The sequence below is a fragment of the Fortiea sp. LEGE XX443 genome (assembly GCF_015206815.1).
In the GTDB taxonomy this organism is placed as follows: Bacteria; Cyanobacteriota; Cyanobacteriia; order Cyanobacteriales; family Nostocaceae; genus Nostoc_B.
On record NZ_JADEXZ010000013.1, the window covers coordinates 1 to 57671 of the forward strand.

48 protein-coding genes, 1 tRNA gene, 2 pseudogenes and 1 CRISPR repeat array are annotated in these 57671 nt (G+C 41.0%); of the genes and pseudogenes, 33 read left to right on the plus strand and 18 right to left on the minus strand.

Going from position 1 to position 57671, the window contains the following annotated elements; translation table 11 throughout:
* Window positions 1-156 precede the first annotated feature (156 nt).
* A complete protein-coding gene (locus IQ259_RS07515) occupies window positions 157-924 on the plus strand; it encodes a TVP38/TMEM64 family protein (protein WP_193883210.1) in 768 nt (255 codons plus the stop codon).
* Window positions 925-1048: 124 nt separating this feature from the next.
* On the opposite strand, the gene IQ259_RS07520 is transcribed toward IQ259_RS07515, so the two are convergent.
* The gene (locus tag IQ259_RS07520; protein ID WP_193883212.1) at window positions 1049-1195 is read right to left on the minus strand and encodes a porin; all 147 of its coding nucleotides are present in this window, start codon (window positions 1193-1195) and stop codon (window positions 1049-1051) included.
* Between the two features lie 301 nt (window positions 1196-1496).
* Between IQ259_RS07520 and IQ259_RS07525 the strand changes: the two genes are divergently transcribed.
* Window positions 1497-3047 carry a mercuric reductase gene (locus IQ259_RS07525; RefSeq protein WP_193883213.1) on the plus strand — a complete coding sequence of 517 codons (1551 nt, stop codon included), beginning with the start codon at window positions 1497-1499 and terminating at the stop codon, window positions 3045-3047.
* A 172-nt stretch (window positions 3048-3219) separates the two neighbouring features.
* Here the strand turns inward: IQ259_RS07525 and IQ259_RS07530 are convergent, their stop codons facing one another.
* Both IQ259_RS07530 and IQ259_RS07535 read right to left on the minus strand, forming a co-directional pair.
* Window positions 3220-3642, minus strand: coding sequence for a hypothetical protein (locus IQ259_RS07530; RefSeq protein WP_193883215.1), 423 nt, complete (start codon window positions 3640-3642; stop codon window positions 3220-3222).
* Between the two features lie 118 nt (window positions 3643-3760).
* Window positions 3761-5398, minus strand: coding sequence for a CTP synthase (locus tag IQ259_RS07535; RefSeq protein ID WP_193883217.1), 1638 nt, complete (start codon window positions 5396-5398; stop codon window positions 3761-3763).
* A gap of 157 nt (window positions 5399-5555) precedes the next feature.
* Between IQ259_RS07535 and IQ259_RS07540 the strand changes: the two genes are divergently transcribed.
* The 3 genes from IQ259_RS07540 (at window position 5556) to IQ259_RS07550 (ending at window position 10936) form a co-directional block, all read left to right on the plus strand.
* Window positions 5556-7385, plus strand: coding sequence for an N-acetylmuramoyl-L-alanine amidase (locus IQ259_RS07540; RefSeq protein WP_193883219.1), 1830 nt, complete (start codon window positions 5556-5558; stop codon window positions 7383-7385).
* Between the two features lie 301 nt (window positions 7386-7686).
* Window positions 7687-8778: a HEAT repeat domain-containing protein gene (locus tag IQ259_RS07545; protein WP_193883221.1), complete on the plus strand. Its 1092-nt coding sequence runs from the start codon at window positions 7687-7689 to the stop codon at window positions 8776-8778.
* The gene (locus tag IQ259_RS07550) at window positions 8768-10936 is read left to right on the plus strand and encodes a pentapeptide repeat-containing protein (protein ID WP_193883223.1); all 2169 of its coding nucleotides are present in this window, start codon (window positions 8768-8770) and stop codon (window positions 10934-10936) included. The genes IQ259_RS07545 and IQ259_RS07550 overlap by 11 nt, the downstream gene beginning before the upstream one ends.
* Window positions 10937-10981: 45 nt before the next feature.
* On the opposite strand, the gene IQ259_RS07555 is transcribed toward IQ259_RS07550, so the two are convergent.
* Window positions 10982-13324, minus strand: coding sequence for a serine/threonine-protein kinase (locus IQ259_RS07555; RefSeq protein ID WP_193883225.1), 2343 nt, complete (start codon window positions 13322-13324; stop codon window positions 10982-10984).
* A 139-nt stretch (window positions 13325-13463) separates the two neighbouring features.
* Between IQ259_RS07555 and IQ259_RS27520 the strand changes: the two genes are divergently transcribed.
* The 4 genes from IQ259_RS27520 to dapF all read left to right on the plus strand — a co-directional run bounded on the left by IQ259_RS27520 (window position 13464) and on the right by dapF (window position 17476).
* Window positions 13464-13598, plus strand: a complete 135-nt coding sequence (locus IQ259_RS27520; RefSeq protein WP_255525252.1) for a hypothetical protein — start codon at window positions 13464-13466, stop codon at window positions 13596-13598.
* 647 nt (window positions 13599-14245) lie between these two features.
* Window positions 14246-14776: an NYN domain-containing protein gene (locus IQ259_RS07560; protein WP_015114631.1), complete on the plus strand. Its 531-nt coding sequence runs from the start codon at window positions 14246-14248 to the stop codon at window positions 14774-14776.
* 88 nt (window positions 14777-14864) lie between these two features.
* Window positions 14865-16457 (plus strand): 2-isopropylmalate synthase, encoded by a 1593-nt coding sequence (locus IQ259_RS07565; RefSeq protein ID WP_193883227.1) that lies wholly within the window; start codon window positions 14865-14867, stop codon window positions 16455-16457.
* A gap of 176 nt (window positions 16458-16633) precedes the next feature.
* Entirely contained in the window at window positions 16634-17476 is an 843-nt protein-coding gene (dapF, locus tag IQ259_RS07570) for a diaminopimelate epimerase (protein ID WP_193883229.1), read from the plus strand.
* A gap of 34 nt (window positions 17477-17510) precedes the next feature.
* Here the strand turns inward: dapF and IQ259_RS07575 are convergent, their stop codons facing one another.
* A complete protein-coding gene (locus IQ259_RS07575; protein WP_193883231.1) occupies window positions 17511-17948 on the minus strand; it encodes a GNAT family N-acetyltransferase in 438 nt (145 codons plus the stop codon).
* A gap of 126 nt (window positions 17949-18074) precedes the next feature.
* On the opposite strand from IQ259_RS07575, the gene IQ259_RS07580 reads away from it, so the two are divergent.
* The gene (locus tag IQ259_RS07580; RefSeq protein WP_193883232.1) at window positions 18075-19517 is read left to right on the plus strand and encodes an ATP-dependent DNA helicase RecQ; all 1443 of its coding nucleotides are present in this window, start codon (window positions 18075-18077) and stop codon (window positions 19515-19517) included.
* A 418-nt stretch (window positions 19518-19935) separates the two neighbouring features.
* On the opposite strand, the gene pheS is transcribed toward IQ259_RS07580, so the two are convergent.
* Window positions 19936-20928, minus strand: coding sequence for a phenylalanine--tRNA ligase subunit alpha (gene pheS, locus IQ259_RS07585; RefSeq protein WP_193883234.1), 993 nt, complete (start codon window positions 20926-20928; stop codon window positions 19936-19938).
* A gap of 199 nt (window positions 20929-21127) precedes the next feature.
* Between pheS and surE the strand changes: the two genes are divergently transcribed.
* From surE to IQ259_RS07605, 4 genes are all read left to right on the plus strand, one after another.
* Window positions 21128-21925: a 5'/3'-nucleotidase SurE gene (surE, locus tag IQ259_RS07590; protein WP_193883236.1), complete on the plus strand. Its 798-nt coding sequence runs from the start codon at window positions 21128-21130 to the stop codon at window positions 21923-21925.
* Between the two features lie 352 nt (window positions 21926-22277).
* Window positions 22278-23174, plus strand: coding sequence for an MBL fold metallo-hydrolase (locus tag IQ259_RS07595; RefSeq protein ID WP_193883238.1), 897 nt, complete (start codon window positions 22278-22280; stop codon window positions 23172-23174).
* 226 nt (window positions 23175-23400) lie between these two features.
* Entirely contained in the window at window positions 23401-24507 is a 1107-nt protein-coding gene (locus IQ259_RS07600) for a bifunctional riboflavin kinase/FAD synthetase (RefSeq protein ID WP_193883240.1), read from the plus strand.
* 108 nt (window positions 24508-24615) lie between these two features.
* Window positions 24616-25524, plus strand: a complete 909-nt coding sequence (locus tag IQ259_RS07605) for a MoxR family ATPase (protein WP_193883242.1) — start codon at window positions 24616-24618, stop codon at window positions 25522-25524.
* 302 nt (window positions 25525-25826) lie between these two features.
* On the opposite strand, the gene IQ259_RS07610 is transcribed toward IQ259_RS07605, so the two are convergent.
* Entirely contained in the window at window positions 25827-26831 is a 1005-nt protein-coding gene (locus IQ259_RS07610; RefSeq protein WP_193883244.1) for a saccharopine dehydrogenase-like oxidoreductase, read from the minus strand.
* Window positions 26832-27213: 382 nt separating this feature from the next.
* On the opposite strand from IQ259_RS07610, the gene IQ259_RS07615 reads away from it, so the two are divergent.
* The 4 genes and pseudogenes from IQ259_RS07615 to IQ259_RS07630 all read left to right on the plus strand — a co-directional run bounded on the left by IQ259_RS07615 (window position 27214) and on the right by IQ259_RS07630 (window position 29000).
* Window positions 27214-27468, plus strand: coding sequence for a hypothetical protein (locus IQ259_RS07615; protein ID WP_193883246.1), 255 nt, complete (start codon window positions 27214-27216; stop codon window positions 27466-27468).
* Between the two features lie 2 nt (window positions 27469-27470).
* Window positions 27471-27848: a type II toxin-antitoxin system VapC family toxin gene (locus IQ259_RS07620; protein WP_193883248.1), complete on the plus strand. Its 378-nt coding sequence runs from the start codon at window positions 27471-27473 to the stop codon at window positions 27846-27848.
* A gap of 196 nt (window positions 27849-28044) precedes the next feature.
* Window positions 28045-28236, plus strand: a pseudogene (locus IQ259_RS07625) (Uma2 family endonuclease); the annotation flags it as partial.
* 23 nt (window positions 28237-28259) lie between these two features.
* Window positions 28260-29000, plus strand: a complete 741-nt coding sequence (locus tag IQ259_RS07630; RefSeq protein ID WP_193883250.1) for a trans-aconitate 2-methyltransferase — start codon at window positions 28260-28262, stop codon at window positions 28998-29000.
* Window positions 29001-29051: 51 nt separating this feature from the next.
* Here IQ259_RS07630 and IQ259_RS07635 read toward each other — a convergent pair whose 3' ends face one another.
* Window positions 29052-29696 carry a glutathione S-transferase family protein gene (locus tag IQ259_RS07635; protein ID WP_193883252.1) on the minus strand — a complete coding sequence of 215 codons (645 nt, stop codon included), beginning with the start codon at window positions 29694-29696 and terminating at the stop codon, window positions 29052-29054.
* 4 nt (window positions 29697-29700) lie between these two features.
* On the minus strand, window positions 29701-29997 hold the full coding sequence (locus IQ259_RS07640; protein WP_228014425.1) for a hypothetical protein: 297 nt from the start codon (window positions 29995-29997) through the stop codon (window positions 29701-29703).
* Window positions 29998-30174: 177 nt separating this feature from the next.
* Between IQ259_RS07640 and IQ259_RS07645 the strand changes: the two genes are divergently transcribed.
* Genes IQ259_RS07645 through IQ259_RS07655 form a run of 3 tightly spaced genes read left to right on the plus strand, consistent with a single transcriptional unit; the run spans window position 30175 to window position 32021 of the window.
* Window positions 30175-31068: a LysR family transcriptional regulator gene (locus IQ259_RS07645; protein ID WP_193883253.1), complete on the plus strand. Its 894-nt coding sequence runs from the start codon at window positions 30175-30177 to the stop codon at window positions 31066-31068.
* Window positions 31069-31126: 58 nt separating this feature from the next.
* Entirely contained in the window at window positions 31127-31567 is a 441-nt protein-coding gene (locus tag IQ259_RS07650; RefSeq protein ID WP_193883256.1) for a GNAT family N-acetyltransferase, read from the plus strand.
* Window positions 31557-32021, plus strand: coding sequence for a cupin domain-containing protein (locus IQ259_RS07655; RefSeq protein WP_193883258.1), 465 nt, complete (start codon window positions 31557-31559; stop codon window positions 32019-32021). The genes IQ259_RS07650 and IQ259_RS07655 overlap by 11 nt, the downstream gene beginning before the upstream one ends.
* A 24-nt stretch (window positions 32022-32045) precedes the next feature.
* Here IQ259_RS07655 and IQ259_RS07660 read toward each other — a convergent pair whose 3' ends face one another.
* The 4 genes from IQ259_RS07660 to IQ259_RS07675 all read right to left on the minus strand — a co-directional run bounded on the left by IQ259_RS07660 (window position 32046) and on the right by IQ259_RS07675 (window position 36374).
* A complete protein-coding gene (locus IQ259_RS07660) occupies window positions 32046-34088 on the minus strand; it encodes a serine/threonine-protein kinase (protein ID WP_193883259.1) in 2043 nt (680 codons plus the stop codon).
* Window positions 34089-34405: 317 nt separating this feature from the next.
* The gene (locus tag IQ259_RS07665) at window positions 34406-35170 is read right to left on the minus strand and encodes a hypothetical protein (protein WP_193883261.1); all 765 of its coding nucleotides are present in this window, start codon (window positions 35168-35170) and stop codon (window positions 34406-34408) included.
* A gap of 168 nt (window positions 35171-35338) precedes the next feature.
* Window positions 35339-35743 carry a biopolymer transporter ExbD gene (locus IQ259_RS07670; protein WP_193883263.1) on the minus strand — a complete coding sequence of 135 codons (405 nt, stop codon included), beginning with the start codon at window positions 35741-35743 and terminating at the stop codon, window positions 35339-35341.
* Entirely contained in the window at window positions 35727-36374 is a 648-nt protein-coding gene (locus IQ259_RS07675; RefSeq protein ID WP_193883265.1) for a MotA/TolQ/ExbB proton channel family protein, read from the minus strand. Before IQ259_RS07675 ends, IQ259_RS07670 begins: the two co-directional genes overlap by 17 nt.
* 490 nt (window positions 36375-36864) lie before the next feature.
* Here IQ259_RS07675 and IQ259_RS07680 point away from each other — a divergent pair, with 490 nt between their 5' ends.
* The 4 genes and pseudogenes from IQ259_RS07680 to IQ259_RS07695 all read left to right on the plus strand — a co-directional run.
* Window positions 36865-37425: a pyridoxamine 5'-phosphate oxidase family protein gene (locus IQ259_RS07680; protein ID WP_193883267.1), complete on the plus strand. Its 561-nt coding sequence runs from the start codon at window positions 36865-36867 to the stop codon at window positions 37423-37425.
* A gap of 202 nt (window positions 37426-37627) precedes the next feature.
* Window positions 37628-38905, plus strand: a complete 1278-nt coding sequence (locus IQ259_RS07685) for a serine hydrolase (RefSeq protein ID WP_193883268.1) — start codon at window positions 37628-37630, stop codon at window positions 38903-38905.
* Between the two features lie 121 nt (window positions 38906-39026).
* On the plus strand, window positions 39027-39533 hold the full coding sequence (locus tag IQ259_RS07690) for a GNAT family N-acetyltransferase (protein ID WP_193883270.1): 507 nt from the start codon (window positions 39027-39029) through the stop codon (window positions 39531-39533).
* A 100-nt stretch (window positions 39534-39633) separates the two neighbouring features.
* Window positions 39634-40226 (plus strand): annotated as a pseudogene (locus tag IQ259_RS07695) (IS701 family transposase); the annotation flags it as partial.
* A 47-nt stretch (window positions 40227-40273) separates the two neighbouring features.
* Here IQ259_RS07695 and IQ259_RS07700 read toward each other — a convergent pair.
* Window positions 40274-40507, minus strand: a complete 234-nt coding sequence (locus tag IQ259_RS07700; RefSeq protein ID WP_193883272.1) for a hypothetical protein — start codon at window positions 40505-40507, stop codon at window positions 40274-40276.
* Window positions 40508-41006: 499 nt separating this feature from the next.
* Here IQ259_RS07700 and ppsA point away from each other — a divergent pair, with 499 nt between their 5' ends.
* Window positions 41007-43523 (plus strand): phosphoenolpyruvate synthase, encoded by a 2517-nt coding sequence (gene ppsA, locus IQ259_RS07705; RefSeq protein ID WP_193883274.1) that lies wholly within the window; start codon window positions 41007-41009, stop codon window positions 43521-43523.
* Between the two features lie 111 nt (window positions 43524-43634).
* On the opposite strand, the gene IQ259_RS07710 is transcribed toward ppsA, so the two are convergent.
* On the minus strand, window positions 43635-44099 hold the full coding sequence (locus IQ259_RS07710; protein WP_193883276.1) for a type II toxin-antitoxin system VapC family toxin: 465 nt from the start codon (window positions 44097-44099) through the stop codon (window positions 43635-43637).
* Window positions 44100-44363: a hypothetical protein gene (locus IQ259_RS07715; RefSeq protein ID WP_193883278.1), complete on the minus strand. Its 264-nt coding sequence runs from the start codon at window positions 44361-44363 to the stop codon at window positions 44100-44102.
* 231 nt (window positions 44364-44594) lie between these two features.
* Between IQ259_RS07715 and IQ259_RS07720 the strand changes: the two genes are divergently transcribed.
* Entirely contained in the window at window positions 44595-47366 is a 2772-nt protein-coding gene (locus IQ259_RS07720) for a pitrilysin family protein (RefSeq protein ID WP_193883280.1), read from the plus strand.
* Window positions 47367-47436: 70 nt separating this feature from the next.
* On the opposite strand, the gene IQ259_RS07725 is transcribed toward IQ259_RS07720, so the two are convergent.
* Window positions 47437-48111 carry a class I SAM-dependent methyltransferase gene (locus IQ259_RS07725; RefSeq protein ID WP_193883282.1) on the minus strand — a complete coding sequence of 225 codons (675 nt, stop codon included), beginning with the start codon at window positions 48109-48111 and terminating at the stop codon, window positions 47437-47439.
* Window positions 48112-48173: 62 nt separating this feature from the next.
* On the opposite strand from IQ259_RS07725, the gene IQ259_RS07730 reads away from it, so the two are divergent.
* From IQ259_RS07730 to IQ259_RS07750, 5 genes are all read left to right on the plus strand, one after another.
* On the plus strand, window positions 48174-48581 hold the full coding sequence (locus IQ259_RS07730; protein ID WP_193883284.1) for a hypothetical protein: 408 nt from the start codon (window positions 48174-48176) through the stop codon (window positions 48579-48581).
* A 298-nt stretch (window positions 48582-48879) separates the two neighbouring features.
* A CRISPR array of direct repeats spans window positions 48880-49200; the repeat unit is 36 nt; unit sequence TTGAAATTTCACTTAATCCCTATTAGGGATTGAAAC.
* 130 nt (window positions 49201-49330) lie between these two features.
* A complete protein-coding gene (locus tag IQ259_RS07735) occupies window positions 49331-50590 on the plus strand; it encodes a glycoside hydrolase family 10 protein (RefSeq protein ID WP_193883286.1) in 1260 nt (419 codons plus the stop codon).
* 75 nt (window positions 50591-50665) lie between these two features.
* On the plus strand, window positions 50666-51235 hold the full coding sequence (locus tag IQ259_RS07740; RefSeq protein WP_193883288.1) for a hypothetical protein: 570 nt from the start codon (window positions 50666-50668) through the stop codon (window positions 51233-51235).
* Window positions 51236-51612: 377 nt separating this feature from the next.
* Window positions 51613-53871 (plus strand): GAF domain-containing protein, encoded by a 2259-nt coding sequence (locus IQ259_RS07745; protein ID WP_193883297.1) that lies wholly within the window; start codon window positions 51613-51615, stop codon window positions 53869-53871.
* Window positions 53872-53936: 65 nt separating this feature from the next.
* A tRNA-Lys gene (locus tag IQ259_RS07750) sits at window positions 53937-54008 on the plus strand.
* 142 nt (window positions 54009-54150) lie between these two features.
* Here the strand turns inward: IQ259_RS07750 and IQ259_RS07755 are convergent.
* Window positions 54151-54396: a hypothetical protein gene (locus tag IQ259_RS07755; RefSeq protein WP_193883299.1), complete on the minus strand. Its 246-nt coding sequence runs from the start codon at window positions 54394-54396 to the stop codon at window positions 54151-54153.
* A gap of 941 nt (window positions 54397-55337) precedes the next feature.
* Between IQ259_RS07755 and ftsH2 the strand changes: the two genes are divergently transcribed.
* Entirely contained in the window at window positions 55338-57224 is a 1887-nt protein-coding gene (ftsH2, locus tag IQ259_RS07760) for an ATP-dependent zinc metalloprotease FtsH2 (RefSeq protein ID WP_193883301.1), read from the plus strand.
* Window positions 57225-57671 lie beyond the last annotated feature (447 nt).

The following is a 57671-nucleotide window of genomic DNA, read 5'->3' on the forward strand; positions in this document are numbered from 1 at the left end:
TTGGGCGCGGGTCAGATTGCTAGGGTATGCTTTACTCATGTTGCTCTCTCAGTGCTGTCTATTATCTATTCACAGCATATACTGAGAGAGTTTTTTTACCACCTCTTAGACTTTTAAAACAGCCTCTAACTTTTGCCTTGAGTGATTAACAAGAATATGAACAATAAATTGTTAGTAAATCCTCTAAAATTTCTACAATTAAGAAAAGCTTATTTGTTGCCGAATTTAGTTATCGCAACTTTAGCGATCGCAATTTTTTTTCACTCAGAATCTGCCTTAGCACAAACAGCATCACAAACCAACTCCTTCAATCCCCAAGCGATATTACGTGATGCTTTGCAATGGATTGATAGCCTGGGAACAGTGGGAGCAATAGCCTTTATTGGACTTTATATTATTGCCACCGTTGCTTTTTTACCTGGTTCAATTCTCACCTTAGGTGCAGGTGTTGTCTTTGGTGTGGTTTGGGGTTCTTTGTATGTGTTTGTTGGTGCAACTATGGGCGCGACATCTGCATTTTTGGTGGGACGTTATTTAGCCAGGGGTTGGGTTGCACGTAAAATTGCAGATAATCAAAATTTTGCGGCTATTGACCGAGCCGTTGGTCGAGAAGGATTAAAAATTGTTTTATTAACTAGACTTTCTCCAATATTTCCTTTCAATTTATTAAACTACGCCTTTGGTGTGACAGGAGTATCTTTAAAAGATTACTTTATTGGTTCTGTAGGCATGATTCCTGGCACAATTATGTATGTTTATATTGGTTCTTTGGCTGGGAATTTGGCACTGATTGGTACAGAAGGTCAACCTAGTAACCCCACCGTGCAATGGGCAATTCGCATAATTGGTTTTATTGCGACAGTTGCAGTTACAATTTATGTCACCCGCATTGCCCGAAAAGCTTTAGATGAAGAGGTGCTATAGCTAGAAAATTATTAGATGTCCGATGATTGTGACCACTTAAAAATAATGGCACTAACTCAAATTTGAGTTAGTGCCATCCCCTTGCTCAAAATCTGCTAGAAAATTTACATACACCAAAAACAAACTATTGGTCGCAATCTATCTCCAAACAGTCAGGAGTCGGAGTAGTACAAGGAGTTGCAGCCCAAACGGCTAAACCAGTAACTGCGGTAATAGCAAGTGCAGCAACTGCTGCTAGAGAGAACCTTTTAATTTGATTAGTTTTTGTCATGATTTTGACCTGTAATTCAATAAATTTCAAAGTTTCTGTGCGAAACTTACAACAATATAAATTCTCCACTTAACTAGAGAGTCAAGAGCAAAAAATGACAATTTATAAAAATTTTGTTGCGTTGTACTGGTGTCGGTCAGAGAAAACTTTCATTGCTCAAACTTTTAGATAGTATGTGCTTTCACCGTATTGTCAATTTAAGTAACTATTTCAAAAAGTGCATTCTTGAGAAATTGGCGCAAAGCTGTATTTTGTCCTCCGCGACAGTCACACTTCATGTTTCACAGGAGAGATACCACCAATGTTTAATTCAGAATTAGAGAGAGTCATCGTTCGCCCAGTAGATGAGTACAACCAAAAATTAGTGTCTCATGTACATCCGCCAAATTGGGTAAATCCACAACCTGCTGATTATTATGACTTGGTAGTTATTGGTGCTGGAACGGCGGGATTAGTGGTAGCGGCTGGTGCAGCAGGTTTAGATTTAGGTTTGAAAGTTGCATTAATCGAAAAGCATCTTATGGGTGGAGATTGCTTGAATGTTGGTTGTGTCCCTTCTAAGTGTATGATTCGGTCTTCACGGGTAATTGGCGAAATTTGGAACGCCAAAAATTTAGGGATTAATATCCCTAAGCAGCAAGTTGAAGTTGATTTTCCCGCAGTCATGGCGCGGATGCGGCGGGTGAGGGCTGGTATTAGCCATCATGATTCGGCTGAACGTTTTAAAAATATTGGTGTTGATGTTTTTTTAGGTAGTGGTAGATTTGCCAGTAGCAACACTGTGGAAGTTGACGGGAAGACCCTGCGGTTCAAAAAAGCGGTAATCGCTACAGGTGCGAGGGCTGTGCGTCCGTCCATTCCCGGTATTGAAAAAGTTGGTTATTTGACCAACGAAACAGTTTTTTCCCTGATTCAGCGCCCGGATAAGTTAGCTGTGATTGGTGGAGGGCCAATTGGTTGTGAATTGGCGCAAACTTTTCACCGTTTAGGTTGTGAAGTAACGCTGTTTCATCGCGGTTCTCACCTGTTAAATAAAGAAGATGCTGATGCGGCGGAAATTGTGCAGAATGTCTTCATTCAAGAAGGCATTCGCGTGGTACTAAATTGCCAGTTAGAAGAAGTGGTTTCCGTTACCGAAGGGAAGCGACTTTACTTTTCATCTAACGGTAATAGAGATTCTGTGACGGTGGATGAAATTTTAGCAGGTGCGGGACGTGCGCCAAATGTGGAAGGCTTGAATTTAGAAGGTGTAGGCGTAGAGTACGATACGCATCAGGGTGTGAAGGTAAATGATTATCTCCAGACAACGAATCCTAAGATTTATGCGGCTGGTGATATCTGCATGAACTGGAAATTTACTCATGCGGCTGACGCGGCCGCGCGGATTGTCATTAAGAATACGCTGTTTTCGCCCTTTGGGTTAGGGCGTTCTCAACTTAGTAATTTAGTCATGCCTTGGGTGACATACACAGACCCAGAAATTGCCCATGTGGGAATGTACGAACATGAAGCGCGGAAAAAAGGTATTGAGATAACGACAATTACAATTCCTTTTAGTAGTGTAGACCGAGCGATCGCCGATGGTGAAGAAGATGGATTTCTCAAAATCCTCCACAAAAAAGGCTCTGACGAAATTATCGGTGCTACCATCGTTGCTGCTCATGCAGGTGAAATGATTTCGGAAATCTCCACCGCAATTGTTAATAAAATAGGTTTGAGTAAATTAAGCAGTGTCATTCATCCCTATCCCACCCAAGCGGAAGCCATAAAAAAAGCCGCAGATGCCTACCGTCGCACTCTCTTGACTGCCAACACCAAACGAATTCTGGGATTTTTGACCAAGCTTTCATGAAAACCCTAGTACAAAATGGCGTAAATAAACAGACCATTTAAAAGCCCTAAAGAGCTTGTTTCATAATACTTTTGATTTTTGATTTTTGACTTCCGCATAGCGGTGTAAGCCTACCAAATGCGCGTAAAAAAATACAACGTTTTTGGAAACGCTTTGGAGAATTAATTGTTGTTTAGGACAAAGAATATCCCGTTGTATTTTTCACAAATTGCAAGACTTTTTGATAAGAATCCGGGTTACTTAAGGGATTTATAATAATTGGGATAGTACCATCCGGCAACCAAAAACTTATCCTTCCATTGGATTCTTGGCAAAAAGAACTGATGCAGTTGAGGTTAACTATATATTCATTTTTGTCATCGATAATTTTTACCCAATGGATATTTTCTACTTCTACATCAGTGACTTTTTCGAGATATTTTATAACTTTGTGATAGTCTTCTAAGTTACTTTGGGGATTAATTACAATTGGAATGGCACTATCGGGCAACCAGAAAGTTACTCTACCGTTTTTTTCGTAGCAAAAAGCATTAACACGGTCAAAATTAATCACATATTCTTTCCTCTCGTAAAAGATTCTCATCCAGTACGGCACAACATCTCCTTAAGTCCTATATGAAAAAATGATGCTAACCCTGTATAACAAAATCTGTCAGCCCTAAGTCAATGTTGGTGTAGGTGAGTTCAAAGCTCAAAAATTGACTTTGAATTCGTTAAGATACTTCTACAGGCGTTTGTAGACTAGAATTATGATAGTTAAGAGCGATCGCAGCCTGCATAAATCCTTTAAATAAAGGATGGGGATTGCTAGGGCGCGATTGAAACTCTGGGTGAAATTGGCAAGCGATAAAGAAAGGATGATTGGGAAGTTCCACAATTTCCACTAAACGGCCATCGGGGGAAGTACCACTTATAACATAGCCAGATTCTAACAACAGCTGACTATAAGTATTGTTGAACTCGTATCTATGTCGATGCCGTTCCTCTACTACTTGCTTTTGATAAAGTTGGGCAGCTAAAGTATTAGGACGAATATGACAAGGATATACACCAAGGCGCATTGTCCCGCCTAAATCGACCACATCCTGCTGTTCTGGCAACAGGTTAATGACTGGATTGGTAGTATTGGGGTCAAATTCAGCACTATTAGCATCTGCAAACCCGCCGATGTTTCTTGCCCATTCAATGACAGCGCATTGCATTCCCAAGCATAAACCCAAAAAGGGTATATGGCGATCGCGGGCATATTGGATGGCAGCAATTTTACCATCTACCCCACGGGTACCAAAGCCACCTGGTACAAGCACACCGTCCACACCTTCAAGATAATTTTCGGCTGGTTCAGTTTCTAAGACTTCTGAGTTTATCCATCGCAAGCGTAAATCAGCGTGGGTGGCAATTGCTCCATGACGCAATGCTTCCACTACAGATAAATAAGCATCACTTAACCGCACATATTTACCAACAATGGCAATTTCCAGAGTGTGTTTAGGACTGTAAAGCCTTTCTACCATCGTCTGCCACTTTGTCAAATCAGGTTGACGTGGTTCCATATGCAGCAACGCTAGTGCTTGTTCTGCCAGACCTTCTCGTTCTAAAATTAGTGGTACTTCATAGATACTCAGAGCATCTTGGGAAGTAATTACACATTTTTCCGGTACATCACAAAACTCAGACAATTTCTGTTTTAATCCTGTGGGTATCGAGCGATCGCTCCGACAAACTAAAATATCTGGTTGAATACCAATTGATCTCAGTTCCTTCACAGAATGCTGCGTCGGCTTAGTTTTCATCTCCCCAGCTGAGGCAATGTAAGGCAACAAGGTAACGTGCATATACAAAACATTTTGCCGTCCCACTTGCTTACGTAACTGGCGAATGGCTTCCATAAACGGCAGTGATTCAATATCTCCCACCGTACCACCAATTTCCGTAATTAATACATCAGGATTAGTCTCTTTAGTAACCAACAAAATCCGATCTTTGATTTCGTTGGTAATATGGGGAATTACCTGTACTGTGCCGCCATTGTAGTCACCGCGCCGTTCTCTATTAATCACCGCTTGATAAATTGAGCCTGTAGTCACACTGTTAAGGCGTGACATCAAGGTATCAGTAAAGCGTTCGTAATGTCCCAAATCTAAATCTGTCTCAGCACCATCTTCGGTAACAAAAACTTCCCCGTGCTGAAAAGGGCTCATCGTACCAGGATCGACATTAATATAGGGGTCTAGTTTTAAAATCGACACCGAATAATCCCGTGATTTGAGTAAACGGCCTAGACTTGCTGCTACAATTCCCTTGCCAATACTGGAAACTACACCTCCAGTTACGAAAATAAACTTAGTCATAATAAACTTGAATTTCTCGCGCCTTCTCAAAATACATCGTCTGAACTGTGAAGTATGAAGTATGAAGTTTAATTTTTCAGCCTTGATACTTTATCTTTCATCTTTATCTTGGTAATTGTGCCACAGTCACTGTGGTGAAATCTCTTGTGATTTTGTCGTGAAAAAAATTTTAGGATTAGTCTTACTCAGCTTAATTGCCACCTCCTCTGTAGCATTGGCAAATTCGTCTCTTATTGTTGTTTTTCCTCAACCCAACTACCAAACCAGTGCAGAAAAAATCTTTTTTATTGGTACAGCACCACCAGACGGAGAGGTTCTGATCAATGGTAAGTCAATTAACCGCAGTCAGTCTGGTCATTTTTCGCCAAGTTTCCCTTTGCAGTTGGGAGAGAATATTTTTACTGTACGTCACAAAAATCAAACGATTCAGATTAAAGTGACACGGCTTTCGACTCAGCCTGTCTTACCAAAGGGGTTAGCCTTTGCTCAAGGTTCTCTCACTCCAACAGTAGATATTGCCAGACTCCGAGGGGAACTAATTTGTTTTAGTGCAATTGCACCCCTTAATGCTAACGTCTCCGTAAACCTTGCTCATCAAACTGTTGCCCTAGTACCTCAACCCCAACAGGTACAACTACCGAGTAATTTGGCCGCTCTCACGGGGCAGAACCAACCTACTCCCCAGTCTATTGCTAGGAAGTATGCGGGTTGCACTACGTTTCAACAACCTGATACTAATGTCTTAAGCCTAATTTACGGCAACAACATCATTTCTGGTGCTGTTGTCCCAGATGCTAATCAAGAGATAGATTTAGGTCAACCACAGTTTAAACTGACGCTGAATGGTAAGACAATCACTCAACCGGGGACTGGCAAAATTGTCATCCTCTCCCCCGCACAGTTACCTGTTGCTGAAGTGACGGTAGATGCAGGTGTAGCCCGCACTGGCCCTAGTACTGATTATTCTCGACTGACTCCTCTACCTAAAGGAACACAAGCCGCAGTTACAGGTAGAGAAGGTGAATGGTTACGCTTGGATTATGGTGCTTGGATTAATAGTAAGGAGACTCGTCTATTACCGGGTGCTGTTCCGCCACGCTCAATTATTCGTAGTGTCGGATATCGCAGGCTTCCTGGTGTAACAGAGATGGTTTTTCCCCTACAGTTTCCTGTACCAGCAAATGTAGAACAGGGAGACAAAACCTTCACCCTGACACTTTACAATACTACTGCTCAAACAGATATTATTCGCTTGGATGATGACCCTGTAATTTCTCGCCTAGATTGGCAACAAGTGGCTCCAGGACAGGTAGAATACACCTTTAACCTCAAAAAAGCGCAACAGTGGGGGTATCAGCTGAGATACGAAGGTACAACCCTGGTTTTAGCTTTGCGTCATCCGCCTGCCATTAAAAATCGGAGACAACAACCTTTATCTGGTATCAAAATTGTACTTGATCCTGGGCATGGTGGTAAAGAATCTGGTGCGACTGGCCCAACGGGATATCTCGAAAAAGATGTCAATTTAACGGTATCAAAGCTACTGAGAGAGAATCTGGAGCAGCTTGGGGCAACAGTCGTTATGACAAGAGACTCTGACAAAGATGTTTCTTTACCAGAGCGTCAAGCAATTATCAGTCAAGAAAAACCGGCGATCGCACTTTCCATTCATTACAACTCTTTGCCTGATAATGGTGATGCGGAAAATACTAAGGGTGTGGGGATGTTTTGGTATCATCCCCAAGCTCATAACCTAGCGGTATTCATGCACAACTATCTCGTGAAAAAACTCAATCGACCTTCTTACGGTGTGTTTTGGAATAACCTCGCACTGACACGTCCAGCCGCTGCACCATCAGTGTTGTTAGAGTTGGGTTTTATGAGTAATCCTGATGAATTTGAATGGGTGACAAATCCCCAAGAACAGAAAAAACTAGCAAAAGCTTTAGCTAAAGGACTTGTAGAGTGGTTTCAAAATCCCTCTTAAAATGATTGATACCGAGTTCTAGTCACGAATAGGGTGTGGGGTTGTCGTGTTTGCTGTTAACAATTAACAAAACTCATAGATGATTGTGTAATTTAAAGGCGTAATAGCTTAAGACTTGTTTGTATAACTAAGTGTACGTATTTTTCTGAAAGTAAGATGAAAATGCGATGGGCTATGCCCTACCGTAAGCGATCGCATGGCATTTTACCTCAGAATTATTGTTTACCTGGGGTTGATCATGCGTAAAAATACTAGTAAATCTCCGGCCGCTATCTTGACGACTCTAGCTTTCATGGGGGTTATGATCATACCTATCGTTAGTGATGTCAAGGCGATCTCGCAAACTTCATCAACTCAGCATTGCTGCACTGAGCTAGAAATTCAAAAGCATATCCAGCAACTAAACAAAGGTGAACTTGCTGATTTTAATGCCCTGGTAGCCTGTAAGTCTAAAGCCGTTCCATCTCTTATCAAAAGTTTAAATACCTTAGATGAAAACCTCCGCATCACTATGATTGCTGCACTGGGTGAAATTGGTGCAGAATCATCACCAGCAGTACCTTTGTTGAATAATTTATTAAATAACAAAAGCAAAGATGTACGGGTAGTCGCTGCCAATGCTCTGAAAAAAATTGGTAAAGATCCTGTTCCCGCTTTAATTAGCGCTTTAGGAAATACATCTCCTACTATACGCGAAAAAGCTGCTGATGCTTTAGGAAAACTTGGTATAGAAGCAAACGAAGCTGTTCCGGCTCTGATTAATGCACTCCAAGATTCAGATAGTAGTGTTCGCGCTCTTGCTGCTGATGCACTGGGAGAAATTGGAACACAAGCAAAAGATGTTGTTCCGGCTTTGACTAATGCACTGAAAGACCCAAATAATAATGTGCGCGTTTATGCGGCTTATGCTCTAGGAGAATTTGGTATGGAAGCAGAAGCAAAAGAGGCTGTTCCGGTGCTGACTAACGCACTCCAAGATCCAAATCGTGATTTTGTCGCTCATGTAGCTTATGCGTTGAGCAAAATTGAAGATCATGTTCCCGCTTTAATTGTGGCTCTACAAAATCCTGACCCTCAAGTACGCGCTCAAGCGGCTGATACTTTAGGGAAGCTTGGCCGTTATGTAGAAGATGCGTATCCGAATCTGTTTGAAGATGTTTATCTGGCTCTGAATAACGCACGTAAAGATCCAGATAGTTATGTTCGCGATCGCGCAGCTTATGCGATTATCAGCCTTGAGGAGAGAGAAGCCACAAGTGTATTCTTAGTAAAAGAAGCAACATCTACTCATGTCAGCAACAACCCACCGATTATGTGTAAAATCCCAATAATCAGGTCTGTACTGAGATGGAAATGCCCCTCAGTAGTACGGTTGAATAGTAATGGCAAATGAATTTACCAATGCTAATTTAAGGGGTAAAGACTTCCGGGGAAAAAACCTCACGGGAGTCGATTTCAGTCATGCTAATATCCGTGGCGCAAATTTTAGTAATGCTATTCTCGTTTGTGCAAATTTTACCTGTACCAAGGCAGGGTTGCCAATTTTTCAAGGGATTGCTTATGTTATTTTATCATTAATTGTGTCGTTATTTGCCGGATTAATTGCCGCTTATGGTGGTGCAATCATCGGGGATTTGTTAAGTGGCAATGCTAACATATCCCCTGCTTTTGGAATAATATCAATATTTACTTTAGCGATTTTTTTAATTATTATTCTCTGGCAAGGTTTAGGTTTACTACTAGCAACATTAGCGGAAGTAGTAGCTGCTTGCTCAATCATTTTATTAGCATTGTTACCCGAAAATGAGATAGGAAATGCTTCGGCAGTTGGAGCAATATTAGCGATACTGGCTTTAGCTGGCTCAATAGCTGGTGTTGTAAATATGGCTTTAGCTGTAGCCGTAGCCAGAGTTATGGCGTTGCCGGGAATTGTAAATTTAACCGGAGTAATTGCTGTATTGGGTGGTGTTCTGGGTGCATTATTGGGAGTGCGATCGCAAGTTACAGCATACCTGATGGCTGGGTTAGTTGGTTTAGTGGCGATCGCCATTGGTATTTATGTAGGTTGGCAAGCTATAACCGGAAATCAGAAATACTTGCTCATTCGCTCCTTAGCCGTTAGTATTGTTTCCCAAGGTGGAACTAGCTTTCGTGGTGCAAATTTAACGGATGCTAACTTTACCCAAGCTAACCTCAAAAGTGTAGATTTCCGCCAAGCTACCCTCACCCACACCTGCTGGTTGCAAACAAAAAATCTAGCTCAAGCGCGTTTAGAAGGTACATATTTAGAAAATCCTAAATTACGGCAGTTAGTTGTTACCAAAGAAGGGAGAGAAAAAAATTTTGATCGCTTAAATCTCAGAGAACTAAATCTGGAAAATGCTAACTTACAAGATGCTAGTTTTATTGGTACAGATTTAAGCGAAGCCAATTTACAAAATGCTAATTTAGCAGGTGCAAAACTTTGTCAAGCACAGCTATATCAAACTATTCTTAATCAAGCTTGTTTAACAGGAGCTTATATTCAAAATTGGGGAATTTCGACTGACACAAAATTTGAGCAGATCAAGTGTGATTATATATATATGCAGCTACCAACCAAGGATGATCCTGATCCTTGCCGTAAACCTGATAATCGTCGAGAAATTTTTCAGCCAGGAGACTTTGCGGAATTTATTGCCCCAATTATCAAAACACTCAACCTCTACCAAACACAAAATATTGATCCGCGTCAAGTAGCTAATAAATTCAAAACTCTAGACTTATTTCACTATGAAGGTATTGATCCCACTGCTGCGGCGATCGCTGTTACACAACTAGCAGAAAATCACCCAGAAGCCGGATTAGAAATTGTTGCCCTGGAAGGCAGAGGAAAAGACAAGATTCGCCTGCAAGCCATAGTAGCTAATGATGCGAACCGATCAGAACTTTATCAAGAGTATTTTAAAAAATATACCGAAATTCAATCTTTACCTTATAGTGATTTACAAGCCTTACTTTTAGGCATTAAGGAAAAAGAAGACCGTATCCAAAGTTTAGAAAAACTGTTAGAGAATGCTATTCATCAGCCGAAGTTTTATGTAGAAACATATCAAAATCAAGGAGAATTTTTTATGTCACAAAATAAAGGAAATGTCAATATCAGTGGCGCTCAAGGAAACATCAGTGGTATAGCTGCCGTAGGCGAAAATTCCTCAATGACAGGTGTTGCTATCGGTGCAATTAGTGGTAATGTAACAAATACTATTAATCAGTTACCTCCATCTCCCGAACCAGAAAAACCCGGAATTAAGGAACTGCTGACTGAACTACAAGCTGCTATTGAAGCTGATAAAAACCTAGGCGATGAAGACAAAGCAGAGGCTTTAGAACAGATTCAAGCGATCGCAGAAGCAGGCCAAAAGCCAGAAGATGGAACGATGCAGAAAATAGCAAAAACCGCTCTGAAATTTTTGAAAGGCACAATTGCTGACTTGCCTACAACAGAGAAGTTAGTTGAAACCTGCGGCAAACTGTTACCTTTGATTACTAAATTCTTTGGTTTGCCATAATTATGCTCAATATGATTTTTTCACCAATCATTCATGATTATGTGGTTATAAAGTCTCTGACGAATCTTCTGTCCAAGGTGTAGTAGTTAAGTCTGAATCATCAAAAGAGAATGTATTTATTGACGAATTATTCTGCTGCCAGGTGTTAGTATCTTGAAAATCTGTCAACTCATCAAGCACTGCTAACACCTCTGATGCTGACTGATATCGCTGTTTAAAATCATCCAATACCATCTTACAAAGTATCTCAGCTAAGGCATCACTCACGAGTGCTTTATCTCTCCATTGCCACTCTCCGTCTTCATTTCTATCTATTTCATGGGGGGGAATCCCAGTTAAAGCTCGAATCCCAATTATACCGATCGCATAGATGTCACTACTGTATTGGGGACGGCCAAAACATTGTTCGCTTGGTGCATATCCCTTAGTACCAATCCCAATTGTAAAGGGAGTTTGCTCTGAATTCTCCATCTGAGGCGTAGAGACTTCTTTCACTGCGCCAAAGTCAATCAATACAAGCTGATGATCTGCATGTCTTCGGATAATATTGCTGGGTTTAATATCTCGGTGAATCACACCGTTTTCATGCACAAATACTAAGATTTGTAATAATTCCCGAATAATTGTAATGACTGAGGTTTCTGCTAAACCTTGACCTGAGGGAAGTTCTTTAATTAAGGAGTGACCAACTATATATTCTTGTACTAAATAAAACTCATTTTCTTGTTCAAAATAAGCCAGCAGTTGCGGTATTTGGGGGTGATTTCCCAATCTTTCTAAGGTTTCCGCCTCTGAGTTAAATAAGCGTCTGGCAAGTTCTAACCCCTTAGATTGGGTGTTTGCTGGTTTGAGTTGCTTGACAACGCAGCGTGGATAACCAGGACGGTGAGTATCTTCAGCAATGTAAGTTTCGCTGAATCCGCCGGAGCCGAGAACTTTGACAATTTTGTAGCGTCCGGCGAGTGTTTTACCTGATACGGCTAAATCTCGCTGTTTGAGTAAGTCTTGCAGATCATTTTGTTGGCTAATAATTTCTTGAACGACAGGAGATGTTTTATATTTCTGAAAAATATTGACTAATTGGCGGGTTCTCATCTTTTCCCTGGCTACATCAGTTCCCAGATAAGACAGTCCGTTAAAAGCGATCGCTATTATTGGTATAGCAGTGGGAAAAATTAACTGACCATATATAAAGCACACATAGCTAATTCCTCCCCAAACACTAGCTAAGGCGAGACTTAGCAAAAATTTCTTGAGACTATTCTTAGTTATATTGACAATGCAGACGGTACCGCCAACTAAAACCAGCACAAACAAACTTTGCAAAGCGGGACTAGAAATTGCCTGAGCGATCGCTTTATTCTGCATTAAAGTGGCGATCGCATTTGCATGAATCTCCACACCAGACATGCGTTCAGCCATCTTATCAACAGCTACTGGATGATAATCATTGTTTAATGTGTCTGTTGAGCCGATGATCACGATTTTGTCTTGAAAAACTCTGCCTTGCTGCAAATAGTTATTCCAGTTTTGTGCATCGAGGACGTACCACAGAGGAATTGGCTCAAATGTCCCCGCTGGCCCCCAAAAATAAATGCGATCGCCTTTTGGTTGGGGATATTTGACTTGCGCTGCTCCTAAAACTGCTTCATCAAAGGAGAGTACTTTCTCTGTCAGGACATCATTCATCGCTAACAGTTTGGGAAATTCACTAGCTAGTTTGTGAATTTTGCCATCTGCTTCTATAGGGAAATTCACTGAACCCAGAGAAACTGAGCCAATGTGAAAGATATCTTGAGGTAGAGTCAGTTGTGTAAATGTGCCTTGGTGGCTCTCAAAATTCTCGTAGAGTGCGGCTAAGGTAACTTTACTGCCATATTTTTTTAAGACGGCTTGGAGTTGGCGATCGTCGGCATTACCGTAACTGCTAGGCCTGTCAAAAACTACATCTACTGCAACAGAACGCGCTCCCGCTTTGATTAGCTTTTTGATGATCTGTGCGTATGCAGTACGTTTAAACGGAAAAGATTTCAGTGGTTCTAGGTAGGCATACTGTTGTGGGTCTAATTTATAGTACTGTTCGGGAAGTGAGATTGACTGGTCGTCGATAGCCAAAATAACGATATCTGCTGGTGGTACTATTGCTCCCCGCAGTTGAAAAAACCCAGAAAGTGTCTGACTCTCCATCAAATTAACCCAGCCAAAACCAGAAGCACTCAGCAATGCGGCGCTAATTGCAGAAGCCGCAGCAAGAATTTGACTGAAGCGAGCCACTAGCTGAGATTGTTGTGCTGCTGCTGTCAGAGTTACTTTTGTGGGTTTGCCTGACGCTATATTGGCAGTAGAAACATGTTTTTTGGTTAAGGTAGATGTAGGTTCTTCTGCCATATCGTGTTAATAATTGGTTTACGTACAACTTTGATTTATTATTCACTCCCCTTTTTAGTAGAAACACGCCCAAACAAGAGTTAAATGAGAATCTTATACATTCGTAATCTATCTTATATTCTTCTACACAGTTTGTTTAGTGAACCTGAACTTAGCAGGATATCGGCCCAGCTACAGTCAAGCTTACGCACAACTTGACCTCTTAGAAGTGATTGTGCGATCGGCTAGAGCCGAAAATTTTCCGATTCTGCATTGGATTGTAGCGGAATTCTAATATTTCTACACAAAATGTGAGCCTCCTAAAAATATTATCCAGGAAGCTTCCTTTCTCTTGTGTCAAGGTCACATTTGCCAAAAGTCGATCATTTTGTTAACAGTAAAATCTATAAGTGGATTAATATCCTTGAAATCTCTCCTTTACTTCCAAGCTTCCTCTATTGCCTTAACAGATAACTTTCCTTAACTCAACTGTATTGATAAGCTAATCGTCATTTAAATTGCACTATTTTCATGGTAAATCAAAGCTGCAAACCCTCTCCCTTGCTCCCTGCTCCCTGCCTCCCTGCGGACTCAATGTGCGAATTAAATGCTTAACAGCTTATATGGCCATCAGCCAATATCCTCCTTTCAGACCTATGCCTTACCTCTTTAGGAGTAAAATTGACATTTATATAACTAAGAATGCTGTTACTCAGTCAACTTTATTGGTAAATTTTGATCGTAGGACGTATTTATATAGTGTTAGAGGTAACACCCAACAGCTTGGGTTGATGTTTGCGCCGAATTTATGCTTTGAAAGAGGTAAGATAAAGGCTATACATGAGGAACTAATTCAGAGATATTAGCAAATTTATGATTTAAGAGTTGCTATAATCTATTGTTCAATCTAAATTCATTTCTATATATTAGGTGTAAATTTTTATGGGTTCTCCGATGAATCGTCTGTCTATTTTTGTAGACGGAAATAATATGTTCTATGCTCAACAGAAAAATGGCTGGTTTTTTGACCCACGGCGAGTATTAGAATATTTCAAACATGAGCAATCAGAAACAACTTTAATTAATGCCTTCTGGTACACTGGCTTAAAAGACCCACAAGATCAAAGAGGTTTCCGAGATGCTCTCATCAGTCTAGGATATACAGTCCGAACGAAAATTCTCAAAGAATATTATGATGATACCTCCGGTCGTTATTCACAAAAAGCTAATTTAGATATAGAAATTGTAGTTGATATGTTTAATACTGTAGACCAGTACGACCGGGTGGTTTTATTTAGTGGTGATGGGGATTTTGAAAGAGCTATTGAACTATTACGATCTAAAAATACACATATTACAGTAGTGTCTACAGAAGGAATGATAGCCAGAGAGTTGCGTAATGCTACGGACAGATATATAGATTTAAATGATATTAGAGATCAAATAGAAAAAGTAGATGGACAAGTGCCTTAGTAATAATTATTTACAAAAATGAGAGTACAAGAACTAAGGTTACAAATATTTAAAACAAAAAACTAAACCTAAAAAACGAGCCAAAAAGATGAATAAACCAGAGCGAATTATCATTTTTGATACTACACTCCGAGATGGCGAACAGTGTCCAGGAGCAACACTGAACATAGATGAAAAGCTGGCGATCGCCAAGCAACTAGCCCGCTTAGGTGTAGATATAATAGAAGCTGGTTTTGCCTTTGCGAGTCCTGGAGATTTTGAAGCAGTGAGCAAAATTGCTCAAACTGTCGGAACAGAAGATGGCCCGGTAATTTGTAGTTTAGCCAGAGCTAGACACGATGATATTAAAGCAGCAGCAGCAGCAATTAAAGGCGCGGCTCGTGGTAGGATTCACACATTTATTGCAACTTCTGATATTCACCTGCAATACAAACTGAAGAAAACCAAATCAGAAATATTAGCGATCGCTGAAGAAATGGTTGCTTATGCTAAAAGTTTTACTGATGATGTCGAATTTTCTCCCGAAGATGCGGGACGTTCTGATCCAGAATTTTTGTATCAAGTATTAGAACGGGCGATCGCCGCCGGAGCGACCACAGTTAATATTCCTGATACAGTAGGTTATACAACTCCTAGCGAATTTGGCGCATTAATAAAGGGCATTAAAGAAAATGTCCCCAACATTGATCAAGCCATTATCTCCGTTCACGGCCATAATGATTTAGGTTTGGCAGTAGCTAACTTCTTAGAAGCAGTCAAAAATGGCGCACGGCAATTAGAATGCACCATCAATGGTATAGGTGAACGCGCCGGAAATGCCGCCTTAGAAGAGTTAGTCATGGCGTTACACGTCCGCCGACAATATTTCAATCCCTTCTTAGGAAGAGCCGTAGAATCGGAAGAACCATTAACAAATATTGACACTCGGCAAATTTATAAAACCTCCCGGCAAGTTTCTAGTTTGACAGGGATGCTCGTGCAACCGAATAAAGCAATTGTCGGCGCAAATGCCTTTGCCCATGAATCTGGCATTCACCAAGATGGAGTATTAAAAAATAAACTCACCTACGAAATTATGGATGCCCAATTGATTGGTTTAACAGACAATCAAATAGTTTTGGGCAAACATTCTGGGCGAAATGCTTTTCGTACTCGCTTAAAAGAATTGAGCTTTGAACTATCAGAAACTGAACTCAACAAAGCATTCGTGAGATTTAAAGAAGTCGCCGACAAAAAGAAAGAAATTTCCGATTGGGATTTGGAAGCAATTGTTAACGATGAAATCCAACAAGCGCCCGATTTATTCCGTGTAGAGTTAGTGCAAGTTTCCTGCGGTAGCAACGCCTGTCCCACCGCTACCGTCACCCTCCGCACCCCAAACGGCGAAGAATTAACCGATGCAGCAATCGGTACTGGGCCGGTAGATGCAGTTTACAAAGCAATAAACCGTGTAGTGAACGTACCTAACCAACTAATTGAATTCTCTGTGCAGTCAGTAACCGGCGGAATTGATGCCATTGGTGAAGTAACCATTCGCCTACGCCATGAATCGAGAGTATTTTCCGGTCATGCAGCAAACACAGATATCATAGTTGCATCAGCACAAGCGTATGTGAATGCGTTAAACCGTCTTTACGCATCCTTGCAAACCAAAGAAAAGCAAGAAGAAGTCACTGCGTAAAATCTGAATTAGACAACACGTGTAGGGTGTTAGCGAGCAAAACTGCTACACCCTTATCCCTGTTGTTAAATAAATCTACCTTGTCGACAGAATTACAAACAAGGCAGAATTTTCTTGAACATCAAACCTTTGTGCAGTCGTTAACCCAAGCAATGCAATTAAATGGATAACTGTAAATGAAGTTCTACAAATATCATGCGCTGGGCAATGACTATCTAGTAATTAATCCCCAAGATTTATCATTTCCTCTAACACCTGAACACATCAAAATAATTTGTCATCGGAATTTTGGCATTGGTTCTGATGGTATTTTATTAGGGCCGTTAGCATCAGAAAAAGCCCAGGTTGCTTTACGCATCTTCAATCCAGACGCAAGTGAAGCAGAAAAAAGCGGTAATGGACTGCGGATTTTTTCTCGCTACCTTTGGGATATTGGTCTTGTGAGTGATCAGCCATTCACCATAGAAACATTAGGCGGAATAGTGCAATCGGTTATTCAAGATACAGGCAAAACAGTTCAAGTGGCAATGGGACAAGTTAGCTTTTGGAGTAATGATATTCCAGTAGTTGGCGATCGCCGAGAAGTTATCCAAGAACAAATCAATCTTGGCGATGCAACTTTTACATTCTGTGCAGTCACAATTGGTAATCCTCACTGTGTTATACCTTTAACAGAAATCACTCCGGCGATCGCCAAAAAGTATGGTGCAATATTAGAAACTCATCCCTTCTTTCCCAATCGCACTAATGTTCAATTTATGAAAGTTATCAATAGAAACACAATCAAAATTGAAATCTGGGAAAGAGGTGCAGGCTACACTTTAGCTTCAGGTAGTAGTAGCAGTGCGGCTGCGGCTGTTGCACATAAACTTGGCTTGTGTGATGCGATGATTACCGTACAAATGCCTGGAGGAGAAATTTTTATCCAAATCAACGAAGATTTTCGTATCTCCATGACAGGATCTGTTACAAAAGTTGCTCAAGGAGAGTTGTCCACAGAATTATTTGAGCAGATATAATTTCTAGTAAGCTTCTGCATTATTTTGATGCTTTTTAAACCTCGTATACATGAGGATTTAACCGGATCATAATTCTTTCTGGAACTGCTAAATTTTCAAAACCATATTTTCGATAAAGTCCATGAGCGCCTTTTGTTCCTAACAACCATCTTTGCACCTCTTGAAGTTCTGGATATTCCAAAATATACTGCACAAACCACTTTCCTAAACCTTGCCCTCGATAAAGTTCTAAAATAAACACATCTTTCAACAAAGCAGAAGTCGCGTAATCAGTGATTACCCTAGCAAACCCAACTTGTTGAGAATCTTCATAAAGTCCGAAGCATAGCGAATTTTGAACCGATTTTTCTACAATTGCCAATGGAATATTTGCTGCCCAATAAGATGTGTCAAGAAAATTATGAATCATTTTAATATCTAACTTAGATTTATCTGTGCTGATATAAAACTTGTGTTTTAGTTCTTGATTCATAGAAATACCCTAATCTTTGTAAACCTGATGAAATTACTGAACCTTACTATTGATTACAGAGGCTATATTCAGAATAACCTCATGTTCAATGTGGAAAAGCCAGGGCGCATCTACTATTCCTAAATTATGAATCAACCCGTAACAACATCTTGGCAGGATGTTCGTAAAGCCTTCCAAAAAATTTGGGGTTACGAAGATTTTCGCTCACCACAGGGAGAAATTATAGGCAGTTTATTAGGGCAGAAAGATGCTTTAATCATCATGCCCACCGGTGGAGGTAAATCGATTTGTTTTCAACTTCCAGCACTGCTGCAAACAGGATTAACATTAGTAATTTCCCCCTTGGTAGCGTTGATGGAAAATCAAGTAGAAGAACTACGCCAACGCCATCTCAGCGCAGCACTTTTGCATAGTGAATTGCCTTCATCTCAACGCCGCACTACACTGCAAGCATTAGAAAGACAACAACTGCGATTACTTTACTTATCACCAGAAACTTTGTTAAGTCCGCCAGTTTGGGAAAGATTGTGTCAGCCACAATTGCAAATCAACGCCTTAATTTTGGATGAAGCTCATTGTCTTGTGCAATGGGGAGAAACATTTCGCCCAGCATACCGCAGATTAGGTGCTGTGCGGACTGCATTACTAAAATCAAAACCACCAGGAACAAAAATTAGTATTGCGGCTTTTACTGCTACCGCAGACCCCTTAGCCCAAAATATTATTCAAACAGTTTTACAATTACAGAAACCTGAAATTTTTCGTTTAAACCCTTATCGTGCTAATCTGCATCTCAGCGTCCGCATAGCTTGGACACCACGAAGTAGGAAACAACAAATACTTAAGTTTATTAAAGATAGACCACAACAAGCTGGCTTAATTTATGTCCGCACCCGCCGAGATAGCGAAGATTTAGTCGCATGGTTAGCTCAGATAGGTTACGCCACAGCGAGTTATCATGCTGGATTAGGTGGAACAGAACGTCGTGCAGTCGAAGCAGGCTGGTTGAGTGGTGAAGTACCATTTGTGGTTTGCACTTGTGCATTTGGAATGGGGATTAACAAACCAGATTGTCGCTGGGTCATCCATTTTCACGCACCACATTTATTATCTGAATATGTGCAAGAAATTGGCCGGGCTGGACGAGATGGTAAACCAGCCGAGGCGCTGACATTAATAAGTGAACCTACAGGGTGGTTAGATTCTGGAGATAAGCAAAGACAGCAGTTTTTTGCTGATAAAATGCGATCGCAACTCCAAACAGCACAACAATTAGTCAAAAAACTGCCAAAACAAGGCGAAGTCAACGCAGTAACACGACAATTTCCCGATGCAGCCATAGCACTCGCCCTACTCCACAGCAGCGGACAGCTAAACTGGCTCGATCCTTTTCATTACTCTATTAATTCAAAAGTGCAAAAACAGCCACCAACACAACTACAAGCTACCAAACAAATACAACAATATTTAACAACTAAACAGTGCCGATGGCAGTTTTTATTAAATGCCTTTGGTTTCACTCAAGAAGCTGCTAACTGGCGTTGTGGACATTGCGATAATTGCCGTTGATAAAACCTCAGCGCACCGTTGCGCTAACCTCTGAGTACCTTTTTGGTATTCTGCTTGTGCTTGAGTTATGTTCACAGCAATGGCAGAACGCCGACGTTCTGCCAGCCGATGACGGATCAGATCAATTTAGTATTTCCTATCCCTGTTCTGTCACTCTCCGAAAACATTTGCTATTGCTGAATTCTAGAGCTTTTGCATAGCAAGCGATTGGCTTCGCCAGTGCCGTAGGCAATCGCACGATTATTTTCTAATCACAAATACAAGACCCATTTTTTTCTAATAGGATAGCTTGTATTGATTGCCTCATAAGACTTCTAGCAATTGCCCTCCCGGAAAGTGACAAAAGCGGGATAGTTATTCGATGCTGTCTAAAACTTGATTTAATTTAGAAGCTTTGGTCATTATTTTTGCTGCCTTTCTAAAACTGCCGTAAAAACCGCAAATCGCTGGCGTACAGACGACGGATATCATCGATTTGGTGTAACACCATTGCAAAGCGTTCTACGCCAAAACCAGCAGCAAATCCAGTGTAAACCTCTGGGTCATAACCTACAGATTTGAGGACATTTGGATCGACCATCCCGCAGCCCATGACTTCCAGCCAGCGCCCGTTCCACTGCAAATCCACTTCTGCGGAGGGTTCAGTAAAAGGGAAGTAACTAGCGCGGAAACGGATGGGCAAGTCGCCAAACATAGCTTGCAAAAACATCTTAATTGTGCCTTTGAGGTCTGTAAAAGTCAGTCCCTCATCAATGGCTAAAAGTTCTATTTGATGGAAAACTGCTGAGTGTGTCGCGTCTACATTATCACGCCGATAAACTCGCCCTGGAGCCACAACCCTAATTGGTGGTTCCTCTTTTTCCATGTAACGGATTTGGACTGAGGAAGTGTGAGTCCGCAGGAGATTACCGTCTGGTAGGTAAAACGTATCCTGCATATCACGGGCTGGGTGATCAGGTGGGGTATTGAGAGCTTCAAAATTATAATAATCGGTTTCCATTTCTGGCCCTTGAGCTACGGTGTAGCCCATACCGACAAAAATATCTAATGCCTTGTCAAAAATATTATTGAGGGGATGGATGCGACCTTGAGGGCGGAAAATTCCTGGCATTGTGACATCCAAAGTTTCGGTTTCTAGCTGCGCTTGAATTTGTGCGGATTCCAAAGCAGCCCGTTGCTTGTCAAGACTAGTTTGCAGGGACTCTTTAACTGTATTGGCGATCGCTCCAATCTTAGGACGTTCCTCTGCACTCATCTGCCCCATACTGCGTAATAACGCCCCCAGTTGCCCCTTTTTACCCAGATAACTCACTCTGAGTTCCTCTAGTTTTTCTAGGGTATCAGCAGCAGCGATCGCATTTTCTCCTTCCTGCTGTAATGCTAAAAGTTGAGTCTCTAAATTGCTAGTCATTAGTTATATAGTCAATGGTCAATGATCAATAGTTAATAGTAATAAGCCTTAACAAAGGACAAATAACTCTATTTCTTTTTACCAGTTTATAAGCGATCGCCGATGAAAGTATGTTTTTTCTTTTGTAGTTGTGATGTCAAACATTGACAATTATCCTTTAACTGTTGACCATAGACTCTTGACCATTGACTATTGACCCATGCGATTACTCATTAGCAATGATGACGGTGTGTTTGCCTTGGGTATCCGTACCCTAGCCAATTGCTTGGCAGAAGCCGGCCATGATGTAACTGTAGTTTGTCCAGATCGAGAGCGATCGGCAACAGGACATGGACTCACCTTGCACCAGCCAATTCGCGCCGAAATTATCGAATCAATTTTTCATCCTACTATCAAAGCTTGGGCTTGTGATGGTACTCCTTCCGATTGCGTGAAACTGGCACTGTGGGCTTTATTAGAGTCGCCTCCAGACTTGGTGCTTTCTGGCATTAACCAAGGTGCTAATTTAGGAACCGAAATTCTCTATTCTGGAACTGTTTCGGCAGCAATGGAAGGGGTGATCGAAGGGATTCCTAGCATTGCTTTCAGTCTTACCAGTCATATCTACAAAGACTTTCAACCTGCTGCTAAGTTTGCCAAAATTTTGGTTGAGCAACTAGCTGCCAAACCGCTACCTGATTTGATGTTGCTCAATGTTAACGTACCTGCGGTTGAGTGGGAAGAAATTGCTGGAGTCACTTTTACCCGACAAGGAGTTAGGCGCTATGTTGATGTGTTTGATAAGCGCGTAGATCCGCGTGGTAAAACTTACTACTGGTTAACAGGAGAAGTTTTAGAAGATGTAGAACCTCCAATCGGTTTAAATTTACCGCCAAATGTCCCCATTGACGTGCATGTAATCCGTAAGAATTACATCAGCATTACGCCGTTACAATACAATCTCACTTATGCAGCAGGACTAGATAAATTGTCACACTGGGAAATTCCCCTACAATAAGTCATTCTTAGGAAAAAGTGCTGAGTAATAAATTTACTCTTGCCTTCTCCTTGCTTGGTGAGCAAAGTCGAACCACTGACTTCTGCCTTTCCGTACCAATTAAAAGCATCACAACAAAATTTAGGTTATAAAGTTAGGAGCGCTTTGATATTACTGATACATAATAATCTGAGAAAAATTAAGGTAACTGCTTTGCAGTATTTCTTCTACATTTACAAAATCTACCCCAAACAGAGTATGCTGTTTTACCAAGAAAAACATTCTCTACCAAATGTGGTAGAACAGCATAAACTTAACCAAACAAGTAACATTTTTGTTCTTGATCGCCCGCTCAGTCCAGCAAGCAACACCCATGTCTAGGATAGAGAACCAATTTACCGTGCAATTTTGGGGTGTTCGCGGCAGCATCCCCAGTCCAGGGCCACACACTGTCCGCTATGGCGGTAATACCCCTTGCGTTGAGATGCAAGCGGGCGGCAAACGCTTAATTTTCGATGGTGGTACAGGGCTGCATGTTTTGGGGCAATCGCTATTGTGCCAAATGCCGATAGAAGCTCATCTGTTATTTACACATTCCCACTGGGATCACATGCAGGGGTTTCCCTTTTTCGTCCCAGGGTTTGTCAGAGGAAATGATTTTCATATTTATGGTGCGATCGCTCCTGATGGTTCAACTATCGAGCAACGCCTCAACGATCAGATGCTTCATCCTAACTTTCCCGTGCCGTTGCAGATTATGCAGGCTAATTTGCATTTTCACAATGTCAAACCAGGGAAACCTATTCACATTAATGACATTACCATAGAAACGGCATCCCTCAATCATCCAGGTGAGGCAGTCGGCTATCGAGTTAACTGGCGTGGTGGTGCTGCTGTTTATATCACCGACACAGAGCATTTTCCAGACAGATTGGATGAAAACGTCCTTTGGCTATCTCGAAATGCGGACATTCTTATTTACGATTGTACTTATACTGACGAGGAATACTATTCACCACAATCCCCGAAAATTGGCTGGGGACATTCCACTTGGCAAGAAGCAGTGAAAATTGCCAAAGCTGCTAACGTCAAGACACTAGTAATCTTCCACCACGATCCTGCTCACAATGATGACTTTTTGGATGCTGTGGGAGCAGAAGCTGCTAGGCAATTTCCTGGAGCAATTATGGCACGGGAAAGAATGGTGCTTCCAGTACCTGTTTCAGCCTCATTATCAGAATCTTTTCCTGTTAGTAAATTGTCTGGATGAAATTTGCCTGCCAAGCGATCGTAGATTTTAGATTAGATTGGTTATCAAGAGCTATTAGCGCAAGAACTTACCTCACAAAGACACCGTGAAAGCTGGAGGAGAAATATGTGAGTTCATTCAAGCTAAAACTCACACATATATTGACTTACCTTGTCTTCCTCTCAGCGGTGTCCCATCAGGTTGCTTGTGGCTAATGGCTAAATAAACCTCAAATTCCAGAATCTACGTGCTAAATTTGTCTCAAAATGGATGTTCTGTGTGGGTTGCTTCTTCAACCGCATCGGTTCTAACCCCAACTAATGTTGCACTGGGCAAATTTGATGGCGTACATCTTGGCCATCAAAGGGTGATTCAGCCGATTCTACAGTCAGCACCGAATGAAGATAGGGAGATGAGGGTATGGGGAGACGAGGGGAATTTACCTCAGAACCAAGGAACTCCACAACCCCAACCACAAGAAACTCCACAACCCCAACCACAAGAACGTACATACTCGACAGTTGTAACTTTTCGTCCCCATCCACAGGAATTTTTTACGGGAACACCCCGTACTTGGTTGACACCACTGGATGAAAAAGTCCAACAATTGCGATCGCTTGGAGTTGAACAGCTAGTACTGCTACCCTTTGATAAGGAATTATCCGCCTTGTCTCCAGAGGAATTTGTAGATAAAATTCTCGTCCAACAATTGCAATGTCAGCGAATTAGTGTTGGGCAAGATTTTTGTTTTGGCAAACAACGTCAAGGTACTGCTATAAATTTGCAACTAATCGCTGCCAAGTACAATATTCCTGTCACCATTGTTCCATTACAAACTCATACAAATCACCTGCCAGACGGTGAATTGGTGAGCCTTCCTCCTATTAGCACTTCACTGATTCGCCAATCTCTCGAAAATGGCGATGTTAAAAGCGCCAACCTCTGTCTAGGAAGACCTTACACTCTCTTCGGTATTGTTATTCAAGGTCAACAACTAGGTAGAACCATTGGTTTTCCTACTGCTAACCTCCAAGTACCCAGCGATAAATTTTTACCCCGCCAAGGTGTTTACGCTGTTAGGGTTTACATTTTGAATGATACACCGGATGCAAGTGTTCCGCAGTGGATTTTGGGAGTCATGAATATCGGTAATCGACCCACAGTCAATGGTACTAATTCATCTGTGGAAGTACATCTGTTCGATTGGTGTGGGGATTTGTACGGCAAAAAATTGGCTGTACAGCTAATGGAATTTTTACGCCCAGAACAGAAATTTGTGTCTTTAGAAGCCCTGAAAACCCAAATTCAACAAGACTGCACCATTGCGCGGAAAATTTTGAGTAGAGAATGCTAATTTTCAGTAGTGGATTGGGAATACTGTAAATCAGGAAGTGGGGAATAAGGCATAGGTTATTCTCCATTCCAGTTCCTAATCGCCGATTCCTCAATCATTCTGTGGTGCATGAGAGAACAAATTGCAGCTTTAACACAAAATCTAGCCCAGACCATTGTCGGTAAAACCGAGGCAATTCGCTTAGTCTTAGTAGCCTTGTTAAGTGGTGGTCATGCTTTGTTAGAAGATGTTCCTGGAGTAGGTAAGACGCTGCTGGCTAAATCCTTGGCTCGTTCATTGGATGGTAAGTTTCAACGGCTGCAATGCACTCCCGATTTACTACCCACAGATATTACTGGTACTAATATTTGGAACCCAAAAACTGGTGAATTTACTTTTCTTCCTGGGCCTGTATTTGCCAACGTACTCCTAGCTGATGAAATTAACCGCGCTACACCCCGTACCCAGTCAGCTTTGCTGGAGGTGATGGAAGAAAGTCAGGTGACCGTTGATGGGGTTTCCCGTTTAGTTCCCCAGCCATTTTTTGTGATTGCTACTCAGAACCCAATTGAGTATCAAGGTACTTTTCCTTTACCAGAAGCTCAAATGGATCGATTTATGCTGTCTTTGAGTTTGGGTTATCCTTCGGCGCAAGAAGAATTGCAAATGTTGCAAAATCTCCAACTAGGAATGAATACTGCGGAATTACAGCCTTGCATTAGCTTGGCAGAATTACAAAAATTGCGTCAAGTTTGTTCTCAGGTTAGAGTAGAAACCTCTTTGCAAGAGTACATTTTAGAATTAGTCAGAGCAACACGACATGATGAAGAAATTACTTTAGGTGTGAGTCCTCGTGGTACTGTGGCATTACAAAAAGCGGCTCAAGCCTTAGCATTTATTTCCGGGCGTGATTATGCAATTCCCGATGATGTAAAATTTCTTGTACCTTACGTCCTCTGTCATCGCCTCATTCCTAGGGGAGGACGTAATGCTAGAAGTATTGTGGAAAGATTATTGCGATCTATGCCAATTCCCTAGTAGTTGTAGAAATTAGGTTAGACAAGGACTAACAGCGGCCATTAAGATTCAACTCCGTTAAATTACAAGCATCAAACAATTTTGGATTTTAGATTTGCGTTAGCGTAGCGAGTATTTGAGATTGACTGCGCCCACAAGGGGACGCAGCTTAGAGATTTGGAATTATGAATATGCCAGTCTCTACCCTCTAGTACAGCATGGCGTAAATAAACCACCCATTCTAAATGTCTGAAACACTCGCGGCAAGGTAATTACGAATTACGAATTACGAATTCCGCGTAGCGGTACTAGTCCATACACCCTTACTTCACGAACTGGGGCATAATTTCGGCTGCTGTAAATATGCCGTAAATACCTCGTTGGTACAACTGCACACCTGCTTTAAGATAACCAAATGCAGGCCCGCAGACATTGGCTGCCATGCTGGTTTGATCACCTAAGGTAAAAGTATGGGTGGAAATCTTACCTTCAAAGGTGCGCCCTGTGACTTTAACATTGGTGCTGAGGGGCTTTTTGGGATTGCGGGTATCGACTACACCACCAACAGTCACGCGATCGCGCCCTACTATCCCTGCTAACTCTAACATGACATCATCGGCGTGTTCCATGTTTGTTAAGGTCAGCACGCCATTTGTTTTATCTAATAATGCTTCTACCTCTGCGTCAGTCATTGTCCGTGCAGTTTCTACCGTATAACCAGGCATATGACCAATATCTTCGCGTACAGTGGCACGGTAAGCTTCCCAGTTAGCAATCCCTACACCAAAGGTAATCTCTACTTGATGAATTTCAGCATAGCTTTGGGCGGCTAAGGCGGCGGCGGCGGTTAACAATCCAGGTGTAGCACCACATCCTGTCATGTAGGTAATTCCAGCCGCTTGCAGTTCGTCTTTCATGGCAATTAGCTGTTCTACGGCACTGGTGCGCTTAATGGCATCTACTAAAACACCGTGCCAACCAGATTGAATAAATTGCCTTGCTACAGAAGGAATAAAGTCATTGGGTAGGTTAGGTAAAGCTAGAAAATACCCATCTACAGGTTGGGCGCTATCAATTAAATCTTGAATACTGTTGTTAGTTAAATTCCCGATTGGTTCTAAATAACCCACTGAACCTTGAGACTGGTAGGTAGCAATGCAATCTTTAAAATTTAAACCTCCAGCAGTGTAAGCGTAGCCTTTTTGGTCGGCGACTGCTACTAAAGTCATTTCTCGTTTGCCAGCAAGTACCTTGGCGGCTGCTTGTCCGAGTCCACCGAAACCCAATACTCCCACACGTATAACTGGCGCAATATTTGCTGTACTCATAGTCAATTACTTAAGTTGAATCAAAAGCCTTGAGAGTGAACCATCTTGGCTGATGGCATAGACGCTTTGCGGCTTGCCGTTAGACATCGCTCAAAGCTATAAAGGTTAATTATGCTTCATTATCCTGGTTTCTTCCCCCACCAGATCAGTTTTTTTACCAGAAATTCTTGCTGAGTGATTTGAAGTACGCAGCAATTTCCTCAGAGTTAATACTGTTTTATATTTAGTATAAATAGTTAATTTGTTTAAATGTTAGACAGTGATCGCATCTCTGAACCTGAGAATTATTTGAGCAAATGCAATACCCTATGGTAATGTTGACTCCGCTGCCAACTACTGTAGAGTCAAGAGCGATAATAGGTAGAAAATAGAAAACGAAATTATGCTGAAAACATACAAAGCTTGGTTGAAGGGAAGTCGTTTAGAGTGGATTGATGATGTACCTAAATTGGGAGAACAAATCAACCCTGTTTATGTGACATTTCTGGAAAATGAATCGGTTTTAGAGCAAAAAGCAAGGGGACGGAAAATGGCTGAAATTTTAGGCAAAATTGCTGTAAGTCAATCTATGACTGATGTGGATGCGGTTGTATGGCAACAAGAAACTCGTCAAGACCGTTCATTACCTGGCCGATAAATATGCTACTTGATAGCAATATAATTATCTACTCTGCTCAACCAAAATACAACAGGCTAAGAGAATTGAGCGCTGAGTATGTACCTGCGGTATCTGCACTCAGTTATTTGGAGGTTTTAGGTTACCATCAGCTAAATGAGGAACAACGCCAGTATTTTGAAGAATTCTTTCAAGTTGCTCAGGTTTTACCGATATCTCAGGATGTGTTAAAGCAAGCAGTCACGCTACGCCAACAAAAACGAATGACTTTAGGTGATAGCATTATTGCTGGTACTGCTCTAGTTTATGGACTAACTTTGATCACAAGAAATACAGGTGATTTTTCGTGGATGACTCAACTGAAATTGTGGAATCCATTTGATTCTGACAAACCCAATTAAACGCGATCGCTACCTAAGCATCAATCGGATTTGAGCTTTTTCAAACAAAATAGAATCTAGAAACATAAAAGTAAAATAGCGAGATATTTTACTGAGTCGAGAATTAGAAGCAAGATACATTGAAAAAATTGAGAGCGATCGCTGTTAAAAAATGAATGGCTAGGCGATCGCGCTGAAGTATGTAAGAGGATCGAGCTTAGTACTAGTAGCACAACCGAGTGTAGAAGTATTTCGACGCAACGAACAGGGAAAATGGCTATTGTCAGAGTATAATTTGAGCGACAGATTGCTATTGGAATCGGCGAATGTCGAAATAGCGATCGCTGATTTGTACCGACAAGTTCAGTTTGAAGCCGAAGTGACCAAAATTGATAAGCTATCTTATTAAACTACTGATACTCAGGTCGCAATATGAGTGAATGGTACAAAGAAGACCTCGCCTTTATTCATGATGACGGTTTTCGTGATTTTGCGCTCAAATCGGCTCCCGGCATTCTGGAAATTCTAGCTCAAAACAAAATCCACTCTGGTTTGGTAGTAGACTTAGGTTGCGGTAGTGGATTATGGGCAAACGAACTCATCAAGGCTAATTATCAGGTATTTGGCGTTGATATTTCCGAGTCGATGATTGCGATCGCACAAACAAGAGTACCCCAAGCCGAGTTTCAAGTTGGTTCACTATTTAAAATTGAGATTCCGCCATGTCATGGTGTGACTTCAGTTGGCGAATGCTTGAGTTACTTGTTTGATTCAGATAATAACCGCCAAACACTAATTCAGCTTTTTGGGCGCATATATCAAGCTTTAATGCCTGGCGGTGTCTTTATTTTTGATATTGCAGAAGTGGGGCAGGTTGCACAAGGAAATACAACTCAAAAATTTACCGAAGGAAAGGACTGGGTTGTACTAGTCGAAAAAGAAGAACAGCGATCGCAAAATATTTTAACCCGTCGCATTATCACTTTCCGCAAAGTAGGAGAACACTACAGACGAGATGATGAAATACATCGAGTGCAATTATACAGAGCAACGCAAATAGCTACAAACTTGCGACAGATTGGCTTTCGGGTGCAAACAACTCGTAATTATGGTAGTTATTATTTACCAAAAGGCAATGTGGCATTTGTTGCACGTAAACCCTTTCCTGATTAGTAAATTTTTACATTGAGTTTTTTCTCTTGATTTTGTGTCCTTGCATCCTCTTCATTGAGGAATAATATCAGCCTCAACCTTAGCTGCTGCTATCCACTCTTGCATCACTTGGAGTGACAAAATTGTATTTACATAGTTCTGAGATACATTATCTAGCTGTACATTGTAGGTAACAAACCGCATCACAACAGGAATAAAGAAAGCATCAGCAATTGTGAATTTACCAAACAAAAACTCACCATTTATACCAAATTTTTGCCGACATTCCTGCCAAATACTAATAATACGGTCAATATCTTTTTGAACTGCTAATGTTAAACCTTGACCTGGAAGTTTAGCACGGCAATTCATCGGCATATTCTGACGAAGATTTTGAAAACCAGAGTGCATTTCCGCACTAATAGAACGAGCTATTGCTCTGTGTACATTATTTTTTGGGTGCCAATGCTGCTCAGGAAATACTTCTGCTAAATATTCACAAATAGCTAAAGAATCCCAAACAATATGACTATTGTGTATTAATACAGGTACTTTTCCTGAAGGAGAATATTGCAGAATTTGATTTGTAGTTTCTGATTGCTTAAGAGGAATGCAAATTTCTTGAAATTGTATTCCAAATTGTTTCATAATTATCCAAGGGCGGAGTGACCATGATGAATAATTTTTACTACCAATTACTAAAATGAGTTCGGACATAGTTTTAATACCTATATATCTGTTCAATCCATATATTTATGTCAGCTTCTGATCCGGAGCTAAAAGATTTTTGCGTCTTGGGATCGTAAGCATACCAATATTTATTACCGTGGCGGTCTACTTTTTGCCAGACTTGTAATTCAGTCGGGTCTGCTAGTAAAGTTTTGATAATTTTTTGCCAAACATCTTGCAGTTTCTTCTTGATGTCTGAATATTTGCTCAGTGTTAATTGATTGTTAATGACTGAATTACAATTTGTTTCTCTGTCTTTTGATTGTAGACAATTTATGTGATTTCTCATATTATTATTCCAGAAAGTTCCTTAGTAATTAGAACTGTAGCAATATCTCATTTAGCAATCAAATCATCGCTTGTATAGTTTCTATAAATGCCATTTATAGATATGAGAATTCATTTATAAAATTTATTTGTCACCATTGAGTAAGTATTTGTCAATTTTTGATTACATCTATTGACCATGAAACTCTCCCAACTTCGAGCAGTGGTTGCAGTCGCAGAGCGTGGTAACTTTAGTGAGGCAGCATTAGAATTGCAGCTGTCTCAACCAGCGATAAGTCATGCTATTGCCACCTTAGAGGAAGAATTAGGTGTGCCTTTGTTTGCTAGAGGTAGACATGGCGCTGTGTTGACACCTGCTGGCGATCGCATCCTCTACCATGCTCGTCAAGCTTTGCAAAGTTTAGAAATGATGCAGCGGGAAGCTGATTCGTATAAAGGTTTACACGGTGGACATATCCGCATTGCCTCTTTCCGCAGTGTTGCTACACATTTATTACCAAAAGCGATCGCTAAGTTTCACAATCAATTTCCCGAAGTGGCAATCACCATCATTGAATGTCTTTCCTTCACAGAGGTAGAACAATGTTTGCGTGAGGGACGCGCTGACCTTGGTATTACCTATCTCCCCACTGGTGATGAATTTGAAACATGGGAAATTCTGCGAGATGAGTATGTGGCGTTACTACCACCAGAAGCCAAAATCAAAGGATCGAAAATTACTTGGGAAGATATCGCGGCTTATTCACCAGTTTTGTTAGCCTGTTTACCCTGTGGACGACCTCTGCACAACCACATGAAGAAAGTAGCACCTTTTATGCAGACCTCTGCTGATATTCAAGAAGATTCTACAGTTGTGAGTCTGGTACATCAAGGATTAAGAGCCGCTATTCTGCCTCGTTTAGCAGCTGTACCAATTCCCAAAGAAGTGCAAGTCTACAGTTTACCAGTCCCGATAGAAAGAGTTATGGCAGTGGCTATGTTATCTAATGCGCTGCATGTACCTGCGGTATTTACATTTTTGGAAATGTTAAAAAAATTTGATTTTTATACTTTGGTTAAAGCTAATTATTGATTATTTTTAGAAAATCGTTATAGAGTACAAAAACATTGCTTGATAACTGAGCCAAATTATGGATTTTCGATTTGTTGACAATTTGACAGAAATACAAATTTTCCAGTTATTAGATTTATATAAAAACGAATTTTGGAGCAAACAACGTACATATCAAGACGTTGTAAAAATGCTGAATGCCTCAGATATTATTATTGGTTTAGTAGATGATGATGAACAATTAATTGGTTTTACTCGTGTTTTGACTGACTTTGTTTATCGAGCAACTATTTACGATGTTATCATTAAATCTAGCCATAGAAATCAGGGGCTTGGTGTAAAATTGATTGATTCAATTATTCATCATCCTCGGTTAAATCAAGTCGAGCAGATTGCACTTCACTGTTTGCCAGAAATGATTACTTTTTATGAACATTTCGGCTTCACATCTAATATTGGCAGCATAAAGTTGATGTATCGATATAAAGAATTGCATAAGGATAGTCTGAATGATTATTAACCCTGAGCATGTCCCTAGTCGGACAACTTCAATTTATCCCGATGAATTTCAGCATTTCGTTACAGGTCGAGTGAAAAAAGCATTAGGAAATGCAGCCGGTTTAAAAAAATATGGTGTAAATTTAGTGACGTTAGAACCAGGAAGTCGTTCGGCTTTAAGACATTGGCATACTCGACAAGATGAGTTTATTTACATTATTGCAGGTGAAGCAACATTAGTAACCAATGCAGGAAAGCAAATTCTTACACCAGGAATGATGGTAGGTTTTCCGGCTGGTGAAGAAGATGGACATCAATTGGTAAATAACTCTGATCAAGTAGTAGTTTATTTAGAAGTTGGAGATAGAACTTCTGATGATGAAGTTTACTATCCAGATGATGATTTGATTGCGAAAGCTGGTGTGAATGGCGAGCGAATCTTTATCAAAAAAGATGGGACTTTGTACAAGAGTTGATCAAAAAATAAGCCCAATTACGAATTAGTTTGATATCCGCCAAATTTTGATAGTATTATCCTCACTACCACTGATAATAGTCTTGCCATCGGTTGTGAAGGCGACGGATGTCACATTATTTTGATGTCCTGTCAATGTGTGGATTGCTTCGCCTGTAGCTAAATTCCACAGTTTGATGGTACGATCGCGGCTGGTGCTGGCTAAAGTTATACCATCTGGGCTAAAGGCCACATAAGTGACGGTGTTAGTATGGCCAGCTAAAGTACGGATGACTTCTCCTGAAGCGACATCCCATAGTTTGATGGTGCGATCGCGGCTGGTACTGGCTAAGGTGGTATTATCTGGACTAAAGGCTACTGATGTAACTGTGTTGTTATTTCCCTTAAGTGTGCGGGCTGGGTTTTCTTGATTGAGATGCCAAAGTTTAATAGTCTTATCAAAACTACCACTCGCTAAGTTACGACCATCTGGGCTAATTGCGACTGACCGCACCCAATATTTATGTCCTTTGAGTGTGCGGATTAGCCTCCCTGTAGATAAATTCCAAACTTTGAGAGTGTTATCATCGCTACCACTTACCAGAATTTTACCATTTGGGCTAATACCTAGTGCCTGAATCGAGTCAGAATGTCCCTGTAGTGTGCGAACTATTTTACCTGTAGCCAGATTCCAGACTTTGATAGTTTGATCATCGCTACCACTCACCAAAGTTTTGCTATTGGGACTGATAGCTACAGCATTAATTTTTTGAGAATGTCCCCTGATGGTTAATATTTCTTTTCCTGTGGCGAGATTCCACACTTTGATGATGCGATCGCCTTCAGCAATACTAGCAATTTTTCGCCCATCGGGACTGATGGCGACAGACATAACAGATTTTGCAGAACTTTTGAAGGTGTTAGCTAAAGAAATATTTCTGACCCCAGTATTGGGTGAATGATTGAAAGCGACTTCACCTTGACTAGAACTATAATTTAATGGCTTCAGTCTCGATAATAAAGTAGCTTGAATCTGGCGATATTGTTGATACCAAACTTCACTAAATCCAAACAACAGAATAAAAGCAGAGGCTAAGACTAAACTTTTTAGTAAAGCATATCTAAATGAGAAAGTTGAACTTCGAGTCACGGGGAATTTTCCCGATGACTGACCAGCGGCTGGTAGGGCGAGTTGTGGTTTAGGAATCAAATCTTTGATAACTTCATCGGCTGATTGGTAGCGCTGTTTTAAGTCTTTTTGCAACAGCTTATTCATTACGCCATCCAATTCTGGAGTTAACGGACTACGCAAATATTGCCGCCAATTGTTTACCCAACCGTAGCCATGTTCCATCCACAATTGAAAAGGGGAAGTTCCTGTTAGTAGATGAAAACAGGTAGCCCCTAAACTGAATAAATCACTAGCTGGATAAGCTTTACCGTCTCTGATTTGTTCTAGTGGGGAATAACCATGAGAACCAATCGATGTACCACTTTTATTCTTGACTTTTTCGGTTAATTGCTTAGAAGAACCAAAATCAATCAAGCTTAAACGCCCATCATAACGACAGCGAATTAAATTCTCTGGTTTGATGTCTCGGTGAATTACACCGCGATCGTGAATAAACTTGAGTACAGGGACTAAATCTAGTAAAATTGCCTGAATTTCATTGGCTTTATAAACTTTGCGCTGTTGCAACTCTTTTAACAAGTTCTGCCCATTAATAAACTGTTGCACCAAATAAAGACAGTTATCTTGTTCAAAATAAGCAATCAGGGTCGGAATTTGGGGATGTTCGCCTAATTCTTGTAGTCGCTTTGCTTCTTCCGCAAATAATTCCATTGCCTTTTTCTGCGACCAAGTTCCTTGAAATTTCGGAGCTAATTGCTTAATTACACAAAGTTCATTGAGTTTATCGGTATCTTCTGATAAATAAGTTCTGCCAAATCCCCCCTCATCGGAAAGTACCCGAATCACACGGAAGCGATTTCTTAACAGTGGCACCAAGGAGGTACTACAAGTTTGGCATGACTTCTTTCCTTTGGGATTGAGGGGATTAGGGCAATCGGGATTTAAGCAGCAGATCATGATCTGACAGGGGTGACTGCATAAAAATTTTGACTAAGTTAACCCCGATATTTCCCTGGATAGGATTGACTCTCTCGTATTGATGGTAGATTGCTTTAGTACTGGGGATTGGAGAATTACTTGCTATGGTCAGTTTTGGTAAATGCTAATGAGTTTTCCTTGATGGTGGAAAACCACGAGAGTCATGAGATGAGTTTTATCGATTATATATTAACTTGCTCTACCAACAAACGACATTCGTTCAGCCTCCGGTCATGTTAGTAGCAAGTAAAACTCAATATGGCTGTGGTTTGGAGTTTGAGGTGTTTGACCGCTGACTACTCAATTTTAGTTCTGTACTTTAAGAGTATACGCACACAGTGGGGATCGAGAAAATCAAGCAGATCGATCAACCTACTATGGATTAAAACTAGTCGATCTCCGCCAATTTTCGAGTCCTTGATGATCAGATCAAGGTCTTTTTTGAGTTTTGTAAACCAACGGACAAAGTCTGGATCGCTCATTTTCCTGACAAATTCAGCATAACCAATACACTCATAACCCAGCATTTGATCTGTGGAGCGAGACTTCATCATAATTTCTCCGATCGCTCGCTGTTCTCCATTGAACAATTGAAATGTCGGGTCAAAATTGTCTTTGCCATTAACCCGACTTGTACCGAAAGCTTTGGTGATGTTCACAAACAGTTCCGTCAGGTGACGATTTAATTCAAGATCACCAAAATCTAAAAACTGGATTTCTCGTCGGAGAATCTCAACCCAGCCAAAATATTCTGCAAAAACATATAGGGTATTATTAATCAAATAATCTTGTTCGGATAAACTTCGTTGATCAAAATTTTGCAGAACGCGGTTTTTGTGAATATTAAACAAGCGACTTTGCAGATCGATGACTGATCGTAACAATGGATCTCGATATTTTGACATCACAGCAGCTGTTTGTGCTTCACGGGATTCAGCCTCGCGTTTCTTGGCAAGCTGATCAGACAATCGTGCTACACTAATCTGTCCATAAATACTGATAGCGGCACTAATAACTGCGACGATCGCTGCAATGATTGCAGTAATAACTTCAGGCTTCATTGTAACTACGCTGCCTAAGCAAACTTTCCGAATATTATCTTATGGAACAACACATTCGGCTTTTTTGCACCAAGTTATATTCTGCTCTACGCATTGTACTACACAGAACGGGTCACAATAGTGTGAACTTGGTTGAGATGTTAACGAGCATCCCAACCTTCATCAGCGTTATTGCTTTTGCGTAGCGATCGCCAATTTTGCACCCTGAATTTTTCGTACTTGATCCATCACTGCCACTACATTACCATGCGCGACTTTTTCATCGGCATTCAAAATCACCAACACTTCTTGGTTATCAGCTACTAAAGTACGCAATTGTCCTGCTAACGCGTCAATAGTAGTTGGTTGGCGGTTGACACTCACTGTGCCATCTTGATCTACTGTGACGGTAATTTTGGTAGGAATTTGCTGCTGTTTTGCTGTCGCTGCTGTAGGTAAGTTGACTGGTAAACCTTCTGAGCGAGTTAAAAATAGCGTTGACATGATAAAAAAGGTCAAAATCGCAAATATCACATCAATCATGGGTACGATGTTGATCTGCGGTGGGATATCTGGCTCATCTTGTAGACGCATAGGTTCTGTCTCCTCGTTCATAGCGACGGCGATAGAGTAGCTCTAATTGTCCGCCATATTCTTGCATCCCGGCAATTTGGCGTTGATATAGCCCCCGAAAGGTGTTGGCAAATAAAAGTGTAAATATGGCTACAATTAATCCTGAAGCTGTGGATACAAGCGCTTCACTAATACCTGCTGTGACACCTGCGGTTTTTGTACCTCCCACATCACCCAGATTTAATGAAGCAAAAGAGACAATCAACCCTAATACAGTACCAAGTAGACCTAAAAGTGGTGCTAAACCAATAATTGTCTCAAACATATTTTGAAAACGTTTGAGAACTGGGATTTCAGCTTGAGCTTCACTTTCTAGCGCTAGACGAAATTCTTCTGGGGTTGGTTCTTCTAGTTGCAGTGCAGCCAGAAAAATGCGCGGAATTGGCAAATCTGCGTTCTTTTGCAACTTATCCAACGCACCAACGACATTATCGAGGCGGTAGAGATTGAGTACTTCTCTCACTACACGGTGTTGCCGAGTATTGATCCGATACCAAAAACGTACTCGCTCGATAATCAAGGCGATCGCCACTACACTAAACGCCAGTAGCGGCCACATGACTACGCCACCTGCTGTAAACAGCTGATTCATAAGTTTGTAATGTCTCTATGAACTAAATTGACAACTTTACAGTTAGATTAACAGTTTATGCCTACTAAATGATATATCTTATCAATAAGGAATAGAAAAAGTAAAAAGCTATGTCAAGTTAAATTTTCTTTTGGTGACATAATTATTGATTCTATATCAATGCTCAAGTACCTCAAACTCTTGTTATTCAAGTATTTGCATCCTTATGCAACGGATAAAAGCCAATTAATATATTTATTAGAATTTATTGCTTGACTTTTGCGGCTGACTGTTTTATGTTAATTTGTTAACTAATAAGAAATTGCAACAAAGTCAGAAATTTTCTCAGATGGTAGATGACTATATGCGATCGCTTGAATTTCAGAGTTAAAGTATATCTTGAATGCCGACTTACCAAGAGCCAAACAAATCACATCATCTTGGCTTGTATATCTTGTATATAGATACCGCTAAAAGGCATATGTACTTTTTTTTTTATTGTTGATCGTCTATGGCTAAATTATTTGACTCGATAACTGAAGAACTGCAAGAATTTATTGCTGCCCAAAACCTTTTCTTTGTAAGCACTGCACCTCTGAGTTCTACAGGTCACGTTAACTTATCTCCCAAAGGTCTTGATTGTTTCCGTATCCTATCACCCCATCGGGTAGCTTATCTAGACCTCACAGGTAGCGGGAACGAAACTTCCGCCCATCTCCAAGAAAATGGTCGCATAACTTTGATGTTTTGCGCTTTTGCCGAACAACCGCGCATTCTGCGACTGTACGGTACAGGTTACACAATTTTACCAAGTTCTCCTGATTGGGAATCTATATATTCTGTGTTGCCTCAAATACCAGGGACTCGTCAAATTATCGTAGCTGATATTAAGCGCGTGCAAAGTTCCTGTGGTTTTGGCGTTCCCCTTTACGAATACCAAAGTCAACGCCAGATACTAGTAGATTGGGCGAGTAAAAAAGGGAAACAGGGAGTTCAGGAATATCAACAACAGAAAAATTGCATCAGCATTGATGGTTTACCGACACCATTGAGTCAATTATCTGAACGTTAAGAAGTAGAGAGTAACAGGGCGCTCCTCCATGTATAATTACCCCATTCCAATTAAATTTTTTGTAAAGGAACTATTCTGTGGTTTGCGTGTCTTGACGTAAGGAATTGCCACCAACTATGATTCGAGTTTATTCCGGATCAACCGGGACACCCTCGAAAATTGGTGCAAGTAAATTCAACTGTCGCTCTCAATAATCACACGCATGAGATTACGCTTATTTCTGTTTAGCGTTGTCAGTATTGTCCTGCTTTCTTCTCCAGTAAGAGCAGCTCGCTTACAATCTTGGAACTTTGACACCGCGCGAAATCAACTCAACATTACTACTGCATCTGGTGTTAAACCGAGAGCATTTTTAATTCAAAATCCCACACGGCTAGTTATCGACCTTCCTGGTACACAACTGAATACAAATACAGTTCGGAAAAACTTTGGTTCAACAGTACGTGAAGTTCGCGTTGGGAAGGTTGATGATAACACAACCAGACTAGTAGTGGAACTAGCACCAGGATACACTGTAGACCCTGGTAAATTGCTGGTTCAAGGTGACTCTTCTACTCATTGGATAGTGAAATTTCCATCGCTGGAACGCGTTGATAGTAATGCTTCCGCTTCTAGTGAAGAAGAGATTCCCGTTTCAGTGAGTAATGTTTCTTTGTTTGCTGGAGTTGTGCCTTTAGGTAAGGAAATACCACAACTGCGATCGCAAGTGCAAGCTTTGGCGGCTCGTTATCGTTCTCTTGACCCTGGAATGTTCTTTTTAGATTTAGATACTGGTAACTATCTAGATGTAAATGGCGAGAAGATATTTCCAGCTGCTAGTACGATTAAGTTTCCCATCTTAGTAGCGTTATTTCAAGAAGTAGATGCAGGCCGAATCAAGCTGAATGAAACCTTAGTTATGCGGCGTGACTTAGTAACTGGAGGTTCAGGAACAATGCAGTATCAACGCGCTGGAACTCGGTTTGGTCTTTTGGAAACCGTTACTAAGATGATTACCATTAGCGACAATACTGCTACCAATATGGTTATTGACCGATTGGGTGGTAAGGCTAAATTAAATCAGCGTTTCCAAAGCTGGGGTATGCAAAATACCGTCGTGCGGAATTTACTCGGCGACTTCAAAGGTACTAATACAACTAGCGCCAAAGATTTAGTCAGGCTGTCAGCATTAGTCGCTAACAATCGGTTGTTGACTGATTCCAGCCGTGGCAAAGTTTTGGATATCATGGAGCGTGTCCGAAACACAAAATTATTACCCGCTGGCCTTGGTAAAGGCGCTACGATTGCTCACAAAACCGGAACTCTAGGAATTGTTTTGGGTGATGCAGGAATTATTGAAATGCCATCTGGTAAACGCTACTTGGCCGGAATTTTTGTGAGAAGACCTTTTAATGATTTAAAAGCTAGGGATTTTATCAGTCAAGTTTCTCGGCTCGTCTACGGCTATTTAGACCAACCAAGAGTAGCCCGCAAGCATTAATTATTCTGGTGTAACAAAAAAGAATTTTAATTGACGCAAGCCCCTGATATTAATTGATATTGTGGGGCTTTTTGCATCTAAATTCACAATATCCGCAGTCTACCGTCAGCAAGGCTAAAGTATGGATTATTCAATTCGTCTCCTCACACCACAAGATGAAGCGTTCCTCTGGCAAATGTTGTACGAAGCAGCGCACATGCGAGAAGAAGGAAAAACAATACAGGATGCAATCAGTCATCCTGATTTGTCAAAATATGTCAAGGGTTGGGGACTTAAAGATGATGTGGGATTTGTTGCTATCTGTAAAAGCAGCAATCAACCAGTAGGAGCCGCATGGATACGGTTATTAACACAAGAAAATCCAGGCTATGGCTACGTTGACGATCGCACACCTGAATTAGCGATCGCAACCCTCCCCGAATATAGAAATCAAGGTATAGGGACTAAATTACTAATTTATTTACTCGCAGCAGCCAGAACATCCTACCCGTCAATATCACTTACTGTTAGAAGTTCAAATCCTGCTTTGCATTTATATCAAAGATTGGGCTGGCAAATTGTCCCTGGTAGTGAAACTATTAACCGCGTTGGTGGTATATCTTTCAAGATGAAACTGGATTTTGATTAATTAGCCAGTAGAAGGCGCAAGCAGTAACCCTCTTCTGTCACTTTCCGAGTATTCTGAATAAAAGGATGAAAAGAAAAAACTCTGGAAGGTAAGTAGGGCAATGGATGTAAAATTACAAATTATCAAACATTTGGCAAGAGATCCTCATCCAACAGTTGGCATCATAGATGAATATTGTGCAGAGTATAAAGACCGGTTTAAAGAAGTAAGGAATTATGAGTGCTTCAAATATTTACACCTGGGGATAATATCAACGATAAAAAGAAAATCGTTACCAGAGATAGCGAAGGTAGTGAGTATAAATTCAGCACAATCATTACACCATTTCATAGCAAATTCAGATTGGTCACTAGGAAAATTAAAACAAATAGAAGTAATCATGGAGTCTGGTTGCCAGCAGGGCAAAGTGTTAGAGCCAACAAGTGGTGTAAGTTTGAGAGAACATTTAGCAATCAAAAATCAGAGACTAGATATATACGAGAAATAATTTATGGTAAAAAAAGAGCCATAACTTACTGAGAAATAACTACTGACCCAGAAACCATGCCAGAAAATTCTACCTCCTTCGTCATGACGAATCTTCAAGGGAATTTGAAGAAGACTTTAGGGGATTTATATGGATTAAGAACCTGGGTTGAATATGGGTTTCGACAGTGTAAGCAGGAACTAGGTTGGACAGATTACCGTTTGACTACTATTGTTCAATAATCTAATGCAAACATTTGTATCTAATAAATAGGTCAAAACAGCGTCTCCCTCGTCTCAAACTCTCCTTGTTCTGCTCTTTCTAAGGGTTCCCCTGCCCAACCACCAATCACTTCTTCAAAAAAACCAGGCATCCACTCTCTTTGAGATGGAGTTATGGGTTTAATGATTACTTCTACTTCTATATCACCACTTACCGTCCCTGCTGGAATGTCCAGATGCAAAACTCCATCAGCCCCAATATGAGAACATAACTTAATACTTTGCATCGCCTTTGGCTCCTTTCTCAGCTTTCCAAGAATCATTGCTCATCTACAATCCTATATTCTCGCTCTATTAAATTTAATAACTTCTCCTCAACCGGAGTTAAATACGGTCGTTTCGCAAATAGTAGTGATGTAATTGTGAAACTTAGTGTTTTAAATTAGGTCATTAAGTTTACTGAAATTGTAAATGATGAATAACTTTTGTAGAGATGTTGCAATGCAATGCCTCTTAATTTTTCGTTACAATTTTGGTAATTGTCTTGGAAAGATACTTGCTCATGCAGTATTTGTAGATACTTCATGCACTATTTTAAGGAATACTGCACATCATACCCAAAATCTAGATTTTTTTGTTATGGTGATCCCAAAGGAATTATTAAGCACCAACAAGAAATATCAGCCGCTAATTAAGCGTCAAAATACCCACTAGGTGCGAGATATCAAATTATTCAATAAAATTTAAAGCTCATTAAGCAAAGTATCTATTTGGGAGGTAACACTTATGGTTGCAGTATCTCATCAAACTTTCTCTCAATTTTCCAAAGAGCGATCGCTGATTCTTTGGTTTGATGAGGTTGGCATTAAAGATATACCACTAGTTGGTGGTAAAAATGCCTCCTTGGGAGAAATGATTCAACAACTAACCCTCAAAGGTGTAAATGTACCAACGGGATTTGCGACTACTGCTTATGCTTACCGTTATTTCATCCAATCTGCGGGGTTAGAAGCCAAGTTACGTCAACTGTTCTCCGACTTGAATGTTGAGGATGTGAACAATTTACGAGAACGAGGTGAAAAAGCGCGATCGCTATTATTGCACACACCATTCTCCGATGATTTGCGCGGTGCGATCGCTAAAGCATACCAAAGTTTATGTGATAAATATCAAACTCAAACAGATGTCGCAGTTCGTTCTAGCGCCACGGCTGAAGACCTCCCCGATGCCAGTTTTGCCGGACAACAAGAAACTTATTTAAATATTGTTGGTGTCGAAGAAGTCATCACAGCTTGCCATAAATGTTTTGCTTCTATATTTACTGACCGTGCTATTTCTTATCGCCATACTAAAGGATTTGATCACTTTAATGTTGCTTTATCAGTCGGAGTGCAGAAAATGGTGCGTTCTGACTTAGCAACCTCTGGGGTAATGTTTTCTATTGATACAGAAACTGGGTTTAAAGATGCAGCCTTAATTACCGCCGCCTATGGTTTAGGTGAAAACGTCGTTCAAGGTGCAGTCAATCCCGATGAATATTATGTATTTAAACCAACATTAAAAACAGGTTTCCGCCCAATTATCGATAAAAAATTGGGTAGTAAAGAAATCAAAATGATTTATGTACCAGCCTCGGAAAAAGACTTAATTGCTTGTGCTACCGACAGCGCCCACACATTAACAGTCAGAGCAGATGATGATAACTGTAAGTTAACAAAAAATGTACCAGTTCCGTTGAGCGATCGCACTAAATTTGCCTTAAATGACGAAGAAATTTTACAACTAGGACGTTGGGCTAGTGTAATTGAAGACCATTATTCCCAAGTCCACGGTAATTACACGCCTATGGATATTGAATGGGCAAAAGATGGAATTACCAATCAACTGTTTATTGTCCAAGCGCGTCCTGAAACTGTCCAATCGCAGAAAAAAGGAAACGTGTTACGTAGCTATCGCTTAGTATCGGGTCAAGAATCCCCACTCCCCTTAGTAACTGGACGTGCAATTGGCGAAGCTATCAGTCAAGGCAAAGTCCGCATAATTTTAGATGACCGCAAAATCGATGAATTCCAACCGGGAGATGTGTTAGTTACCGAAAGAACAGACCCCGACTGGGAACCAATTATGAAACGCGCCAGTGCAATTATTACCAACGCTGGTGGACGTACCTGTCATGCAGCGATTATTGCACGGGAATTGGGTGTACCGGCGATCGTGGGTTGCGGGAATGCGACACAAGTCTTAAAAAATGATCAAGAGGTCACAGTTTCTTGTGCTGAAGGCGAAGACGGTAATGTTTATCCCGGCTTGTTACCCTTTGAAGTCAAAGAAGTTCCTTTAGAAAACTTACCCCGGACTCACACCCAAATTTTAATGAATGTGGGTAATCCCCAAGAAGCCTTTAGTTTATCAGCAATTCCTAACGATGGAGTCGGTTTAGCGCGGACTGAATTTATTATTGCTAACCAAATTCAAATTCATCCAATGGCGTTGATTCACTACGACCAATTACAGGATGAAAAAGCGAAAGCTGACATTGCAGAAATCACCGCACTATATGATGATAAGCCGCAGTATTTTGTAGATAAATTAGCCCAAGGCATAGCCAGAATTGCCGCAGCATTTTATCCTAAACCTGTGATTGTGCGGATGTCAGATTTTAAAAGTAATGAATATGCCAATTTGTTAGGTGGTAGACAATTTGAACCTAACGAAGAAAACCCCATGCTAGGTTGGCGAGGTGCAGCACGTTACTATGATGAGGGTTATAAAGCTGCTTTTGCTTTAGAATGTCACGCTATCAAGCGAGTCCGGGATGAAATGGGTTTGACAAATGTTATCCCGATGATTCCATTTTGCCGCACTCCCGATGAAGGGCATTTAGTATTAGCAGAGATGGCAAAAAATGGTTTGAAACAAGGTGTTAATGATTTGCAAGTTTATGTCATGTGCGAGTTACCAAGTAACGTAATTTTAGCTGAAGAATTTGCAGATGTATTTGACGGCTTTTCCATTGGTTCCAATGACTTGACTCAGCTAACACTAGGATTAGATAGAGATTCGGCTTTAGTAGCGCGATTATTTGATGAACGCAGCCCCGCTGTCAAGCAAATGGTGACAATGGCCATAAAAGCTGCAAAAAAATGCCAACGCAAAATTGGTATTTGTGGACAAGCACCCAGCGATTACCCAGAATTTGCCCAGTTTTTAGTAGAACAGGGAATTGATTCCATCAGTTTAAACCCCGATTCCGTTTTAAAGACGATGCTGGAAGTCGCAAAAGTGGAAAATTCTGAGTCTTAAGTGAAGTGATAAGTTCAGATTTAGAACTTAGGCAATGATCTAAAAAATCGGCGTTGCATGAGTGAGGGATAAATTAGCGGTGGAAATCCTTAAAAATTAGTTCAATTTGAACTATAGGTGATTATTAGGATTTTCAATCATCAATCCCTCACTTACTACTGATATATTCAACTCATTATCTGCGGACACGAAGGTAATAGGCGGTAATCCATTAGCGATGCCCATAGTGTTGACTGCATGACCAGCTGCTAGTTGAATGGCATCATAACCTCGTAAGCCGTAAGTTTCAGAGAATAACATTCCCAAATTTATTATCTTCTCTGTGATTTCAACAATTTGATAATCTTTTTGTAAATCACTTTTGAACTGGTTGCGTATTACTGTCGCATCTGTAATGCTAATACTTCCGCTGCGCGATCGCCTTGTAATTGCCGCTATAATTTCGACACTAGTGATTGCTGCAATAAATACTTCATTTTTGAGATATGGATCAAATAGCCCCAAGACCCAGGTTGACCCAATTTCATTGATATAACGCTTGACCAATGCACTACTGTCTATGAAGTAAATTGGCATCTAACAGCGTTCCTCAATGATAGTTTCAGAAATAGGCTTTCCTTCAACATGAATTAGTCGCCGTTCAGTTATTGTTTCGTAAGTAGGATGCTTGATTTCCTTTACTAAACCAGAATCGATTAGTGCTTGGTGAAACGCTGCTTGCTTGAGATTTTCTTCTTGATCTACAAGATACTTTTGAATTGTCTGGTTAAGTTGCTGAAGCTCTGATATTTCTAATGTCTCAAGTTGCTTAAGTATTTGGTTTAGAGTTTCTACTGCCATACATCTAACTATTGATTGGCTATCTTAGAGGGAAGTTGGATTTGCGGAATTTTATCCTCACCAAATATATGTTTTAATCATAATACTTTCTATACACTAACATACTAACTAGATCCTGATACCCTCATAATATTTTGCTAATCGTGACGATTAGTTTTCTTAAACGGAGAAATTTTTCATCATCCGCTAGAATCGCCTTGAAGAATTGAAAATTTGCATTTTGATTTACTTATGAAGTTACGCTCATACATGCTTATAGGATTTTTACTCAGTCTTCTTTTGAGTTTTATACCCTTTTCGGGTAATTTGATCAGCGCAGCAACACCAACAGCGGTTGCGCCTGTAACTGGCTTATCTTTCACCCAAGGAGTTCAGAAAACAGTATTGGATAACGGCTTAACAGTGTTAACCAAAGAAATCCATACCGCCCCAGTTGTCAGTGTGCAAGTATGGTACAGAGTTGGTTCACGCAATGAAGGCAAAGGCGAAAGTGGTATTTCCCACCAACTAGAACATTTAATGTTCAAAGGTACTACTGACCGTCCGGTGCAGTTTGGTCGGTTGTTTAGTGCCTTGGGTAGCCAGTTTAATGCTTTTACTAGTTACGATGAAACAGCTTACTTTGGTACAGTTCAGCAAGATAAACTCCAAGCACTGCTGATTTTAGAAGCAGACCGGATGAAAAATTCCTTAATTGGGGCTGACCAACTCACTAGTGAAAAGCGAGTCGTCATCTCCGAGTTACAAGGGTATGAAAATTCACCGAACTACCGTTTAAGTCGGGCAGTGATGCGGGCGGCTTTTCCCAATCGTGCCTACGGCTTATCGGTAGGTGGTACAAAAGCCGATGTCGAAAAATTTACTGTAGAACAGGTGCGAAATTATTACAAAACCTACTACAGTCCTGATAATGCGACTTTGGTAATTACAGGGGACTTTGCTACAGAACCTACACTCAAGGCAGTCAAAGAAAGTTTTGGCAAGTTGGCGAAAAATCAACAGTCAATAGTCAACAACCAACAGTCAACAGTCAACAGTCAACGACCAACAGTTAAAACTCCCATAGTTCTCAAAGAACCGGGAAGCGCTGCGCTTTTGCACGCTGTATATCCCTTACCAGACATTAAGCATCCTGATGTACCAGCAATTGATGTTATGGATGCAATTCTGACGGGTGGGCGTAGTTCTAGACTTTATCAAGCTTTGGTAGAATCTGGTTTTGCTAGTTCTGTCAGTGGTAGTGCGGCGGAGTTAATTGAACCGGGTTGGTATGAAATTACTGCTACAGCAGCCTCCGGCCAAAAGATAGAGAAAATTGCTCAAGTTCTGCAAACATCTCTATCACAATTACAAGAAAAAGCAGTTAGTTCAGAAGAACTAAACCGAGCCAAGACCTTGCTGCAAGCTTCGTTTGTGTTAAATAATCAAGATATCAGCAGCCAAGCTAGTCAGTTGGGGTATAACCAAACTGTGGCTGGAGATTATAGATTTATTGAACGATATTTAGCCGCGATCGCCAAAGTTACTCCAGAGGATGTGCAACGGGTAGCAAAAACTTACCTCATCCCAGACAAACAAACCATTGGCTTTTTTGAACCGACTCAACCAGATGGTCAACCCGGAACTTCTAGCACTGGTTCTGGTCGCACCATCGAAAACTTTAGCCCTGGTAAACCTGTAGACCCAGCAGAACTAGCCAAATACTTACCGCCTGCTAATTCAGCTACAGTTTCTCATAAACAACCTTTACCACAGCAGTTCTCTTTGGCAAATGGTTTGCAAGTATTATTGTTACCTGACCGCAGTGTTCCCACAATTAACATTAGTGGTCAAATTAATGCTGGAACTGAATTTGATGGCAATCAAAAAGCCGGATTAGCCAATCTGACTGCGGGTAACTTAATCAATGGAACCAAGACTAAAGATGCTTTAACTCTAGCCAAAACCTTAGAAGATAGGGGAGCTAGTCTAGATTTTAGCGCCAGCCGCGAAGGTGTGAGTATTAGCGGTGAAGGACTCTCAGCAAACTTACCAGTATTAATTCAAACTTTGGCAGATGTATTGCAGAATGCCAACTTTCCCGCCGACCAGTTAGAATTGAGTCGCCAACGGGCGTTAACTAGTCTGCAAGTGCAGTTAGATGACCCCAGTACTTTAGCAAGGCGAGTATTTCAACAAGCAATTTACCCAGCCAATCATCCTTTCCACAGTTTTCCCACAGATGCAAGTTTAAAGAGTATCAATCGTGATGATGTGCTGGGCTTTTATCGTCAACACTATCGTCCAGACACAACAACACTGGCATTAGTGGGTGATTTTGACCCAGCTAAAGTCAAAGATTTGTTAAATCAGGCTTTTGCAAAATGGCAAGCTGATGGTAAGCCGCCTGTGCTGAATTTACCAAAAGTATCACTACCGCAAACTTCGACCCGTCTGAGTAAAGTGATTCCCGGTAAAGCCGAGGCTGTCACTTACATTGGCTACAACGGTATTTCTCGGAAAGACCCGCGTTTCTACACGGCTTTGGTATTGAACCAAATTTTAGGTGGTGATACCTTATCTAGTCGTTTGGGTACGGAAGTACGCGATCGCCTGGGTTTAACTTATGGTATTTACAGTGGGTTTGCCGCTGGTATCAATCCTGGGCCATTTTTAATTGAGATGCAGACTTCCCCTACAGATGCTCAAAAAGCGATCGTCAGCACCCTAGGTTTACTCAAACAATTACGCGAACAAGGCATCACTGAGGCAGAATTAAATACTGCCAAACGCTCAATTACTAATAGTTACCCCGTGGAATTAGCTAATCCCAGTGATGTTGCCAGTATCATTTTAAATAATGCTGTTTTGGGACTTTCCCCTTCCGAAATCCGCCAATTTCCTCGACGCATTCAAGCTGTGACTATGGCTCAGATACAACAGGTCATCAAAGATTTAATTCTGCCAGAAAATGTAGTCATTGTGACGGCTGGCCCTGGAGATACGGCATCTAAGGATAACTGAATAATTTCCGGGGGAAAAGGGGTATATTCTTTCCCCCTGCTCCCCTGCCTCTTTTGACCTATTTTTCTGCTTAACTAAACCGTTTTGACTTAAGTGCTAAAGTCAACCCATCGCCAATGGGGACAAGTGAGAGAGTAATTCGTTGATCATCACGCAGTTTTTGATTGATAGCGCGGATAGCTTGAGTGCTTTGGTCTTGAATTTGAGGATTAGCTACTTGCCCAGACCATAAAACATTATCGATCGCAATCAAGCCACCAGGACGAATTAGTTGCAAACATCGCTCATAATATCCGTCATAATTTTCTTTATCGGCATCAATAAACGCAAAATCAAAGGTTTCTGCTTGTCCACTCGCCAATAGTTGATCCAAACTTTCCAAGGCTGGCGCTAATCGCAGGTCAATTTTATCGGCAACCCCGGCTTGTTGCCAATATCGCCGCGCGATCGCTGTATACTCTTCACTAACATCACAGGCAACGACTTTACCGTCAGCAGGTAGAGCTAAAGCGACAGACAGCGAACTGTAACCTGTGAAAACGCCAACTTCTATAGTCTTTTTCGCCCCTAATAACTGCACCAGCAATCGCATAAATTGTCCTTGTTCTGGCGAAATCTGCATATTTGCCCTAGGATGATTGGCAGTTTCGTAGCGTAACTTTTTTAAAATTTCTGGCTCTCGCAACGAAACCGACAACAAGTAATCGTAAACTTGGCTATCAAGTCCAATAGTTTGTTTTGACATGGTAGATGGCAGAATTCGAGGCATATACCGTTATACTAACCCTGGAGAGTAGAATATCAAAGATGGTGCGATTCTTAGTCACAACAGTTTTGCTAGTGTTGGTAACAGCTTGCGGTAGTGTTGGATTGCTGCCGACTAGCGAGTTAGTAAAAAAAGCGATCGCACTTGGGTTAGAACAAACCCAACAAGAACTTAGTCAAAAGCTAGAGTTAGATTTTCAAGGATTTGAAATCAAGCAGCTAAAAATTGCCGAAGAAAAACCATTAACAATTCAAAATTTACCAGCCTTCCGAGTCAAGGGCAAATACGATTTAATTCTCAAGCTACCGCAGCGCCAGTTGACGCAACTGCAACAACCATTTGAACTTTATTTGCAAATTCAACAAGAAGGCAAAACTTGGCGATTATTATTACCAGATAAGAATAGCAAAGCTTCTCAACCAATTTGGCGTAGTTATCTTATTCAGTAAAATGTCCATGACGCAGAGAATACGGAGCAATAAGAGTTTGAGAGTTTTTTTTGCATAAGTCCTACCTAGAAATGCGCGGATGGGTAGGTGTACAAAATCTCTCTTGCGGAAAACTAGCTGGATTCCTTTCCGCACAAGCTTTTGCAGAAAAAATAAATTAAAATTACCCGCGCACTTTACCCAGTATAGGTTTCAGCTATTATCAGTCAATCAAGTGACATTTAGTCATGTTAAAATCAATCCATCCGCGAAACCGAACCTCGAAAACCAAATACAGATTAGCTTTCTGGCTTCCGCCTTGAAATTTCACTTAATCCCTATTAGGGATTGAAACGACGGTGATATTCTTTATGCTGATGATGTTAATGTTATCTTGAAATTTCACTTAATCCCTATTAGGGATTGAAACTCAAAAGAAGATTTTACGCCAAAAGTAAGATCAATTGAAATTTCACTTAATCCCTATTAGGGATTGAAACTCTCAAGGTGTACTAACCTTGCAAAAAGAGATTTGAAATTTCACTTAATCCCTATTAGGGATTGAAACCGTTTTTGTATAAGGGGAAACCTCACCCCAAGAGGGTTGAAATTTCACTTAATCCCTATTAGGGATTGAAACAAAAGCAGCTTATGATTTAGGATTCCCTACCGGAGTGTATAGCCGTGATTTCCATTCACCATATCCTCCGGAGGATGCTAATTTAGTTTGTAGTTATAAATGTTCTTCAAAAACGCAGTCAAGCCCACTCATGAATCGGTTGGCTAAACGTTGGATTATTTACTTAATATCTTTAGAGTTTATACTTTGCTTGACAGTATTTTCTCTACCTTCCGGTTCAGTTTACTCCCAAGCAACTAGCCAACAAATAGTTACAGAAATTCGTGGTGTTTGGTTAACTAATGTCGCTAGTGGTGTTCTGTTTGTGCCTTGGGGAATTGACCGTGCTATTAATCAATTATCAGCGCTGCACTTTAACACGGTTTATCCTGTAGTTTGGAACCGAGGAAATACTTTTTACAAGAGCAATGTTGCAAAATCTATTATAGGTTCTGAAGCTGAACCTGTACTGAATTTTATGCACGGTGGACAGGATGTTTTAGCAAAGATAATTAAACTGGCTAAACCAAAAGGTATAACTGTTATGCCTTGGTTTGAATATGGTTTTATGACACCGACAAATTCTCAGTTAGCCAAGCTTTATCCTGATTGGTTGACTGTTGGGCAAGCGGGTATAAATTCTGTTAAAGAAACTTTGCCGGAAGACGCTAACAATGGGGCAATAATTAAGCAGTCTTGGCTGAATCCTCTACATCCAGAAGTTCAAGAGTTTATTTTAGGGCTGATTCTAGAAGTTGTCAGTAATTACAATGTAGATGGTATTCAAATCGATGACCATTTTGGAATGCCAGTGCAGTTCGGTTACGATCGCTTCACTGTCGAACTCTACAAGCAAGAACATCAGGGCAAAAGTCCGCCTAGCAACCCGTTAAACTCGGAATGGATGCGTTGGCGTGCTGATAAAATTACTGCTTTTATGTCCAGAATCTATCGCAGCATCAAAGAAATTGACCCCAATACTAAACTATCTTTGTCTCCTAACGCCCAAGGTTTTGCTTACAAATACTATCTGCAAGATTGGGAAACTTGGGTAAAAAAGGGCTGGGTAGATGAGTTGGTTTTGCAGGTGTATCGCCATGACAAAAGCAGTTTTATGACGGAACTCGAACAGCCAGCGGTAAAATTTGCTCGAAGTAAGATTCCGGTAGTTATCGGTATCTCAACGGGAACTTTGCGGACTCCGGTGAGAATGTCCCAAATTAAAGCACAAATTGACATGGTACGCGATCGCTCTTTTCCTGGAATATCTTTTTTTTATTGGGAAAGTTTGTGGGGTTACATTGCACCAGAAACACCCCAAAAACGCCGTAAGGTTTTCCAGGAACTGTTTAACGCCAGGGCTATCAGAGCATTACCACTTGGAGAAGAAAACAGAAAACTCAGGCTGTAATGCTGCAATATCAACTTTTTTTATTTGTCTCGCACTGTATAGTAATCTTTGCCGTGCTTTACTGGCGAGAATTACATGTTTTTCACCCCTGGCAAAACTCAATTCAGTTTTACATTGCAGTGGGCTATTGTTACTGTTGGTGGTTTTCTGGTGAGTTTGTTCTGGATTGAAGTCGGAGAAAAGCCAGATGTAGGAGTGGCACAGGCTTCTCTGGGAGGTTTTGCGATCGCTTTTCCCCAAAGTTTGATGATTCGACATCATATTTTATCTGGCCGGTGGATGTTGGCTACCTTGTTGGCATGGGCTACGATCACGGCTATTGGTGTGGGTGCTGTGGGTTGGATTGTTCCCAGTACGCAAATTTTTCCCATGAGAATCCTTTGGGGTACAACTTTAGGTACAGTTGGCGGTTTTGTCATCGGACTAGCACAATGGACGGCTATTCGTCAGTCTGTAGCCTTGGCTTGGCAGTGGATGTTTATTAGCGCTATTAGTTGGGCGATCGCAGTACCTATCGGTTCAACTGTGGGAATAGTTTTACTGCGTTCCACACGGTTATTCTTAGGTGAAGTGGCAGGATTAGGCATTACTTGGCTAATCGTTGCCGTCCTGACTGGGATCAACGCTTACCGATTATTGCGATGATTATCTAAGCAAATGTTTTGCCATTATTATGCTAACTGCTTGATATATTAGAAAAACATTAAAAAATATAACTTTCTGCAAAGATAACTTTTGAGTATACTGAGATATATGCAACAATCTTAAATCATTCTTAATAAAAAATGTTCAAGAAATTTGCATCCAATTGCAAATGTACTCTTACCCTCCAGGAGCTATATTTGTTGAGTTTACTGCTATTAAGTTTCCGATATTTCTGATAAGAAATAAGAGAAGATCCAAATATCAGTCCAGCAAAGACAGACAATGCTTTGCTGTAGGCGCTAAAAAGCATTTTTCATCAGTAACATCATCAGGGGCAGCGTCTAGAGGAGTCATTAATAGCAGATAGGGACTCTCCCATGAATATAAATCCGGGTGAATCAACCATAGAGTTGAAACAACAATTGCATTCTCAAATTCTTTTTGACCCAGAATTAGAAAAACACAGTAGTAGTGAACAGTTTCTACTGAGTATATATAATTCTGTGCAGACATCTATATTTATCGTGGATGTGTTGGAAAATGGAGATTTTTGCTACGTAGCCCTTAATCCCACCCATGAGCGATGGATAGGAATTAGTTCCGAAAATCTTAAAGGGAAGAAACCAGAAGATATTCTCTCGCCAATCGATGCGGCGAAAGTGCGTCAGCATTATGTTGACTGTGTGCGTTTTGGGAAAACCATTTCCTACGAACAATGCTTGCAATTCCAAGGAGTGGCGACTTGGTGGAGTACCACACTAACACCACTGCGGGATGCTAATTCGAGAATTTACCGATTAATTGGCACGAGTAGCAATATCACCCCTGTGAAACAGGTAGCTCAAGCGAAAGAAATTCAGACAGCACAAGAACAACTTTTAGAAGCGATCGCTCAATGGATTCGAGAATCTTTAGATTTAGATACGCTTCTTAATCAACTTGTTAAAGAAGTGCGGCATTGTCTAAGATGCGATCGCATCTTGGTTTACCAACTTCAACCTGACGAAACTGGCGTAGTCATTGCCGAATCGACAATAACAGCCGATTCATTTTTAAAGCAAAAATTCCCAGATCCCAGCCTAATTGCCAAATATCAAGAACGCAGTGGGCGTGGTTGCATTCAAATTGTTGAGGATATTTACACAGCAGGGTTACATCCTAGCCAAGTAAACTTGCTGGAATCCTTTCCAGTAAGAGCCAATTTAGTTGTTCCGATTTGGTCACAGCAACAGCTTTGGGGGCTGATAACTGCCCAGCATTGCCATAAACCCCATAAATGGCAGCAAATCGAAATTGATTTGCTTAAACAACTAGCAACCCAAATTGGTATCGCAGTCCACCAAGCCGAACTGCACAAGCAAGTACAGGATCTCAAAACACAGCTAGAGTTACAAAAACAGCAGCATCAAGCCCAACTACAGCAAGCACAGAACTTTCAAGCACTAGTGCGCCGCATTACCGAACAAATCCGCGATCATCAACCTGAAACTCAGGTAATGCAGACAGCCACTCAAGAACTGACACAATTACTGCAACTGGAGTCTTGTTACATTGAGATTTATAGCGCTTGCGGTGATCAGGCAACCGTTACCTACGAATACACAACTACCACACCGCAATATCAAGGCTTAACAAGAAAAATTGCAGATTTTCCTGAAGTCTATCAGCCACTGTTAGCAAAACAGCATTGGCAATCTCTAGAAATAGTTCCGGGATGGCATCCTAAATTACTAGTTCTTATCCAGTTAGCTTGTCCAATATTCGACAACCAAGGCATTTTAGGGAATTTGTGGCTAAGTAGACCAACTCAAGAAATGTTTGATGAATGGGAAATTAGTTTAGTGCAGCAGATAGCCAATGAATGCGCGATCGCGCTTCGCCAAGCCAAACTTAACTCCACCACTCAAGCACAAATACAAGAATTAGAACAGCAAGAACGCCTAAAAAACGAATTCATGAGAACCCTTTCCCAAGAACTACGCACACCCATAACTAGCATCAGCCTCGCCGCCCAAACCCTCGAAAGTGTTCTTACTCCTGAAGGCATCTTAGATATTGAAATCGTCCCCCAACTATTGCAGATTTTGCATAACGAGTGTGGGCGAGAGAGCAAGTTAATCAACGATTTGATGAGACTCACATATCTCGAAGCCGAACCTGATTCTCCAACATTGATCGCCATTGATTTACAAACATGGCTACCTCCCATCGTCGAGTCTTTTCGAGAACTCACCCATTGCCAAAGACAAAAATTACACCTCAATATTGATCATGAACTCCCGCCCATAGAAACAGATATCACAGATTTAGAGCGGATAGTGACCGAACTTTTAAGCTATGCTTGCAAATATACCCCAAGCGGCGAAGCAATTACCGTCTCTGCCGGCCTCACACAAGATGCTGTGCAACTCAAGATTAACAACTCCGGCTTAGAAATTTCCGCCAGTAAACTACCACGAATTTTTGAGCCATTCTATCGCCTCATGAAAAATGATCCCTGGACATATAGTGGTACGGGATTGGAAATGGCTTTAGTACAGAAAATGGTCAAACACTTAGGTGGCTCAATTAATGTAGAGAGTGCAGATAGTCAAACCACCTTTCTGATCAAATTTCCCAAACCAACCACACTGTAAACCGCTTCCAGATTAACTTCACCTTGGCTAAACCATGAAAAATCTGCTATAGTTTTCAGTTATGTGGGTGACTAGCTCAACGGTAGAGCAGTAGACTCTTAATCTATTGGTTGCGGGTTCAAATCCCTCGTCACCCACTCTCTACAGGCTTCTCAACTTTTCTCCTTGAGCAATTATTGACCAAATCCAGTAAATATCCCACTCCAAAACATTTGATTTGCAAGTTAATTATTATTTTTTTACTTGACTAATTTTGTTTAAAATCCCTAACTTCTCCGGCTACTGTTCCACCATTGCCGCGAACTTGCGTAATTCATCCCAGGTTCTCTCGCTGACATCTACTGTTTTACCGTGTTGGTTAGCATGACGACCACTGCCACGCAGCACAATGTAAGCCGCGATCGCGTTAATAATAACATCTTGCTTATCGGCTGTATTGCCTTGTTGAAAGGCATTCCCAGCATCTAACTGCCTAGCGTAAACCATGACTTCATCCGCGATCGCCTCTAGTAAGCTAATCGTCATTTAAATTGCACCATTTTCATGGTAATCAAAGCTGCAAACCCTCTCCCTTGCTCCCTGCTCCCTGCCCCCCTGCGGCCTCAATGTGCAAATTAAATGCTTAACAGCTTACTCTAATGACTTTCGTCTTGCCAGTGCGCCAGATGCTACCAGATTCCCAAGTCGTTGAATTTCTCATAAAAAAACTCTACGTTGCCGCGTAACACGGCAATTATAGAATCTACAGTGCATAGATTTTAGTGATTGAATTTGTATTGACTCCCGGTAATGGCATTTCCTTGGGAGCCGATAACGGTTTGATAATTGAAATCTGAAAAGAAAAAGTCAGTTGAGATGTCAATACCAAGATTATTAAGTACCCAAGCAAAATTAATTGTACATATTGATTGAAAACAAGAATGTCTGTATTCCTTACCTGTTACCTGTTACCTGTTACCTCTCTATTTTGCACGACTACTTAGTATGACTGCGAGTAATGCCACTAACGGGAATTAAAGAAAGATTGTTCATCGGCTACCTGACTAGAGTAAATCCCCACGCGATAATACATTTGTCTTATAAAAAGTTACAGAAATTCCAGTTACCCTGAAGTTAAAAACTCACTAAGTTTTGAGCCAGGAGCTTTGATTTTGAAGTTCTCTGGGTATTTTTTTCCTGTTCTACTTTTTAGAATCTTGTGATGTTGTATTAAAATTAAGTTAAATTTAATTAAGAATCTTTTCAGCGTCACGTAAATACCATCAAGCTGTTGTGGCTTGATGGCGATGCCTGATTAGACATCAGATTAAACAAAATGGATTAATAAACATCCGTTGCAAACTAAATCTAGTAACAAGGTGAGGCAATACTTTTGGGAGTTTCTTCCATAGGTGAGTGCCAAGCCAAAGGGTGATAGAACCTTTGCTTGCTAGAAATATTAATTGTATTGGCAGAGGCAAATTAAAATGAAATTCTCCTGGAGAGTCCTAGTACTCTGGACATTGCCTGCTTTGGTAATTGGCTTTTTCTTTTGGCAAGGAGCGTTTGCAAACGCTCCTGCAGATATGGGTAAGAATGCAGCCAATACCCGCATGACCTATGGCCGTTTTCTAGAATACTTGGATGCCGATCGCGTCACTAGCGTAGACCTGTATGAAGGTGGCAGAACAGCAATTGTCGAAGCTATCGATCCAGATATCGAAAATCGCATTCAGCGGTGGCGGGTGGATCTGCCAATTAGCGCTCCTGAGTTAATTAGCAAGCTCAAAGAAAAGGCAATTAGTTTTGATGCTCATCCCATGCGGAATGACGGCGCAATCTGGGGATTATTAGGTAATCTTGTTTTCCCAATTTTATTGATTACTGGACTGTTCTTTTTGTTCCGTCGCTCCAGCAATCTCCCTGGCGGCCCTGGACAAGCCATGAGCTTTGGTAAATCCAAAGCGCGTTTTCAAATGGAAGCCAAAACAGGGGTTAAATTTGACGACGTGGCTGGGATCGAAGAAGCCAAGGAAGAACTACAAGAGGTTGTTACCTTCTTGAAGCAGCCAGAAAGATTCACCGCCGTAGGCGCACGCATTCCCAAAGGTGTTTTGTTAGTTGGGCCGCCAGGAACAGGTAAAACATTACTGGCAAAAGCGATCGCTGGGGAAGCTGGCGTACCTTTCTTTAGTATTTCCGGTTCGGAATTTGTAGAAATGTTTGTCGGTGTCGGTGCATCTCGTGTGCGCGACTTGTTTAAGAAAGCAAAAGATAACGCTCCCTGTATCATCTTCATAGATGAAATCGACGCTGTGGGTAGACAACGGGGTGCTGGTATCGGTGGTGGCAACGATGAACGGGAACAAACCCTCAACCAGTTGCTCACCGAAATGGATGGTTTTGAAGGCAACACAGGCATCATCATTATTGCTGCTACCAACCGTCCTGACGTATTAGATTCAGCCTTGTTGCGTCCCGGACGCTTTGACAGACAAGTAACTGTCGATGCACCGGATATCAAAGGACGTTTGGAAATTCTCAGCGTTCATGCACGCAACAAAAAACTAGATGCCAGCGTATCTTTGGATGCGATCGCGCGTCGCACACCTGGTTTTACTGGCGCTGATTTAGCCAACTTACTCAACGAAGCTGCAATTCTTACCGCCAGAAGACGGAAAGAAGCGATCACCCTCCGCGAAATTGATGATGCTGTAGATCGCGTAGTCGCGGGGATGGAAGGTACTCCCCTAGTAGATAGCAAGAGCAAACGCTTAATTGCTTACCACGAAATTGGACACGCTTTGGTTGGGACTTTATTAAAAGACCACGACCCAGTACAAAAAGTCACCTTAATTCCACGAGGACAAGCACAAGGCTTAACTTGGTTTACTCCCAACGAAGAACAAGGCTTAATTTCTCGCTCTCAACTAAAAGCCAGAATTACTGGCGCTTTAGGTGGTCGAGCCGCTGAAGAAGTGGTTTTTGGCGCTGCGGAAGTTACAACTGGTGCTGGTGGAGACTTGCAGCAATTGTCGGGAATGGCACGACAGATGGTAACTCGGTTCGGGATGTCTGATTTAGGGCCTCTGTCCTTAGAAAGCCAGCAAGGAGAAGTATTCCTTGGTCGTGATTGGACAACCCGATCTGAATATTCAGAAGCGATCGCTTCTCGGATTGACGCACAAGTGCGGGCGATCGTGGAAGAATGCTATGAACATGCGAAGAAAATTATGCGTGAAAATCGCACCGTGACCGATCGCATAGTTGATCTGCTGATTGAAAAAGAAACCATCGATGGTGAAGAATTCCGTCAAATTGTTGCTGAGTACACTGATGTACCTGAAAAAATTCAGTATGTACCGCAACTCTAATTCTTAGTATTTGATGACTTGAATGGGTATGGTCGAAAGACTGTACCCATTTTTTATAGTTTAAGCCACCCCACGCCGAAATTTTTGCACCTAATCTAGTAAAAAATCATACATAATCAATCATCTGGCAGGGATAAGCTAAAGTATCAAAAGTAGGAAATAAACCTACTAAGTAGTTGTGCAAAATAAATTTTATAGTTATACCAATTCACGAAAATCTTGATACAAATTAATGGTTTTTAATTCTTTCCCTCTGCTCCCTACCCCCTGCCCCCCTGCGACCTACTTGTATCAAACTTAAAGTGAAACGGTATTAGGAGAGGGAACAGGGAACAGGTAAGGAATACAGACATTCTTGTTTTCAATCAATATGTACAATTAATTTTGCTTGGGTACTTATTAATGCTAACCAAGGAACTTCTTTACCTTCCCTAGCTTCTTCAAGTA

Coding starts and splice junctions, on each gene's coding strand:
- IQ259_RS07515 (WP_193883210.1), top strand. CDS start 157: ATGAACAATAAATTGTTAGTAAATCCTCTAAAATTTCTACAATTAAGA.
- IQ259_RS07520 (WP_193883212.1), bottom strand. CDS start 1,195: ATGACAAAAACTAATCAAATTAAAAGGTTCTCTCTAGCAGCAGTTGCT.
- IQ259_RS07525 (WP_193883213.1), top strand. CDS start 1,497: ATGTTTAATTCAGAATTAGAGAGAGTCATCGTTCGCCCAGTAGATGAG.
- IQ259_RS07535 (WP_193883217.1), bottom strand. CDS start 5,398: ATGACTAAGTTTATTTTCGTAACTGGAGGTGTAGTTTCCAGTATTGGC.
- IQ259_RS07545 (WP_193883221.1), top strand. CDS start 7,687: ATGATCATACCTATCGTTAGTGATGTCAAGGCGATCTCGCAAACTTCA.
- IQ259_RS07550 (WP_193883223.1), top strand. CDS start 8,768: ATGGCAAATGAATTTACCAATGCTAATTTAAGGGGTAAAGACTTCCGG.
- IQ259_RS07555 (WP_193883225.1), bottom strand. CDS start 13,324: ATGGCAGAAGAACCTACATCTACCTTAACCAAAAAACATGTTTCTACT.
- IQ259_RS07560 (WP_015114631.1), top strand. CDS start 14,246: ATGGGTTCTCCGATGAATCGTCTGTCTATTTTTGTAGACGGAAATAAT.
- IQ259_RS07565 (WP_193883227.1), top strand. CDS start 14,865: ATGAATAAACCAGAGCGAATTATCATTTTTGATACTACACTCCGAGAT.
- dapF (WP_193883229.1), top strand. CDS start 16,634: ATGAAGTTCTACAAATATCATGCGCTGGGCAATGACTATCTAGTAATT.
- IQ259_RS07575 (WP_193883231.1), bottom strand. CDS start 17,948: ATGAATCAAGAACTAAAACACAAGTTTTATATCAGCACAGATAAATCT.
- IQ259_RS07580 (WP_193883232.1), top strand. CDS start 18,075: ATGAATCAACCCGTAACAACATCTTGGCAGGATGTTCGTAAAGCCTTC.
- pheS (WP_193883234.1), bottom strand. CDS start 20,928: ATGACTAGCAATTTAGAGACTCAACTTTTAGCATTACAGCAGGAAGGA.
- surE (WP_193883236.1), top strand. CDS start 21,128: ATGCGATTACTCATTAGCAATGATGACGGTGTGTTTGCCTTGGGTATC.
- IQ259_RS07595 (WP_193883238.1), top strand. CDS start 22,278: ATGTCTAGGATAGAGAACCAATTTACCGTGCAATTTTGGGGTGTTCGC.
- IQ259_RS07605 (WP_193883242.1), top strand. CDS start 24,616: ATGAGAGAACAAATTGCAGCTTTAACACAAAATCTAGCCCAGACCATT.
- IQ259_RS07610 (WP_193883244.1), bottom strand. CDS start 26,831: ATGAGTACAGCAAATATTGCGCCAGTTATACGTGTGGGAGTATTGGGT.
- IQ259_RS07615 (WP_193883246.1), top strand. CDS start 27,214: ATGCTGAAAACATACAAAGCTTGGTTGAAGGGAAGTCGTTTAGAGTGG.
- IQ259_RS07620 (WP_193883248.1), top strand. CDS start 27,471: ATGCTACTTGATAGCAATATAATTATCTACTCTGCTCAACCAAAATAC.
- IQ259_RS07630 (WP_193883250.1), top strand. CDS start 28,260: ATGAGTGAATGGTACAAAGAAGACCTCGCCTTTATTCATGATGACGGT.
- IQ259_RS07635 (WP_193883252.1), bottom strand. CDS start 29,696: ATGTCCGAACTCATTTTAGTAATTGGTAGTAAAAATTATTCATCATGG.
- IQ259_RS07640 (WP_228014425.1), bottom strand. CDS start 29,997: ATGAGAAATCACATAAATTGTCTACAATCAAAAGACAGAGAAACAAAT.
- IQ259_RS07645 (WP_193883253.1), top strand. CDS start 30,175: ATGAAACTCTCCCAACTTCGAGCAGTGGTTGCAGTCGCAGAGCGTGGT.
- IQ259_RS07650 (WP_193883256.1), top strand. CDS start 31,127: ATGGATTTTCGATTTGTTGACAATTTGACAGAAATACAAATTTTCCAG.
- IQ259_RS07655 (WP_193883258.1), top strand. CDS start 31,557: ATGATTATTAACCCTGAGCATGTCCCTAGTCGGACAACTTCAATTTAT.
- IQ259_RS07660 (WP_193883259.1), bottom strand. CDS start 34,088: ATGATCTGCTGCTTAAATCCCGATTGCCCTAATCCCCTCAATCCCAAA.
- IQ259_RS07665 (WP_193883261.1), bottom strand. CDS start 35,170: ATGAAGCCTGAAGTTATTACTGCAATCATTGCAGCGATCGTCGCAGTT.
- IQ259_RS07670 (WP_193883263.1), bottom strand. CDS start 35,743: ATGCGTCTACAAGATGAGCCAGATATCCCACCGCAGATCAACATCGTA.
- IQ259_RS07675 (WP_193883265.1), bottom strand. CDS start 36,374: ATGAATCAGCTGTTTACAGCAGGTGGCGTAGTCATGTGGCCGCTACTG.
- IQ259_RS07680 (WP_193883267.1), top strand. CDS start 36,865: ATGGCTAAATTATTTGACTCGATAACTGAAGAACTGCAAGAATTTATT.
- IQ259_RS07685 (WP_193883268.1), top strand. CDS start 37,628: ATGAGATTACGCTTATTTCTGTTTAGCGTTGTCAGTATTGTCCTGCTT.
- IQ259_RS07690 (WP_193883270.1), top strand. CDS start 39,027: ATGGATTATTCAATTCGTCTCCTCACACCACAAGATGAAGCGTTCCTC.
- IQ259_RS07700 (WP_193883272.1), bottom strand. CDS start 40,507: ATGCAAAGTATTAAGTTATGTTCTCATATTGGGGCTGATGGAGTTTTG.
- ppsA (WP_193883274.1), top strand. CDS start 41,007: ATGGTTGCAGTATCTCATCAAACTTTCTCTCAATTTTCCAAAGAGCGA.
- IQ259_RS07710 (WP_193883276.1), bottom strand. CDS start 44,099: ATGCCAATTTACTTCATAGACAGTAGTGCATTGGTCAAGCGTTATATC.
- IQ259_RS07715 (WP_193883278.1), bottom strand. CDS start 44,363: ATGGCAGTAGAAACTCTAAACCAAATACTTAAGCAACTTGAGACATTA.
- IQ259_RS07720 (WP_193883280.1), top strand. CDS start 44,595: ATGAAGTTACGCTCATACATGCTTATAGGATTTTTACTCAGTCTTCTT.
- IQ259_RS07725 (WP_193883282.1), bottom strand. CDS start 48,111: ATGTCAAAACAAACTATTGGACTTGATAGCCAAGTTTACGATTACTTG.
- IQ259_RS07730 (WP_193883284.1), top strand. CDS start 48,174: ATGGTGCGATTCTTAGTCACAACAGTTTTGCTAGTGTTGGTAACAGCT.
- IQ259_RS07735 (WP_193883286.1), top strand. CDS start 49,331: ATGAATCGGTTGGCTAAACGTTGGATTATTTACTTAATATCTTTAGAG.
- IQ259_RS07740 (WP_193883288.1), top strand. CDS start 50,666: ATGTTTTTCACCCCTGGCAAAACTCAATTCAGTTTTACATTGCAGTGG.
- IQ259_RS07745 (WP_193883297.1), top strand. CDS start 51,613: ATGAATATAAATCCGGGTGAATCAACCATAGAGTTGAAACAACAATTG.
- IQ259_RS07755 (WP_193883299.1), bottom strand. CDS start 54,396: ATGACGATTAGCTTACTAGAGGCGATCGCGGATGAAGTCATGGTTTAC.
- ftsH2 (WP_193883301.1), top strand. CDS start 55,338: ATGAAATTCTCCTGGAGAGTCCTAGTACTCTGGACATTGCCTGCTTTG.